The 57,193-nt window shown below is 59.0% G+C and carries 49 protein-coding genes and 1 pseudogene (1 of these 50 cut by a window edge); 21 read left to right on the top strand and 29 right to left on the bottom strand.

Annotated features, from left to right (window positions below):
* The 6 genes from MDG893_RS13320 to MDG893_RS13295 form a co-directional block, all read right to left on the bottom strand.
* Nucleotides 1-1,067: the 5' portion of a heme biosynthesis HemY N-terminal domain-containing protein gene (locus MDG893_RS13320; protein ID WP_007154316.1), read on the bottom strand. It extends 172 nt beyond the left edge of the window; 1,067 of the gene's 1,239 nt are visible here — the first part of the coding sequence; the start codon lies at nucleotides 1,065-1,067; its stop codon lies beyond the left edge, outside the window.
* On the bottom strand, nucleotides 1,064-2,182 hold the full coding sequence (locus tag MDG893_RS13315; RefSeq protein ID WP_007154315.1) for a uroporphyrinogen-III C-methyltransferase: 1,119 nt from the start codon (nucleotides 2,180-2,182) through the stop codon (nucleotides 1,064-1,066). Before MDG893_RS13315 ends, MDG893_RS13320 begins: the two co-directional genes overlap by 4 nt.
* A 2-nt stretch (nucleotides 2,183-2,184) precedes the next feature.
* Entirely contained in the window at nucleotides 2,185-2,997 is an 813-nt protein-coding gene (locus MDG893_RS13310; RefSeq protein ID WP_007154314.1) for a uroporphyrinogen-III synthase, read from the bottom strand.
* Entirely contained in the window at nucleotides 2,978-3,919 is a 942-nt protein-coding gene (gene hemC, locus MDG893_RS13305; RefSeq protein WP_007154313.1) for a hydroxymethylbilane synthase, read from the bottom strand. Before hemC ends, MDG893_RS13310 begins: the two co-directional genes overlap by 20 nt.
* Nucleotides 3,920-4,004: 85 nt before the next feature.
* Nucleotides 4,005-4,760, bottom strand: coding sequence for a LytR/AlgR family response regulator transcription factor (locus MDG893_RS13300; RefSeq protein WP_007154312.1), 756 nt, complete (start codon nucleotides 4,758-4,760; stop codon nucleotides 4,005-4,007).
* 6 nt (nucleotides 4,761-4,766) lie between these two features.
* Nucleotides 4,767-5,861, bottom strand: coding sequence for a sensor histidine kinase (locus MDG893_RS13295; protein WP_007154311.1), 1,095 nt, complete (start codon nucleotides 5,859-5,861; stop codon nucleotides 4,767-4,769).
* 132 nt (nucleotides 5,862-5,993) lie between these two features.
* On the opposite strand from MDG893_RS13295, the gene argH reads away from it, so the two are divergent.
* Entirely contained in the window at nucleotides 5,994-7,385 is a 1,392-nt protein-coding gene (argH, locus tag MDG893_RS13290; protein ID WP_007154310.1) for an argininosuccinate lyase, read from the top strand.
* On the opposite strand, the gene MDG893_RS13285 is transcribed toward argH, so the two are convergent.
* Nucleotides 7,382-9,826 (bottom strand): EAL domain-containing protein, encoded by a 2,445-nt coding sequence (locus tag MDG893_RS13285; RefSeq protein WP_007154309.1) that lies wholly within the window; start codon nucleotides 9,824-9,826, stop codon nucleotides 7,382-7,384. The two genes, argH and MDG893_RS13285, sit on opposite strands and share 4 nt — an antisense overlap.
* Before the next feature lie 134 nt (nucleotides 9,827-9,960).
* On the opposite strand from MDG893_RS13285, the gene MDG893_RS13280 reads away from it, so the two are divergent.
* From MDG893_RS13280 to MDG893_RS13255, 6 genes are all read left to right on the top strand, one after another.
* The gene (locus tag MDG893_RS13280; protein ID WP_007154308.1) at nucleotides 9,961-12,840 is read left to right on the top strand and encodes a class I adenylate cyclase; all 2,880 of its coding nucleotides are present in this window, start codon (nucleotides 9,961-9,963) and stop codon (nucleotides 12,838-12,840) included.
* 320 nt (nucleotides 12,841-13,160) lie between these two features.
* Entirely contained in the window at nucleotides 13,161-14,411 is a 1,251-nt protein-coding gene (lysA, locus tag MDG893_RS13275; protein WP_007154306.1) for a diaminopimelate decarboxylase, read from the top strand.
* 14 nt (nucleotides 14,412-14,425) lie between these two features.
* Entirely contained in the window at nucleotides 14,426-15,391 is a 966-nt protein-coding gene (gene dapF / locus MDG893_RS13270) for a diaminopimelate epimerase (RefSeq protein ID WP_050776505.1), read from the top strand.
* A gap of 16 nt (nucleotides 15,392-15,407) precedes the next feature.
* Nucleotides 15,408-16,154, top strand: coding sequence for a DUF484 family protein (locus MDG893_RS13265; protein WP_007154304.1), 747 nt, complete (start codon nucleotides 15,408-15,410; stop codon nucleotides 16,152-16,154).
* Nucleotides 16,155-16,156: 2 nt separating this feature from the next.
* Nucleotides 16,157-17,110 carry a tyrosine recombinase XerC gene (xerC, locus tag MDG893_RS13260; RefSeq protein ID WP_007154303.1) on the top strand — a complete coding sequence of 318 codons (954 nt, stop codon included), beginning with the start codon at nucleotides 16,157-16,159 and terminating at the stop codon, nucleotides 17,108-17,110.
* A gap of 47 nt (nucleotides 17,111-17,157) precedes the next feature.
* Nucleotides 17,158-18,834 carry a GGDEF domain-containing protein gene (locus tag MDG893_RS13255; RefSeq protein WP_007154302.1) on the top strand — a complete coding sequence of 559 codons (1,677 nt, stop codon included), beginning with the start codon at nucleotides 17,158-17,160 and terminating at the stop codon, nucleotides 18,832-18,834.
* A 1-nt stretch (nucleotide 18,835) separates the two neighbouring features.
* Here the strand turns inward: MDG893_RS13255 and MDG893_RS13250 are convergent, their stop codons facing one another.
* On the bottom strand, nucleotides 18,836-19,069 hold the full coding sequence (locus MDG893_RS13250) for a DUF2789 domain-containing protein (RefSeq protein WP_040474602.1): 234 nt from the start codon (nucleotides 19,067-19,069) through the stop codon (nucleotides 18,836-18,838).
* Nucleotides 19,070-19,231: 162 nt separating this feature from the next.
* Here MDG893_RS13250 and MDG893_RS13245 point away from each other — a divergent pair, with 162 nt between their 5' ends.
* Nucleotides 19,232-22,039 (top strand): transporter substrate-binding domain-containing protein, encoded by a 2,808-nt coding sequence (locus MDG893_RS13245; RefSeq protein WP_007154300.1) that lies wholly within the window; start codon nucleotides 19,232-19,234, stop codon nucleotides 22,037-22,039.
* A 10-nt stretch (nucleotides 22,040-22,049) separates the two neighbouring features.
* Here MDG893_RS13245 and MDG893_RS13240 read toward each other — a convergent pair whose 3' ends face one another.
* Complete coding sequence (locus MDG893_RS13240; RefSeq protein WP_007154299.1) at nucleotides 22,050-22,412, bottom strand: hypothetical protein; 363 nt, start codon at nucleotides 22,410-22,412, stop codon at nucleotides 22,050-22,052.
* A 219-nt stretch (nucleotides 22,413-22,631) separates the two neighbouring features.
* Here MDG893_RS13240 and MDG893_RS13235 point away from each other — a divergent pair, with 219 nt between their 5' ends.
* Both MDG893_RS13235 and MDG893_RS13230 read left to right on the top strand, forming a co-directional pair.
* On the top strand, nucleotides 22,632-23,240 hold the full coding sequence (locus MDG893_RS13235) for a hypothetical protein (protein WP_040474601.1): 609 nt from the start codon (nucleotides 22,632-22,634) through the stop codon (nucleotides 23,238-23,240).
* Nucleotides 23,241-23,252: 12 nt separating this feature from the next.
* Nucleotides 23,253-25,457 (top strand): patatin-like phospholipase family protein, encoded by a 2,205-nt coding sequence (locus MDG893_RS13230; RefSeq protein ID WP_007154297.1) that lies wholly within the window; start codon nucleotides 23,253-23,255, stop codon nucleotides 25,455-25,457.
* A gap of 12 nt (nucleotides 25,458-25,469) precedes the next feature.
* Here the strand turns inward: MDG893_RS13230 and MDG893_RS13225 are convergent, their stop codons facing one another.
* The 3 genes from MDG893_RS13225 to MDG893_RS13215 all read right to left on the bottom strand — a co-directional run bounded on the left by MDG893_RS13225 (nucleotide 25,470) and on the right by MDG893_RS13215 (nucleotide 28,750).
* Nucleotides 25,470-26,144, bottom strand: coding sequence for a GntR family transcriptional regulator (locus MDG893_RS13225; RefSeq protein ID WP_007154296.1), 675 nt, complete (start codon nucleotides 26,142-26,144; stop codon nucleotides 25,470-25,472).
* A gap of 108 nt (nucleotides 26,145-26,252) precedes the next feature.
* A complete protein-coding gene (cls, locus tag MDG893_RS13220) occupies nucleotides 26,253-27,689 on the bottom strand; it encodes a cardiolipin synthase (RefSeq protein WP_007154295.1) in 1,437 nt (478 codons plus the stop codon).
* Entirely contained in the window at nucleotides 27,686-28,750 is a 1,065-nt protein-coding gene (locus MDG893_RS13215) for an AraC family transcriptional regulator (RefSeq protein ID WP_007154294.1), read from the bottom strand. Before MDG893_RS13215 ends, cls begins: the two co-directional genes overlap by 4 nt.
* A gap of 433 nt (nucleotides 28,751-29,183) precedes the next feature.
* Between MDG893_RS13215 and MDG893_RS13210 the strand changes: the two genes are divergently transcribed.
* The 4 genes from MDG893_RS13210 (at nucleotide 29,184) to MDG893_RS13195 (ending at nucleotide 32,676) form a co-directional block, all read left to right on the top strand.
* Nucleotides 29,184-29,975 (top strand): alpha/beta fold hydrolase, encoded by a 792-nt coding sequence (locus tag MDG893_RS13210; protein WP_007154292.1) that lies wholly within the window; start codon nucleotides 29,184-29,186, stop codon nucleotides 29,973-29,975.
* 91 nt (nucleotides 29,976-30,066) lie between these two features.
* Nucleotides 30,067-31,158, top strand: a complete 1,092-nt coding sequence (locus MDG893_RS13205; protein WP_007154291.1) for an SMP-30/gluconolactonase/LRE family protein — start codon at nucleotides 30,067-30,069, stop codon at nucleotides 31,156-31,158.
* Entirely contained in the window at nucleotides 31,151-31,627 is a 477-nt protein-coding gene (locus tag MDG893_RS13200) for an acyl-CoA thioesterase (protein ID WP_007154290.1), read from the top strand. Before MDG893_RS13205 ends, MDG893_RS13200 begins: the two co-directional genes overlap by 8 nt.
* A 59-nt stretch (nucleotides 31,628-31,686) precedes the next feature.
* Nucleotides 31,687-32,676, top strand: a complete 990-nt coding sequence (locus MDG893_RS13195) for an NADP-dependent oxidoreductase (RefSeq protein WP_007154289.1) — start codon at nucleotides 31,687-31,689, stop codon at nucleotides 32,674-32,676.
* Nucleotides 32,677-32,683: 7 nt separating this feature from the next.
* On the opposite strand, the gene MDG893_RS13190 is transcribed toward MDG893_RS13195, so the two are convergent.
* Together MDG893_RS13190 and tcdA are read right to left on the bottom strand one after the other, a co-directional pair.
* Nucleotides 32,684-34,555, bottom strand: a complete 1,872-nt coding sequence (locus MDG893_RS13190) for a cation:proton antiporter (protein ID WP_007154288.1) — start codon at nucleotides 34,553-34,555, stop codon at nucleotides 32,684-32,686.
* A gap of 29 nt (nucleotides 34,556-34,584) precedes the next feature.
* Nucleotides 34,585-35,412 (bottom strand): tRNA cyclic N6-threonylcarbamoyladenosine(37) synthase TcdA, encoded by an 828-nt coding sequence (gene tcdA, locus MDG893_RS13185; protein WP_007154287.1) that lies wholly within the window; start codon nucleotides 35,410-35,412, stop codon nucleotides 34,585-34,587.
* Between the two features lie 350 nt (nucleotides 35,413-35,762).
* Here tcdA and MDG893_RS13180 point away from each other — a divergent pair, with 350 nt between their 5' ends.
* A complete protein-coding gene (locus tag MDG893_RS13180; RefSeq protein WP_007154286.1) occupies nucleotides 35,763-36,506 on the top strand; it encodes an SDR family NAD(P)-dependent oxidoreductase in 744 nt (247 codons plus the stop codon).
* A gap of 42 nt (nucleotides 36,507-36,548) precedes the next feature.
* On the opposite strand, the gene MDG893_RS13175 is transcribed toward MDG893_RS13180, so the two are convergent.
* Together MDG893_RS13175 and MDG893_RS13170 are read right to left on the bottom strand one after the other, a co-directional pair.
* Complete coding sequence (locus MDG893_RS13175) at nucleotides 36,549-37,193, bottom strand: ChrR family anti-sigma-E factor (RefSeq protein WP_007154285.1); 645 nt, start codon at nucleotides 37,191-37,193, stop codon at nucleotides 36,549-36,551.
* Nucleotides 37,190-37,789, bottom strand: a complete 600-nt coding sequence (locus MDG893_RS13170) for a sigma-70 family RNA polymerase sigma factor (RefSeq protein WP_007154284.1) — start codon at nucleotides 37,787-37,789, stop codon at nucleotides 37,190-37,192. The genes MDG893_RS13175 and MDG893_RS13170 overlap by 4 nt, the downstream gene beginning before the upstream one ends.
* Nucleotides 37,790-38,022: 233 nt before the next feature.
* Between MDG893_RS13170 and MDG893_RS13165 the strand changes: the two genes are divergently transcribed.
* The gene (locus tag MDG893_RS13165; RefSeq protein WP_040474598.1) at nucleotides 38,023-39,054 is read left to right on the top strand and encodes an AraC family transcriptional regulator; all 1,032 of its coding nucleotides are present in this window, start codon (nucleotides 38,023-38,025) and stop codon (nucleotides 39,052-39,054) included.
* Nucleotides 39,055-39,060: 6 nt separating this feature from the next.
* Here MDG893_RS13165 and speA read toward each other — a convergent pair whose 3' ends face one another.
* Nucleotides 39,061-40,971 carry a biosynthetic arginine decarboxylase gene (gene speA, locus MDG893_RS13160; RefSeq protein WP_007154282.1) on the bottom strand — a complete coding sequence of 637 codons (1,911 nt, stop codon included), beginning with the start codon at nucleotides 40,969-40,971 and terminating at the stop codon, nucleotides 39,061-39,063.
* 198 nt (nucleotides 40,972-41,169) lie between these two features.
* On the opposite strand from speA, the gene speE reads away from it, so the two are divergent.
* A complete protein-coding gene (gene speE / locus MDG893_RS13155) occupies nucleotides 41,170-42,051 on the top strand; it encodes a polyamine aminopropyltransferase (RefSeq protein ID WP_007154281.1) in 882 nt (293 codons plus the stop codon).
* A gap of 53 nt (nucleotides 42,052-42,104) precedes the next feature.
* On the opposite strand, the gene MDG893_RS13150 is transcribed toward speE, so the two are convergent.
* Nucleotides 42,105-43,385, bottom strand: a complete 1,281-nt coding sequence (locus MDG893_RS13150) for an ammonium transporter (RefSeq protein WP_007154280.1) — start codon at nucleotides 43,383-43,385, stop codon at nucleotides 42,105-42,107.
* A 72-nt stretch (nucleotides 43,386-43,457) separates the two neighbouring features.
* Complete coding sequence (gene glnK / locus MDG893_RS13145; RefSeq protein WP_004578958.1) at nucleotides 43,458-43,796, bottom strand: P-II family nitrogen regulator; 339 nt, start codon at nucleotides 43,794-43,796, stop codon at nucleotides 43,458-43,460.
* 417 nt (nucleotides 43,797-44,213) lie between these two features.
* Between glnK and MDG893_RS13140 the strand changes: the two genes are divergently transcribed.
* The 3 genes from MDG893_RS13140 (at nucleotide 44,214) to trmB (ending at nucleotide 46,844) form a co-directional block, all read left to right on the top strand.
* Nucleotides 44,214-44,468, top strand: a complete 255-nt coding sequence (locus MDG893_RS13140; protein ID WP_007154279.1) for an accessory factor UbiK family protein — start codon at nucleotides 44,214-44,216, stop codon at nucleotides 44,466-44,468.
* A gap of 59 nt (nucleotides 44,469-44,527) precedes the next feature.
* Nucleotides 44,528-46,051, top strand: a complete 1,524-nt coding sequence (locus tag MDG893_RS13135; RefSeq protein WP_007154278.1) for a YifB family Mg chelatase-like AAA ATPase — start codon at nucleotides 44,528-44,530, stop codon at nucleotides 46,049-46,051.
* A gap of 76 nt (nucleotides 46,052-46,127) precedes the next feature.
* A complete protein-coding gene (trmB, locus tag MDG893_RS13130; RefSeq protein WP_007154277.1) occupies nucleotides 46,128-46,844 on the top strand; it encodes a tRNA (guanosine(46)-N7)-methyltransferase TrmB in 717 nt (238 codons plus the stop codon).
* Between the two features lie 37 nt (nucleotides 46,845-46,881).
* Here trmB and MDG893_RS13125 read toward each other — a convergent pair whose 3' ends face one another.
* The 10 genes and pseudogenes from MDG893_RS13125 to MDG893_RS13080 all read right to left on the bottom strand — a co-directional run bounded on the left by MDG893_RS13125 (nucleotide 46,882) and on the right by MDG893_RS13080 (nucleotide 55,977).
* Entirely contained in the window at nucleotides 46,882-47,415 is a 534-nt protein-coding gene (locus MDG893_RS13125) for a hypothetical protein (protein ID WP_007154276.1), read from the bottom strand.
* Nucleotides 47,415-48,569: a radical SAM family heme chaperone HemW gene (gene hemW / locus MDG893_RS13120; RefSeq protein WP_050776504.1), complete on the bottom strand. Its 1,155-nt coding sequence runs from the start codon at nucleotides 48,567-48,569 to the stop codon at nucleotides 47,415-47,417. The genes MDG893_RS13125 and hemW overlap by 1 nt, the downstream gene beginning before the upstream one ends.
* 2 nt (nucleotides 48,570-48,571) lie before the next feature.
* Nucleotides 48,572-49,183, bottom strand: a complete 612-nt coding sequence (rdgB, locus tag MDG893_RS13115) for an RdgB/HAM1 family non-canonical purine NTP pyrophosphatase (protein WP_007154274.1) — start codon at nucleotides 49,181-49,183, stop codon at nucleotides 48,572-48,574.
* Nucleotides 49,183-49,641: a DUF4426 domain-containing protein gene (locus MDG893_RS13110; RefSeq protein WP_007154273.1), complete on the bottom strand. Its 459-nt coding sequence runs from the start codon at nucleotides 49,639-49,641 to the stop codon at nucleotides 49,183-49,185. Before MDG893_RS13110 ends, rdgB begins: the two co-directional genes overlap by 1 nt.
* Nucleotides 49,638-50,240 (bottom strand): methionine biosynthesis protein MetW, encoded by a 603-nt coding sequence (gene metW, locus MDG893_RS13105; protein ID WP_007154272.1) that lies wholly within the window; start codon nucleotides 50,238-50,240, stop codon nucleotides 49,638-49,640. Before metW ends, MDG893_RS13110 begins: the two co-directional genes overlap by 4 nt.
* Nucleotides 50,237-51,385 carry a homoserine O-succinyltransferase MetX gene (gene metX, locus MDG893_RS13100; protein WP_007154271.1) on the bottom strand — a complete coding sequence of 383 codons (1,149 nt, stop codon included), beginning with the start codon at nucleotides 51,383-51,385 and terminating at the stop codon, nucleotides 50,237-50,239. Before metX ends, metW begins: the two co-directional genes overlap by 4 nt.
* A gap of 1,324 nt (nucleotides 51,386-52,709) precedes the next feature.
* Nucleotides 52,710-53,519 (bottom strand): annotated as a pseudogene (locus tag MDG893_RS21425) (dynamin family protein); the annotation flags it as partial.
* A gap of 243 nt (nucleotides 53,520-53,762) precedes the next feature.
* Nucleotides 53,763-54,344 carry a YggT family protein gene (locus tag MDG893_RS13090; protein ID WP_007154269.1) on the bottom strand — a complete coding sequence of 194 codons (582 nt, stop codon included), beginning with the start codon at nucleotides 54,342-54,344 and terminating at the stop codon, nucleotides 53,763-53,765.
* A 23-nt stretch (nucleotides 54,345-54,367) separates the two neighbouring features.
* Nucleotides 54,368-55,201: a pyrroline-5-carboxylate reductase gene (gene proC, locus MDG893_RS13085; RefSeq protein WP_007154268.1), complete on the bottom strand. Its 834-nt coding sequence runs from the start codon at nucleotides 55,199-55,201 to the stop codon at nucleotides 54,368-54,370.
* An 83-nt stretch (nucleotides 55,202-55,284) separates the two neighbouring features.
* The gene (locus MDG893_RS13080) at nucleotides 55,285-55,977 is read right to left on the bottom strand and encodes a YggS family pyridoxal phosphate-dependent enzyme (RefSeq protein ID WP_007154267.1); all 693 of its coding nucleotides are present in this window, start codon (nucleotides 55,975-55,977) and stop codon (nucleotides 55,285-55,287) included.
* 145 nt (nucleotides 55,978-56,122) lie between these two features.
* Here MDG893_RS13080 and MDG893_RS13075 point away from each other — a divergent pair, with 145 nt between their 5' ends.
* The gene (locus MDG893_RS13075; RefSeq protein ID WP_007154266.1) at nucleotides 56,123-57,157 is read left to right on the top strand and encodes a type IV pilus twitching motility protein PilT; all 1,035 of its coding nucleotides are present in this window, start codon (nucleotides 56,123-56,125) and stop codon (nucleotides 57,155-57,157) included.
* Nucleotides 57,158-57,193: the final 36 nt, after the last annotated feature.

Below are 57,193 nucleotides of genomic sequence, written 5' to 3'. Positions count from 1 at the left end.
TTGCCCCAAAGCTCATTTCGCAAGCTCAGGCGGCCAAGCGCTAACAGCAGTTCCGCATTGTTGGGCCGGTCTTTCAGCCATTGCTCGGCTACCAGCAACTGCTCATCAGGTTTCAGGCCTTTTACGCGGCCGTACAGATTGACCAGTTCATCACCCCAGTGATTGCGCAGAACTTTTCTCAGCAGGGTTTCAGCCTGGGCTTCGTCGCCCAGATCGGCAAGCAGCCGGGCATACTCGCGAATGGTGTGCTCGTCGCGGCGGAGAAACCCTGGCAACTCATCCCAAAGTTTGGTGAGCGGCTCAAGGGAAGCGGAAGGCTCGCCCGAGTGGCGGCGGCACTCCTCAGCGGCACGCTGCAGAAGGTTTTGCCAAACCAGGCGTTCCAGATCGCCCTGCTCTTCACTCTCCATGAGATTGCGCTTGCGGATTTCCGGCAACAGGCGGGAAAGCTCGCGCCAGTCTTCCAGGCGCACATAAGTGTTTTTCAGCAACTTGAGTACAAACGGATGATGGGGTGCCTGCTTGCGCAGCCGCACCAGGGTTGCCAGGGCCTGTTCCAGCCGGTTGCCTGCCAGTTGCAGTTGGGCCTGGGTGATGCCCACGGCCATGTCGGAGCCCGGGGTGCTCTCAAAGGCCTTGCGCAGCAGTTCGTCAACCGCTTCGTGATCGCCGGATTCAAACGAGGCCTGGGCCGCTGCCAGGTAGTTGATCAGTGGCGTGTCCGCATGCTCTGCTGAGGACGTGAGCAGCTTGCGGGCACGTGGCCAGTTACCCTCCGCCAGGGCCAGCAGCCCCTGAGTGGTTCGGCGCCGGGCCCGACGTTCATTGCTGCGGGCCAGCCAGCCGGCCACCATGCCGGTGCCATGGCGCAGGCGACGGAACAGGTTGATGGTCAGCACGGAGACCACCACAAGCAGCACCAGCAACGCCAGGCCAATCCAGAAATTGGTTTCAATCAGGTAGTTGCCCAGGCTGATGCGGATGTAGCCAAGGTCGTACTGCAAACCCAGGGCGAGCCCGGTGCCCAGCAGCAAGGCGACCAGGATGATCAGCAAAATGCGGATCATGATGCGTCTCCCTGTTCACCGTTACTGCCATTCTTTCCAGCCTCTCCGTTGTCCAGTCGACCGGCCAGTCGCGCCTTGAGCAATTCCAGTGAGCGGCTGATGTCTGGCAGTTCCGGATCAACGTTCTTTTGGGAGAGTTCCTCGAGGGTTTGGGAGAGCGCGATGATGCGGGTGTTGCTGCTGTCGTACCAGTTGTTGATGGCGTTGCTGGCTTTGGTCAGGGAGCGTGAGTAGAGCTGTTGATGACCGCGAAGTACGGCCAGTTCGGCTTCTTCCAGCATCAACTGCAGGTTGAGCCGCGCATAGGCACTTTGCTCCGGAGACAGGAGGGGTTTGACCGGCTCGTCGAGCCTGCGGACCACAACCACCTGAGACAGGGTTTGCTTGACCTTGTGCCATCCCTCGGCAACGAGTCCCTGCCCGGACGCATCGGCTTCCAGGTTCTCGCCACCACTGACAAATCCCGGGGCGCGATCATGAATCAGTGCGCTGTCTGTGAGTTGGTGGATACTGTCGATGGCCGCTTCCAGCTTCAGGTAGAGGCCGGTACGGTCGACATCGACAATGCCCTTGAGCGCCAGGATTTCCTTGGCCAGTTGCTGGCGAACCGGGTAAACGCCGATGTCGTCCGACTCCGCCAGAACTTCATCACCGGATTCCAGTGCTGCCAAGGCTCCGCGAATGTCCTTTTCGATCATGAGCCTCTGGTTGGCCACCCTCAGCAGATATTCCGCCTCCGCCAGCAGCCAGTCGGTACGAGTGCGGTTTCCGGCCTCCAGCAGTTCACGTGCGTTGTGGTCGATCTGCCGTTGCTGGGTCGCGATCAGTTCACGCTGTTCAGACAGCTTGTCTTCCAGCGCTTGCAGGCGACGGCTCTGCTCACTGCCGGTCTGGCCGTACATCCGGTCCAGTTGCTCAGTGTCATTTTCCAGGCTGGTGATGGACTGTTGCAGTGCCTGATAGTTGTTCCATTGCTGCCAGCTCCAAAGGGCCAGGGCAACGGCCAGGGCAAGCGCCAGTAGTGTAATGATCCAGAGGGGCCACAGTTTTTGCCGTGTTTGCTGATGCTTTTTGATCGGGGCAGGCAGTTGTGCGTTTGATTCTGTCACGGGCATCCTTACTTGGTGTTTCCGGAGCCTCCGTCCAGGCTGGCAAGTTGTCCTGCAACTGCAGCCACAATCGAGCTATCGGCAAGGCTTCCTGGTATACACGTTCGCCGGAGGCCGGCCAGACGTGCTTGTTCGGCAATCCGCTCAACGGGGACAACCAGCAAAGTGTTTTCAAGATTATGGCCGGTATTGTCACTGAGTGCGATGAGATTGTTCAATGTTTCTCCCGACAGTGTGACGATGGCCTCGGGGGAAAAGTCGTTCAACATCGCGTTGAGCGTCGCTTTATCATAGTCGGGACAGAAGCGACGATAAAGGGGCAGAACGGTGACCCGCGCACCTCTGCGTTCCAGGGTCTGCGGGATCAGTTCCCGGCCTTCCTGTCCCCGCACCACCAGAACCTTCTCGTGGTTCAGTGTGGCCAGCTCCGGCAACTGTAGCAAATCTTCGCTGGTGTGGCCGGTTTCCGGTTGCCGCGTTTCCAGGCCGTAGTTGCTCAGCACCGTGGCGGTTCCGGCTCCGACGCCGTACCAGTGAATGCCGGTGGGTGTCTGGGGCCACCATTCGTCCAGCCAGTCCAGCAACAGGGCGGCGGCGTAGGGGCTGACGGCAATAACGTGGGCAAATTCGTCCAGATTGAGGATCAGCGTGCGGGTTGCGGGGTCTTCCGGGAGCGGCTCGCGGGCAATAAGTGGCATGACCCGCGCATCAGCGCCGGCATCGCAAAAGCGCGAGGCCAGCCGGTCGGCTTCCGGTTGTGGCCGGCAGACGAGTATCCGCCGGCCCTTGAGGGGTAGCGAGTCAGGTTGGGGTGTGGCCATAGATGTCAGCCAGTACCTTGTCTGCACCCAATGCGAGCAGATCTTCCGCCAGTTCGCGCCCAAGGCGTTCGCCTTCGCTGCGGGGCGCGCGGCCTTCAACGCGGAACACCTGAGTGCCGTCGACGGCCCCCACGAGCCCCCGAAGCCAAAGCATGTCATTGTCTTCCAGCAACGCATAGGCCGCTATGGGTACCTGGCAGCCGCCCTGCAGACGCCGGTTCAGCGCCCGTTCCGCCTTCACGCGGTCCGAGCTGTCGCGATGATCCAGGGGCTCCAGCATGGCGATCAGTTCGGCATCATCGAGGCGGCACTCGATGCCGAGCGCACCCTGGCCCACAGCAGGCAGCGATATGCTGTCTGGCAGGCAGTAGCGGATGCGGTCGTGGAAACCAAGACGTTTGAGCCCGGAGCTGGCCAGGACGATCGCCTGATAGTCGCCGGCGTCCAGCTTTGCCAGGCGGGTGTTGACGTTGCCACGCAAAGTGCGGATTTCCAGGTCGGGCCGGTAGGCGCGCAACTGGGCTTCCCGGCGCAGGCTGGCAGTGCCGACCACGGCGCCGTGGGGCAGGGCGTTCACGTTGTCGTAGTCATTGCTGACGAACGCATCGGTGGGATCTTCACGCTCACAGATGGCGACCAGCCCCAACCCTTCCGGAAATTCCATGGGCACATCTTTCATGGAATGCACCGCCAGGTCGGCGCTGCCCGCCAGCATGGCCTCTTCCAGTTCCTTGACGAACAGTCCCTTGCCGCCAATTTTGGCCAGCGGCACATCCAGGATCTTGTCGCCCTGGGTTTTGATCTTGACCAGTTCCACAGTCACGTTGTCGTGGAGCCGTTCCAGTTCAGACTTGATAAATTCCGCCTGCCACAACGCCAGTGCGCTGCTGCGGGTTGCGATGCGAAGGGTTCGTTTTGACATGGTGTTCGTTGCCGGATCTGAAAAATGGTACGCCAAGGGTACTCTTTGTGAGGTCAATTGTGGAGCCGAATGTTGTGCGCCCAGGCTACCCGGGACGATGCTCCTTTAGCCATTGCCTTACAGCGGCGGCGTGTCTCCGGCTCACGGGCAGTTGCCCATGCTGGTCTGTCAGATCAATCAGGTTCTGGCCATCCCGTTGCTTCAGCAGCGCTCGGATATAGCGTACGCCCACCAGGGTGTGCCGGTGAATTCGCAGCAGGTATTGCGAGTAGGTACTTTCCAGCTCTTTCAGGGTGTAATCGGTGACGGTTTCGCCGCGCAGATGATGGATGGTGACGTATTTCTGGTCGGCTTCGCAGTACAGAATGCCCCGGATGTCGATCAGTTCGGTCCCGCGGTGGGTGCGGATGGCCAGCTGTTCGTCCGTGTCCGATTGTTTTTCAGCCAGCGCCTGAAGTTGTACCCGGTTGACACGGCCAGCCCGATTCAGGGCGTCGGCCAGCGCTTCGCGGCGTACGGGTTTGAGCAGGTAGGCCACCGCGTGTACATCGAACGCCTGGATGGCGTAATGATCATAAGCGGTGCAGAAGATAATGGCCGGAGGAGCCTCCAGCGCAGCCATCCGTCGCGCGGCTTCCATACCATCGGTGCCCGGCATGCGGATATCGAGCAGCAGGATGTCCGGCGCCAGGCGCGCGGTCTTTTCCAATGCTTCGTCGCCGTCGCCAGCCTCGTCACAGACATTGTAGCCAGGCAACGCATCCACCAGTCGGCGTATTCGCTCCCTGGCCAGAGGTTCGTCGTCGGCAATCAATACGCTGCGGTGGTTAGTGTCGCCCATGCTTGCCTACTTGCTCCCTGTTGCCGGTTGTCCGTTGCCACTCGCTTTCTGCCAAGGCAGACGGAGAGTGACGGTATAGATATCATTCTGCTGGCTGTGTTTCAGCACGGCGGGCTCACCGAACAGAGCGTGCAGGCGGGACTGAATGTTGGCCAGCGCCATTCGGTTGCCGTCGTGGCTACCCTGGTCAGAAGCCGGACGCGGGTTCTGCACCATAAGGTAGACCGAGGGGCCCTTGCGGTATGCCTCAACCTTTACGGTGCCTCCGTCCGGGCGGGGCTGAATGCCGTGATAAATGGCGTTCTCGACCAGCGGCTGAAGCGTCAGCGGGGGGATGGCCTGTTGTTCCAGTCCGTCTTCGATGTGCCATTCCAATGTCAGCCGGTCTTCCAGGCGAAGCTTTTCAATGGCCAGGTAGCGCTTACACAGGTCCAGTTCTGCGCTCAGGGGAATCAGGCGGTCACCGGTGCGCAGGCTGGCGCGGAACAGTTCGGATAGATCCAGTACGGCGTCTTCGGCCCGTTCCGGGTTGACGACGATCAGGCTGGCAATGGTGTTCATGCTGTTGAACAGAAAGTGTGGATGAATTCGTGCCTGCAGGGCGGTCAGCCGGGCCTGCATTTCTGACTCACGTTGCTGTTGCCACTGGAACTGCAAGTAGAAGTACCGCAATACCATCAGTGTGATCAACAGTGCCAGCAGCAGTTTCTTGGCCACGCCCTGCCAGGCTTCCAGGCCGGGTTGCGGGTGCAGTACGCTGTCAGCGAAAAGGCTGAAGGCCAGCACATCCAGCATCACAATGGTAACAATCACTGTTGTGGCACGGGTAACCGTCAGCCGCGAGAGCCAGCGCCGAATGAGGCAGATCAGGGCGGCGCTGGTCAGCACCGTCCATTGCACGAACAGGGACAACAGGCCGAAATAGTTCCAGTCAATCCAGTGGCTTTCAGCCTGAACGATGGACAGCACCAGCACCAGCAGTTCACTGGTGACCACCAGCAGGAAAACGGCCCTTACCCGGCAAAGATCCGGCACATAGAAGTCGGCGTCGCTTTCTGCGGCTGCCGGGGCTGGGCGTTCCCTGTGATGTCTTGCGGCCATTGAACCGGTTCCTGATTCCTGTTCCTGATTAGGGGGAGGGCAACTGGGTGCCACGGAATGCTATAATCCCGCGATATTCCATTTACCCATTCCCGCAGAATGATGCCGGGCTGTCAGCAGGAAAGATAGACCATGACGGATCAGAACAAGAGCGCCGAGAAACCCTGGGGCGGTCGTTTCACCGAACCCACCGATGCCTTTGTGGAGCGTTTCACTGCCTCCGTGGGCTTTGATCAGCGCCTATACCATCACGATATTACCGGCTCCATTGCCCACGCCACCATGCTGGCGGAAGTGGGCGTGCTGACTGCGGAAGAGCGTGACACGATTATTGAAGGCCTGAAAGCTGTCAAGGCGGACATCGAGGCCGGCACCTTCGAGTGGTCGGTCAGTCTGGAAGACGTGCACATGAACATTGAGGCACGGCTGACGGATCGGATTGGTATTACGGGCAAGAAGCTGCACACTGGGCGCAGCCGTAACGATCAGGTGGCGACGGACATCCGCCTCTACCTGCGCGATGAAATCGACGTCATCGCCGAAGAGCTCCGGCGCCTGCAAGCTGGCCTGCTGGATCTGGCTGAGCGCGAGTCCGAGACCATCATGCCGGGATTCACGCACTTGCAGACCGCACAGCCGGTTACCTTTGGCCACCACCTGTTGGCCTGGTACGAAATGCTGGTGCGGGATGCCGAGCGCCTGCAGGACTGCCGCAAACGCGTGAACGTAATGCCCCTGGGCGCGGCGGCGCTGGCGGGCACAACCTATCCGATTGATCGCGGCATCACTGCAAAGCTGCTGGGCTTCGATCGGGCCAGCGAGAATTCCCTGGATTCCGTGAGTGACCGGGACTTTGCCATCGAATTCTGCAGTTTTGCCGCCCTGTTGATGACCCACCTGTCGCGATTCAGCGAGGAGCTGGTGCTGTGGACCTCTGCCCAGTTTGATTTCATTGATCTGCCGGACCGTTTCTGTACCGGCTCGTCCATCATGCCCCAGAAGAAGAACCCGGACGTGCCTGAACTGGTGCGCGGCAAGACCGGCCGGGTGAACGGCCACCTGATCAGTTTGCTGACCCTGATGAAGAGCCAGCCGCTGGCTTACAACAAGGACAATCAGGAGGACAAGGAACCGTTGTTCGATACCGTGGACACCGTGAAAGGCTGCCTCAAGGCCTATGCCGACATGATCCCGGCCATTGAGGCCCGGGCCGACAATATGCGCGTGGCGGCCAAGCGGGGTTTCTCTACCGCAACGGATCTGGCGGACTATCTGGTCAAGAAGGGCGTGGCTTTCCGCGATGCCCATGAAATTGTGGGTAAAGCGGTTGCGTTTGGCGTGGCAGAAGGGCGCGATCTCTCCGAAATGACCACGGAAGAACTCACCCGCTTCTCCGACGTCATCGGCGAAGACGTGTTCGATGTGCTGACACTGGAAGGCTCCGTGCAGGCGCGTGATCATCTTGGCGGCACCGCGCCGAAGCAGGTGCGCGCTGCAGTCGCACGCGCGCGCAAAACACTCTAGCCTCCAATTTTCCCCGTGGTCAGGGCAACCTCCACCGGCTTCAGCTCCTCCAGTGGGCGAGGCCGGTAAAGGCGGAAGCCCTGGCCGTAGTGAATGCCGAGAGTGCGTACCTTTCGAAGGGTGTCGTCGTTCTCAATGAAGGTGGCGACCGTTACCTTGCCCGCGGCTTCCGCTATTTTATGAAGTGCCTCCACCATCACTTGCTGCACCGGGTCGTCGTTCAGGTGCTGCATGATCTTGTGGTCCAGCTTGATGATGTCCACTGGCAGCTTTGCCGCCAGGCCGTAACTTTCCACCGACGCTCCCGCGCCATCCAGCGCCACCCGGCAGCCAATGCGGTGCAGGCTGTCGCACAGCACCGCTACATCGTCCGGGTACTGGGTGGCATGGGCCTCCCTTATCTCCAGACAGAAGCATTCCGGGGCAAAAGGTGACCCTTTCAGCGCGGCTTCCATGAAGTCCGCAAACGAGTCATCCAGTACGCTGGCAAGCGAAAGGTTGAACCCACAGTACTTGAGGCGCGGCTCCAGAAGACGGTGCTGTTCGAGCCAGGCCAGGGTCTGACGGATTACCTGGCGATCCAGGCGTTTGGCCAGATCAAACCGTTCGGCAACGGGCAGAAAGGCGTCAGGGGTCAGCGGAGGACTGTCCGGCGTCTCACCGGGAATCCGGGTCAGTATTTCGATGTGGTCACCCCAGGTAATGCTGGCCACGGGGCGTAGCGATTGGTATTCAAGTTTGAGGTAGCCGCTGTCGAGTGCCTGCTGGATTTGTGTCAGCACCTGATTGGTCGTGCCCTCGTCCAGCGACAGGGACATGGCCCGGGCGGCATGGATCCGGTTGCGGCCGGAGGTTTTCGCGGTGTGGCACAGGTCAGCCGCCTGGGTCAGCAGTTGTTCGGAATCGGTGGGTGCATCGTCGTCCAGAAACAGCAGGCCACCACTGGCCGTTGTCTGCAATTGCTTGTCCTGCCAATGGAAAACGAAACCGCCGATCAGCTCGAGGATGCTGTCGGCAATCTTGCGGGCGCGTGCTTCAGGGCAGTTTTCGATCAACAGAGCGAAGGTGTCGCCGGCCAGTCGCGCCAGCGCATCCCGCTGTCGGATCTTGACCCCAAGATTGCCGGCCAGCTCACGCAGGTAACGGTCGCAGGTGCCGCTGCCGGCGATGTCATTGAAATGGTCAAACCCATCCAGGTCGAGGTAGAGCAGGCTGTCGCTGCTTTCCCGCCGGGGCTTATGCTCCAGCGTTCGTTGCAGACGGCCCAGGAACGCTTTTCGGTTCATCAGGCCGGTGACTGGATCATGCTGGATGCGGTATTCGCTGCTGGAGGAATTCTGCAGGCGGTTGCTGATATCCCTGGCCACATGAACGGCGCCAATCACGTCGCCCTGGTCATTGGTCAGGCGTTGATAGTGGATTTCGTACAGGGGCAACTCCCGGTGCTGCTGCGCCATGGGCATTTCCACCACGAAGCTGTCGCGTTCGAAGGCGCGGTGCCAGAGTCGCTCGATAAGCCGTCGCTCGTTGGGGAAGCTCTGCAATAAGGTGCTCAGGTTGCTTCCGGATTCCGGCCTAAGGCCGAAGGTAATCTCGAACTGGCGACGGAAGGCACGGTTGAAGTGCAGCAGGTTGAGCTGGCGATCAACGGCGACCACAAGATCGTTGGTGGCGTTGATGGTGGCGCCCAGCATTTGCTCAGCTTGCTGGCGGGCGAGGGTGTGATTGCGCTCAGGCGTTTGGTCAACCAGGGTTCCCCCCAGCCGTTGTATCCGTTCGCCGGCTTTCAGGGCGCGGCCTGTCAACGTCACTCGGCGGACGTTCTGTCGCGCGGTTATCAGATCCAGTGTCAGGGAAAAGGGCTGCCCGGTGCGGATGCAGCGACGGAACAACGCGCGTATCCTGCCCTGGCTGGACTGGCAGTAGAAGAGTGCCTGTTCGGGCGTGATTTCGCTGCCGGGTCTTAATTCCAGCAGGTGATACATGCCGTCCGTCCAGATCAGCTCATTGCTGTGGAGATCCAGTTCCCAGATGCCAACGCCCGCAGAAGTTTCAGTCAGCCGAATCAGGCGGTGGTCGATGGGGGTATGGTCCCGCTGGGTTATAAACGCACTGGCGGCCTGGTCGGAATCGCGAATGTCCATGCGCAGGCTGAGACCCGCCGTGAAGAAAAAACCTTCCTTATGGCGGAAGGTGATCAGTATCGACTCGCCATTTTCAATGCGGTGGCGGTGGGCCGGCACAAAGGGATCGTCCTGGCGTGCGGCCAGGATGCACTGAACCTTGCGACCCTCCAGTTCACTAGCGTCGTAGCCCAGTACGGCCTCGGCGTGATGATCAGCAAACAGGATCACGCCGTCGTCATTGATGCGGATCAGGGTTCGACGTTCGACACCCTGGGGGGCGTCGGAACGGTCTCGACGGATAAAGAATTCTTTCACGACGGAAAAGCCTCAGCCAAGTTGTGGCGGGAGCGTGCTAAGGTTCTCCCGCTTTTATTTTTTTGCCGATTTTGCCACGATTCGGTCATCATACTGATAATGGTATCGGAAAGAACCTCTCCCGCGGAGTCGCCTTGACCATCCACACCGCTCCTATTGCCCTGGACTTTGATGAGGGTATCGACCGAAAAACGCTGCGTCGGCTGCGGGACCGGTTCATGGCTGTCAATCAGCAGCGCTGGGATCGTGCCCATTCGGCCCTGACCTATCGGCAACAGGCCGCTTTGGAAGTGTTGCCGCTGGTGTTTCATCTGAATCATCCGGCTCTGCCCGGTTATCTCGACAGTGACTGCCCCTACGGACTGAGCCACTATCGAGCCTCTGAATCCACGCTGAACGCTGCCCGACGCCTGGCAAGAACCTTCTCGCTCAAGGACGAGGGGCGGAGAAAGCCAGATCTGGAAGCTCTCTTCCTGATGGGCAGTCCCGGTACCCTGGGCCATTCGGTGGCCAGTGACCTGGATATCTGGCTGTGTCATCGTCCGGATCTTTCGGAGCGGGGCGTGCGTTGCCTGGAGCGTAAGGCTCAGAGTCTGTCCATTTGGGCCGAGAGCCTGGGGGTTGAGCTGCATGTGTTTGTGTTTTCCGCCGCCGACTGGCGTGCCGGAAGGCAGCGAGCGGAAGTGACCGGGGAAAACTGCGGCAGTTCACAGCATTATCTGCTGCTGGACGAATTCTACCGCACGAGTATTCACCTCGGCGGCCGTTATCCGTTGTGGTGGCTGGTTCCCGTGGAGGATGAACGGCGCTACGACGAGTGCGCCCGGCAACTGATTGACTGCCGGTTTATCCGGGGCGATGAATACATTGATTTCGGCCCGGTGCCCTCGATACCGCAGGAAGAATTTCTGGGAGCAGGAGTCTGGCAGTTATACAAAGGCATCGACATGCCCTGGAAATCGATCCTTAAGCTGCTGCTGATCGAATGTTATGCCCGCAGTAATGAAGGCAGTGAGAGTAGCGAAAGCAACGAGAAACCACTGTTGTCTCGGGTCTTCAAGGCAGCGGTGTATTCCGGTGAAACCAACCCTGACCGGCTCGACCCCTATATACTGCTGTACGAACGTCTGGAGCAGTGGCTGGTTGAAGAAGATGCTCCCCAACGCCTGGACCTGGTGCGTCAGAGCCTCTATCTCAAGGCGGGCCTGCCGCTGACCCGTTCGGCACAGAGCCTTTCAGGTTGGAGAGCCAGGCTGTTGCAGGCCCTGGTGGACGCCTGGGGGTGGTCGGCTACTGAGCTGAAAAACCTGGACAACCGGATCCGTTGGCGCGCCGAAGATGTGGTCACCCTTCGGCGGCTCGTGGTGGCCGAGTTAACTCACAGCTACCGGCTGCTGTCTCGGCTGGCGCGGGATCATGGCACACGTGCGGCCATCAGCAGTAACGACATGAACCTGCTGGGGCGTAAGCTGTATGCGGCCTTTCAACGTAAGGCCGGGAAGGTCGAGCAGATCAACCCCGGGCTCGCCCCCTCGCTGGCGGAGGAAAATCTGGCGTTCCATCACCAGTCGGAGCAAGGTGGTTCGGCCGGTCACGATGGCTGGTTGTTGTACCGGGATCTCGAAGATCCGTCAGATGCGCTCTGGCAGCCAGTCATCCGCCGTTCGGGCAACCTCACTGAACTGTTGGTGTGGAGCTATTACAACGGCTTGCTGACCCGGGCCACACGGTTGAACGTGCGAGCCGGCAGCAGCATTGCCTCGGTGGCAGAACTGCGGGAAATGCTGGATGCACTTGGTGCGTTCCTGCCATTCCCGGTGGATCCGGCCGGCCGGGAGGCGCTTTCCCGGGGCGTGCACCCGCTGCGCAACCTGCTGTTTGTCAATGTAGGGGTCGACCCGCAGGCCTATCTGACCGAGCGGGGATTGCACAAGCTCAGCGCCCGTCACGACTCACTGGGTTTCAGCGGTGGGCGGGAAAACCTGGTGAACACCATTGACCAGGTGACTTTCAATAGCTGGCACGAAGTGAGTTTGCAGCACTATGCTGCCGGAGACACGCTGGTGCAGTGCCTCAAAAACGTGCTGGCATCGGTGGCCAACGCTCCGGACCGGTTGCCGGACATTATGGTGCACAGCCACAGCACAGGCCATGGAGCCGCCATAGCCCGCCGGGTACGCGAGCTGTTCATGGACGTGATGCGTTATTTCTTTGCCGGTGGTGTCGGCCCCCATCCCCTGCGTTACGTCATCGAGATGGATCGGCGATTCTTCCTGCTTCAATTCAGCGGCACTGAGCCCGGATTCGTGGCCCTGGACAGCAACGAAGCGCTGATGACCTATCTGTCCAAACCGCAGGAATCCTACGTGCCAGTGGTGTTTGACCAATACGCCTTGCTGGATGACCTGCCACTACGCGTCGTGTGTCATGCCAGCGAACCGGACAATATTCAGGTGTTCTACCGGGTTACAGGAGAGACCGCGAAGGTGTGGGTTGTGGATGAACTGGGGTCGGTGTTCTGCTGGCAGCAGGATTACACCAATCGTCGCTTCCTGCTGGTGCCCTTGCTGCGATTCCTGGAGAACCTTGTGGAACGCCGACAGTTGCGACAACTGGACGCCTTGACCGATGTTGCAGGTGTCCAGTGCTATGAGATGGTGCTTCGCGACGGTCAGTGGCGTGCGGAAAGGCGACCGGACGCCGACAGCAACGTGCGCTTGCCCGGGCTGGATGTGCAGGCCATCGGTGTTCAGGAGGGCGACTCCCAGGTGCGCTTCGATATTTTCTGTGGCGACCAGGAATTTACCGTTCAGGAATATGGAGATCAGTTGATACCCGCAGTGGCCCACTATATTCGTTCGCTCCGCCAAAGTGACGAGCGCTACCCCGTCTACCTGACGGATGTTCACCTACCCCATGACCTGGATCCACAGGTATACCAGCAGCATATCCAGACCATCCAGTATCTCTACTACCGCACCGAGCTGGAAGATTTGCTGAACCGGCACCTGTAGTATCCGGAATCTAGTATCCGGAATCGTGTGCCGTGGCATCTCGCCGGGCACGGCCTCACTCAGGTATACTGCGAGCATACAGACAACGGGGGCAGCTACCCATGAAGCCAGGACAGACATTCATGTTCCTGCTGGTGATGGTCGCGTTCTGGGGTTGGGTGTGGCCAGAAGGGGCCGTTGTATCGTCCGGCACCGGCCAGTGACGATGTTACAACCGAGCAGGCCACACCCAGCCAGAAACCTGGCGAACACGACAGCGGCGAACCGGCTGAAGACCACTAGGTTCGGCAGACTGCCCCGATAACAGGCTCAGGAAATCCATGGATCACTTCAATTACCGCAGCGGTGAATTGTTCGCTGAGAACGTGGCGGTTGAGGACATTGCCCGGCGTTTTGGTACGCCTGCCTATGTCTATTCCCGCGCCACCCTCGAACGTCATTACCGCGCCTATGATGATGCCCTTGCCGGTCGGCCACACCTGGTGTGCTACGCCGTCAAGGCCAACAGCAATATCGCTGTACTGAACGTGTTGGCAAGGCTCGGCGCCGGCTTTGATATCGTGTCTGCCGGAGAACTGGAACGGGTGATTCGTGCCGGCGGGGACCCTGCGAAAACCGTCTTTTCCGGGGTGGGCAAGCAGCGCTGGGAAATGCGCCGCGCCCTCGAGGCCGGTGTTCGCTGTTTCAATGTGGAATCCGACACCGAACTGGATCGCCTGAATGAAGTGGCGGGTGAGCTCGGTGTCAGGGCGCCGGTTTCCCTGCGCGTGAACCCGGACGTGGACGCCGGTACCCATCCCTATATCTCCACCGGGCTGAAAGAGAACAAGTTCGGTATCGACATTGCGGAAGCGCCGGCCGTTTATGAGCGCGCCGCCGCCATGGCAAACCTGGACATACAGGGTGTGGATTGCCACATCGGCTCGCAGCTCACCTCGGTGTCACCTTTCCTCGATGCACTGGACCGTGTGTTGGAACTGATCGACACCCTGGCAAAGAAGAACATCAATATCCGGCATCTGGATATGGGTGGTGGACTGGGGGTCACCTACGATCAGGAGCAGCCGCCGCAACCGTCGGATTACGTGACCGCGCTGGCGGAGCGCCTGGGCGACCGGTCGCTGGAACTGATCATGGAACCGGGGCGGTCCATTGCCGCCAACGCCGGCATCCTGCTGACGCGCGTGGAATTCCTCAAGTGCACCGAGCATCGCAATTTCGCCATCACAGATGCGGCGATGAACGACCTGATTCGTCCCGCACTGTACAGCGCGTGGCAATCCATTATCCCGGTAACACCCCGCAACGACGGCGACGAGAAACATTGGGATCTGGTTGGGCCGGTGTGTGAGACGGGTGATTTCCTCGGCAAGGATCGCAAACTGAGACTCCAGGCCGGCGATTTGCTGGCGGTTCGCTCAGCTGGGGCCTATGGTTTTGTCATGAGTTCCAACTACAACACACGTAACCGCCCACCGGAGCTGATGGTGGATGGCGAGCAGGTGCATGTGGTGCGTCGGCGGGAAACCCTGGAAGAACAGCTTGGCCCAGAAAGCTGTTTGCCGGAATGAGTGGGGAAGCGGATATGAGTCAGTCCCGGCGCAGTCAGGGCCCCATGCTTAACTTCACCAAGATGCACGGTCTGGGGAACGACTTCATGGTGGTGGACGCCATCAGCCAGCCCTTTCGCCTGCGCCCGGAGATGATCCGCGAACTGGCCGACCGGAATTTCGGTATTGGCTTTGATCAGTTGCTGGTGGTTGAACCTCCGGGGCTGCCCGACGTGGACTTTCGCTACCGGATATTCAACAGCGATGGCTCAGAAGTCGAACAATGTGGCAACGGGGCCCGCTGTTTTGCCCGTTTTGTCCGCGACCAGCGCCTGACCAACAAGAAGGTGATCCGGGTTCAGACCGCCAAGGGCGTTATCGAACTGAGAGTCGGGCGTGCAGGCATGGTTACCGTCGATATGGGGGTGCCGGAGCTCAACCCTCCGGCCATTCCGTTCGCCGCTGACCGCCGCAAGGACGTGTACACAGTGGAACTCGGCGGTGATACCGTGGAACTCAGTGCCGTTTCCATGGGCAACCCCCATGGCGTGCTACTGGTGGATGACGTGGATACCGCCCCGGTAGGCGAGTATGGCCCCAGGCTTGAGAATCATCCGCGGTTCCCGGCGCGGGCCAACATCGGGTTCCTGCAGATTGTTGACCGGACTCACGTCCGCCTGAGGGTGTTCGAGCGTGGTTCCGGTGAAACCATGGCCTGCGGCAGTGGCGCCTGTGCGGCGGTGGTTGCCGGCTGCTTGCGAGGGTTGCTGGATAACCGGGTGGACGTCGAGCTGAAAGGTGGGCGCCTGGTCATCGAATGGCAGGGTGAGGGGGCCCCTGTTATGATGGAAGGCCCGACGGCCAGTGTTTTCGAGGGTCAGCTTCGCCTGCCGGCAGACCAGCCCCCGAGACGACGTAAGAGCACGCGGCACAGCGATGCAAAATCCGGTACCAACCGACAGAACAATCGCCATCGCCAGCCGGCCACATCAAGGCCCTGACCATCAGGAGAGCAGCATGACAGAACAAACGGCCCACAAGAAGGCCGAAGGGCTCACCCGGGAAGCCGTCGCAGATTATCTGCGGAATAACCCCGATTTCTTTATTGATCAGGACGAGCTCCTGCGCAGCCTGACCTTGCCCCACGACAGCGGCCGGGCGATCTCGTTGGTGGAGCGCCAGGTGCACCTGTTCCGCGAACAGCGCGACACCTTGCGCCGCGAACTGGTGGAGCTGGTGTCCATTGCCCGCCACAACGACCGCCTTTTCGAGAAGAGCAAACGCCTGCTGATGCAGGTTATCGAGGCCCGTAACCTGAATGATATGGCCGCCGCGATTGATGACAGTATCCGTGGTGATTTCGGTCTGGACGCGGCCTCGGTGATTCTCTTCACCGACAGCGAGTTGCCGGCAGCGGCGCAAGGCGCCCTGCACGTGGTGTCGCCGGACGCGGCGAAAGCGCGCTTGGGCGGCTTGCTGGAAGGGGATCGCGCGGTTTGTGGCCAGTTCCGTGAGAGCGAGCGCAGCTTTCTGTTCCCGGACCGGGAGGAGCCCATTGCCTCAGTGGCACTGGTCCCGCTGCGTAACAACGAGCTGGTCGGGGTGTTTGCCGTGGGCAGCTGCGAACCCGGATACTTTGACCAGAGTATGGGCTCACTGTTCCTGACCTACATCAGCGACACCCTGAGCCGCCTGTTGCCGCCCATCCTGCAGAGGCATGCCGCCACGGTGCCTGTCACCGATGTGGTCGCGGAGTCCCGCTGACCATGTCGCTGGTCAACGAGGAAGCGGGCCCATCTGCCACACTGGCAGAGCCTGTGGCCGCGTTCCTGCGTTATCTGGCGTCGGAGAAGCGACACTCACCGCGCACCTGCGACAGTTATCGCGATGACCTGAAGCGATTCGCTGTGTGGGTTGAGCATCAACCGTCGCCGGCCTGGCGGTCGGTCACCAGCCACGACTTGCGACGATACGTTGCCCAGCTCAGCCGTGAAGGCTTGGGCGGTAGAAGTATTGCCCGTCACCTGTCTGCCATCCGCCGGTTTTACGAATACCTGTTACGGGAACACCTGGCGGTGGACAACCCTGCGCTGGACATCCGGGCTCCCAAGTCCGGTAAGCGCCTGCCGAGGGTGGCGGATGTGGACCAGCTCAACCACCTGCTGGACGCAGCGCCCGATGATCCCCTGGAGATTCGCGACCTGAGCATGTTCGAGCTGATGTATTCCTCCGGGCTGCGATTGTCGGAACTGGCGGGGCTGGATCTTCAATCCGTGGACGTCCGAGGCGGGGAGGTGCGAGTGCTGGGTAAGGGGCGTAAGGAGCGCCTCCTGCCGGTCGGGCGAAGGGCCCTGGAGGCTCTGGCGCAGTGGCTTGAAGTGCGCGGAGCGATGGCGCCAGACGGAGAGAACGCCTTGTACGTGAGCCGACGAGGCGATCGGCTCAGTACCCGCAGTATCCAGTCCCGCCTCAGCCGGTGGGGAATGTCGAAAGGGGCGGATCAAAGGCTGCATCCCCACCTGCTTCGGCATTCCTTCGCCAGCCATATGCTGGAGTCCAGTGGCGACCTGCGAGCGGTGCAGGAGTTGCTTGGCCATGCGGACATAGCGACGACCCAGGTCTATACTCATCTGGACTTCCAGCATCTGGCAAAGGTCTACGATCAGAGCCATCCCAGGGCTCGCCGTCGTCGTAACGGGGAGGAAACGGAGCACCGTTGAGGCATCAGTCACGGAATAGGCGTCCAGTAAAGGGCCAGGAGCGCTAAATGTCATCGGATCCATCCTGGAAGGACAAGTACCTCCAGGCACTTGAATCATCAGATCAGCGTGAATCGCATTGGGAAGCTGAAAGGAATCTGCTCCAGCGTATGCTGGTGCGCACCAGTCTGGCCTCGGAAGGGCAGACTGCGGAGCTGGACCGTTTGCTGGAACGGGTTCGCGACGAGCTCCGAAAACCCCCTCTCAACGCAGACAGCTGGCGGGATTTGCAGGAGAGAATCGACCGCCAGGTGGCCGCGTTGGACGACCGCAAGGCCGAATCCACGGACCGGCTGAGAACGACATTCGAGCAGTTGCTATCGGAACTGCGTTCCCATCCTATGTTCAAATCCGGCAAGGACCGTATTCGCGACCTTGAGAAACGACTCCGGAAACCGGAAACCCTTCAGCTCGATGCGACCGGCTGGTTGGTCGATCTGGCTTTGGTGCTGGAAAATGGGCTGGGCAGTGGTGATGGACGAAATCGCAAGCGAAGTCGGTTTGGCCGGCTGTTTAGTGGCCGGGGAAATCCGGCGTCGTCTGAGCAGCCGACATTGGCGGAAGCCGCCGAGGACCCGCTGGTTTCTTCCGCCGTTGAGCTGGCAGTGCCTGGCGCGGAAGACAGCGAACGCCTGAAGATAGCGCGTCGAGTTGGTGAGCTGCTGGGCCATATGCTGGATCAGGTAACATTGGAGGCAGCATCGGAGGCGAGAGCCCGACGACTGCAGGAATCTCTGTTGAGCAGCGACAGCTGGGATGAACTGCGGGAGGGGCTGGCCAGCGTGGCGGAACTGGTGATCGCCGCGGTTACCCGGGGGCAAAGGGAATTCGAGGCCTTCCTGAGGCGCCTCGATGAACGTCTGGAAGCGCTGCGCCAATGCTTCTCAGAGCAGGCGACTGCTCAGGCTGGGCGACTGGACGCCTCGCAGGAATTGGATCGTGATATTCGCCAGGAGCTACGGTCGTTCGGCCAGCAAGTGGAAAAAAGTGTCGACTTCGACGAGCTGAAAGACTCGGTGAGCCAGCACATGGAGTCGATCAGTGGTGCCGTCGAGCGGTTTCGGGAGCAGGAGTCCGAGCGCGAGCGCAACCTGTCGCTGCAACTGGAGCTCATGCAGGAGAAACTGGTGACGATGGAGGCCCAGTCGGAACAGGTTCGGGAAAAACTCAGGGAGGAACGCGAGAAAGCCCTCACCGACGTCCTGACTCAATTGCCCAATCGGGAAGCCTGGCAAGAGCGACTGTCATTCGAGTACCAGCGCTGGCAGCGTTATCGTCATTCATTGTCGGTCTGCGTGCTTGATATCGATTTTTTTAAGCGTGTGAACGATTCCTATGGGCACAAGGCGGGTGATCGCGTGTTGCAACTGGTTGCGCGAGCCCTCCGTGAACGTCTCAGGGCAACTGACTTCATCGCCCGTTTCGGCGGGGAAGAGTTCGTGATTCTGTTGCCGGAAACCAATGTGGATAATGCCCGGTCGGTATTGGACAGCATGCGCGGGCATATTGCGGAGCTGCCATTCCATTTCCGGGGAGAACCGGTGTCGGTGACCTTTTCAGCAGGGCTGGCGGAATTCGATGGGGACGACGACGAGGATGATGTGTTCGACCGGGCCGACAAGGCTCTGTACCTCGCCAAGGACTCCGGCCGTGACCAGGTGCTTATCGCAGGGCGCGATGTCTGACTCAGTGCCTCATCAGGGCATCGAGTTCATCGATAACTTCTGCCCAGTCAGAGTCGTCTTCGAGGCCCTCTTCAAGAAAATGTGACTGGCTTTCCGACCAGAAAGGGGCGTCCTGCAGCGCGATTTCCGAGGGCAGTGGCGAGTGCCGGGCGATAAAATCCTCAATGCTGACGCTGTCGGACGGCATGCCGAGTTGTTCAAAAAGCGCGCTGAAATCGTGTTTGCTGGTATCCATGGTCATGGTTCTCCCCAAGGTTGCCGGTGCTTTAAAACGCTGTGGGCACGATCAGAGTAGATCGGGTAACCCGCTGAATGCAATCGGAAGAATTTACGGGTATGGTTCCCTGAACTGTAGCCGAACCGGTGAGGATATCCAGTGAGGTCCGTTTTTCATGTTGTGTTGTTGCTGACCATTCTGCTGGTGCCGGGCGTGCCCGCTGCAGAGCCGCCGCAACCCTCTCCGGCGCCAGTGTTGGGTAGCGAGGATCTGACCTGGCTGGCAGAGAGGGAATCCTTCCGCGTTGGGGTGCGAAGTGGTCAGGTGCCGCTGGTGTTCGATACGGGTGAGGGAGAGCTGGCAGGTATTTTCATTGACTACCTCAACCGGCTGTCAGAGAAGCTTGGCGTGCCTATTGAGGCGGTGTCGGCCCCGGACGAACAACTCGGCGCATGGTTGCAGGATGGGACCCTGGATGCCCGGTTGAGTACCCGTCTGGCCCACCGTTCTCCCCCTTCCAATGTGGTGCTTTCCTCGCCATTGATGAGTTTGACCTATGGCATATTCGTTGGTGCCGATGATGCGGGCATTCGCACGCTCTCGGACCTTGAGGACGCAAACATCGCCCTGATCACCAACGATCCTAACCAGTTTGCATTGCTTGATCCCGTCAATAGCTTTTCACCTGTACCGGTTTCCAGTATCAGCGAAGCCGTTGGAAGGGTGCTGTCGGGACAGGCGGACGCGTTTCTGGGCCCGGTTCCGGTGGTGTCGGACTACCTGCAGTCCGCCATGGTCAATGGCGTTGGGGTGGCCACATTGCTGAACCAGCAATCGGTCGACGTGGTGCTGGAAATGGCCGCGCAGAGTGATCAGGAGAATAACCAAAAGAGCGACCAGCTGTATCGTGTGCTGAACCAGGCGGTTCTGGCTATTGACCACGGTGAGCACCGGTCGATCCGCCAGTCGTGGTTGCAGACTGAGTTGCCGGAACTGGACCCCTCCGCCATTTCCCTGTCGGTTGACGAGAGGGCATTTCTCAATCGAAACCCCAATCTTCGCGTGGCCTTTCGGCCGGATTGGCCACCGTTCGAATATACCCAGAATGGTCAGTCTGCCGGGCTCGTGCCGGATTTGGTCAAACGCCTGGAAGAGCAACTGAATATTCGCTTCAGCCGTCAGGTGATGGACAACAGTGCCGACGAAGAAAACGCTCTGCGCTCGGGTGAGGTGGATATACTGCCCGCGATGTCCCGAACCCCCAGGGTCGAGGAATCTTTTCTGTTCAGCCGCGCTTACTTGACCGTTCCCATTGCCCTTGCCATTCGTGATGATGGTCGATTTATCGGCGAATTGAGGGAGTTGAGAGACGAAAAGGTGGGTGTGGTGAACCGCCAGGCGGGGCATGATTATCTATTGATCAACCACCCCAACCTCGATCTGTATCCGGTGACGTCCATCGAGGAGGGGCTGCTGGCCCTGTCCAACGGTGATCTCGACGTCATGGTGACGCATATTCCGGCCGTCAGCTATACCGTTGCCCGCCTGGGGCTATCCAACCTTCGGATAACAAGCATTACGCCTTACCAGTATGAGTTAAGGTTTGCCGTCAGTAAGGAACGGCCCGAACTGCAGCGGATCCTCAATAAAGCGCTGGGCAGTCTGGACGCGACCGAGACCGAGTCGATCTACAATCGCTGGATCCACCTGGATATCGAGCAGGAAACGGACTACACCGTGGTGCGTCGTATTGTGCTTATCGCCATCGTGGTGGTGCTGATTTTCCTGTACTGGAACCGTAAGCTGTCGCGGGAGGTGGATGAGCGAATCCGATCTGAAAACGCACTGCGACGCAGCGAAGACGAGCTTCGGGCGGCCAAACTGGAGGCGGAACGCCTGGCGCGGGAAGCCGAGGCGGCCAGCCTGACGAAAAGCGAATTCCTCGCCAATATGTCCCATGAGATTCGTACTCCGATGAACGCTGTGATTGGCTACAGCGATCTGCTGAGCAATACGGTCAAGGATCCCCAGCAACGTAATTACCTGGATGCCATTCGCGCGGGCAGCCGCAGCCTGTTGATGCTTATTAACGACATCCTGGATTTGTCGCGCATCGAAGCGGGAAAGATGCGGCTGGAGTATTCGGCGGTATCGGTACGGCGGCTGCTCAGTGATGTACGCCACATATTCGACCTGCGTGCCACAGAGCAGGGTATCTCGCTGGAAGTCAGCGTGGATTCCAAGATGCCGGCGGCGATGATGCTGGATGAAACGCGGCTGCGGCAGGTGCTTTTCAATCTCGTTGGTAATGCCATCAAGTTTACCCATGAGGGTGGTGTGACGGTCCGTGCCACGGCTACACCGCGGAAGTCATCGGAGAAGCAGCCAGTCGAGGAGACGGCCAGCGAGGTTGATCGTCGCTGCTTTTACCGCTTGGTTGTGACAGTGTCCGATACCGGCATCGGCATTCCTCCCGACCAGCAGGAGCAGATCTTCGACGCCTTTGAACAGCAGGAAGGACAGAACACGCGGCGTTATGGGGGCACGGGGCTGGGCCTGGCGATCAGCCGCAAGCTGGTACGAATGATGGGCGGTGAACTACAGGTTGAGAGTGAGCCTGGAGCAGGCTCCACCTTTACGGTCAAGCTTCCTCGGGTTGAGGCAACGGGTGCCCAGGCGGAAGAAGATGGTACGCCCGAGGAGTCGGAACGCCTGTTGGCACAGACACTCAGCATGCAGGAACGTGGATGGTTGCAAGAGCAACTTGCACGGGATTTTGGCGACGAGTGGGAGACTGTGAGAGAAAGCGGCGATCCGGAACAGATGAAGGATTTTGCCAACCGTGTGCTGGAATGGGGCAAGCGGTTCCGCTCGCCTTCGGTTACCCGCTATGGAGAGAAGCTGTTGGCGGATGTGGAGGCGTTTAATCTGGATTCCGTGAACAGCGCTCTCGAATCTTTTCCGCGTCTTCTGGGACGGGATCAGTGACTGGAAAGTGTCAGAGGCAGTCGAACTGCGACTTGCGGTCAAAGGCGACGGCGACCATGTCGTAGCCCGAGTCGGACAGCGAACGAATCAGCTCGCGATCTTTCAGCAGAGCCATGCAGACCCGGTGCACATTGGCCTGAAGTTGTTCCTGGGGGGGCTCGGATTCGAACCGGAAATCGACGATCAGGTATTTACGTTCGACGGCGGATGTGGCGGGAATGTCTTCACGCTCAATGCTTTCATAGCCAATGTAAGTGGCTTGTTTATCGGGGAAGATTCCACTTAGCAAGACGTCCAGGTTGCCAGCCATGACCGGTTGCGAAGCCAGTGCCAGTAACAGGGTGAGAGCGCCGGTGATGTGTTTGATGGCCATGAGAGCCACTCCTTTGGAATCGGTTCGTCGATCAATGTAAACATATGTAACGTTTAGTTACTGGTGATTATTGCAGAGTGCGAGTAGGTTTGCGTATTTTTTGCACGAATTTTTCAATTGTTTGCAATGTTCAGAGAATCCGTCGGCTGGGTATGGATTTCCGGAGCCTATCAGGATCAACTACTATGGATAACAACAGAAGCGCATAGAGGCAGGATGATGTTCCAACTCGTCTTCAAAGGTGAATGCACACCGGGGACCGACCCGGCAACCGCCCGCAGTAATGCCAGAACCTTGTTCAAGGCAACGGTGGACCAGATTGAGCGTATGTTCAGCGGTCAGCCAGTCGTTATCCGCAACAAACTGGAGGAGGTCCAGGCGGAAAAATACCGCTCGGTGTTACAAAAGCACGGCATGGTGGCTTATGTCGAGCCCATGGAGGGCGCGGTTGCCCCTGCCGCGCGTACGGCACCCGCCGCTAAAACACCGTCAGAGCCAAAACCAGCACCTGCAACGCCTCCGACAGAGCCGGCGCGCAACGATACCAGATCAGGGAGCGCCGTTGCCGTAGAGCCGGGCGACCGTTTGCCGGTGGCGGGCGATAAGGTCGACAGCATTCTTTCCGGGTCCGGGCTGACCCTTGACCCCGTTGGCGTCACGCTGGAGGAACATCGGGAGGCTCCTGCCCCCATGTTCCAGCATTTGGACGACTGGACACTGGCGCCTCCGGGCAGTGAACTGGGCGTGAAGCGTGAGGTTCCACCACCGGTTGTGCCTGATGTCTCCCACCTGTCCCTGGCGGACGAGGATCCCGCAGACGATGCCTGATAGGCGAACGGGATGATGTTACCCGGCAGATTGATCGGCCTCCTGCTTGCCGTGCTCGCAGTTATGCCCGCCATGGCCGATGGTGGGCGGCCGAAAGTGGGCCTGGTGCTAAGCGGCGGAGGGGCCAAGGGCATGGCCCATGTGGGCGTGCTGCGAGTGCTGGAAGAATTACAGGTGCCAGTGGACATTGTGGTGGGCACCAGTGCTGGCTCCGCTGTTGGGGCACTCTACGCCTCCGGTATGGAGGTTCAGGAGATCGAAGAGCGCTTTATCGAGATGGACTGGGTGTCGAGCTTTCGGGATGACCCGGGCCGTGCCTACAAGCCCGTCAGGCGCAAACGTCAGGATTGGCGCTACCCGGTCTCCCCGGGCATCGGCGTGCGCCTGGATGGCCTGCATTTGGGCGGCGGTATCATCGCGGGCCAAAACCTGGGGTTTATCCTCAATGAACTTACCCGGGATGCTGCCCTCGTTGAGGATTTTGACGAACTGGCCATTCCGTTCAGGGCCGTCGCCACGGACCTGGAAACGGGCGAGGAAGTGGTGATCGGCAGTGGCAATCTGTCGGAGGCGATCCGCGCAAGCATGAGCGTTCCCGGCGTTTATGCCCCCGTCACACTGAATGGACGTTTGCTGGTGGATGGAGGCGTGGCCAACAACCTGCCGGTCAGTGTGGCCCATGAGCTCGGAGCCGACATTGTCATTGCCGTGGATATCACCGATCCGCTTTTGGAGCGGGAGGATATACGCGAGGCGTTTTCTGTGGTCGGTCAATTGACCACCATGATGACGCGGCAGAATACCGAGCGGCAGCTCAAGTTGCTGGATGATCAGGACGTCCTGATGAGGCCGGACCTGAAGGGGCTGTCCTCAGCGGATTTCTATGAAGCCCCGGCGCTGTTTGAATTGGGCGCCAGCAGTGCTCGTGAGCACGCCGGTGAACTTCGTCACCTGAGCGTCAGTGATGATGAGTGGGGCCGATTTCGCAGTCGACTGGAGTCGCATTCGTCCAGCCCGGGCGTTATCACCGACATTCGCATTGATGACCGTTCACGCCTGGCGGGGGATTTCCTTCGTGAGCGCATACGTCAGCAGACCGGTGAGCCTCTGGACGTAGATACGCTGGAGGAGGATCTCAAGCGTATCTACGGTCTTGGCTACTATGAAACCGTTTCCTATTCGCTGGTGCCGACCGACGGCCCCGGTACGGATCTGGTTATCCGGGTCCGCGAGAAAAGCTGGGGGCCGAACTACCTGTCCTTTGGCCTGAACTACGAAGACAACTTCGAGAACGATACTCGGTTCAATGTCGCCACGTCGTTGCGGATGACAGGCCTGAATGCCCTGGGTGGTGAGTGGACGACGGGGCTCCAGCTGGGCACCCAACCCCGGGTTCGAACCGAATGGTTCCAGCCACTGGACTACGGTTTCGAAAGATTTCTTACGCTGGGCGGTGCCTATTCCCGTGAAAGCCTGAGCGCGTTTGATGGAGAAGGTGAGCGCATTACCGAAGTGGATATCACCAATCGGCAGGTCGATCTGGCGCTGGGTACCGAACTGGGAGTGAACGGCGAGGTGCGTCTTGAATATGTGCGGGGCTACGCCACCGTCGACGAGCAGATCGGCGAACCGATGGCGCCCTCTGGTTCCATCCAGAGTGGCAGTCTCCGGCTCCAGCTTGTTCACGACTCCCTCGACGATACCTTCCTGCCGGAATCCGGCGGGTTCGCTGGCATTCGCGGCCGATTCGAGCGCCCGGGCCTTGGGTCCGACCGTCATTTTGACTCGGTAACCGTCATGGCTCTGGGCACCGCAAGCTGGAGAAGGGCCAGTATTACCGGCCTGTTGTATGCAAACGCCGTCACCAAGGGTGTTGCCGGTATCGAGAACTCAGTGCTGCTGGGTGGCTTCCACCGGTTATCGGCATACAGCCAGGGCGAAGTTGCTGGAGAGGATGCGGCCCTGGCGGGGGTCTTCGTTCGGCAGGAATTTGGCGGGCCGTTTGTGCCCTGGTTTGCCGGAGCCGGGTTCGAGACCGGTAACGCCTGGTCCTCGCTGGGGGATGCACGGTGGAACAATCTGTTGCGTTCCGGAAGTCTGTTTGCGGGTGTTGAAACCTTTCTGGGTCCGGTACAGATCGCCACGGCCTACAACAACCGGGATGACTGGAGTGCCTATCTCAACGTCGGCTTTTCGTTTACCCGCCTGTTTGAGTGAACAGCCGGTTGCTCAAGCCGTAGCCGATGCGCTGTCGATAGCGTCAAGTACCTGCTGACATTGCTGCTCTGCGTATCCGGCGAGAATGGCGGCAAGGCGTTCCTCATCCCGGGCCTTGATCGCACTGATCGATTCCCGCACATGGGCGAGGTTGTCTTCCAGCACTCGGTTGCCACCGCGCTGGAACGCCACAAAGGCGCAACGTTTCGCCGATGGCCACAGATCCTCAATGGCGGAAATGATGAAGTAGTTGTCGGCATAGGCCAGCGATGCCTGGGTGTACTCTATGCCCAATTCCAGAAAAGCCAGAAGATCGTTATTGTCGTGGCAGCCTTTCATGCGCTGGTACAGGGATTCGAGCTTGTCCATGTCGGCTGCCTGCCACTGCCGCACCAGCTTGCGACCGGTATGAGTCAGGTACAGTTGCAGCACTTCGTATAGGCTACGTACAAAATACTCGTCCAGCGGGGTAACAAATGCGCCCTTGCGTGGCACGTTCTGTACCAGGTGGCGTTTTTCCAGCAGCAGCAAGCCTTCGCGAATCGACCCGTGGCTCACGTCCATTTGCTTGGCCATAGCGCTTTCATAGATTCGTTCGCCGGAGCGAAGCTGGCCGAAAGCAATGAGGTTTTCGATATGACGGGCGACCTGTTCGGTCAGGGTTTCGCGGGGCTTGAATGTGGTCATGGTCCTGCTTCGTTACAGCATGCTGGCTCAATGGTTCTGGAATACTCTCACATTCTTTGCGTATGGAAAATGGGCACACCAAAACTGACCATGCCCTGGCGGGCGGTTTCAGAGCAGCGGGCCGAGCAGCCGTATGGTGCGGCATGTCAACCGGAAGGCCACTGAGCGATCCCGATAGTCCCGTTCGGTCATCAGTCGACTGGTGGTGAGATCCTGTTCCAGCAGACTCTCAATGCCGTTCACAAACTCAACGGCGGTACTGATGGCGGTAATCTCGAAGTTCAGTCGCATCGAACGGTTGTCGAGGTTGGCGGTGCCGATGGCCGCGTAACGGTCATCCACCAATACGACTTTCTGATGCATAAAACCCGGCTGGTAGCGATAGATGCCAATGCCGGCACGGCATGCCTGTACCAGGTATGAGTAAGCAGCCAGCCGGATCAGGCGGCTGTCGGATTTCTCGGGGATAATGATTCGCACGTCCACACCCCGCAGGGATGCCAGTTGCAAGGCGTTCATGATCTGGACGTCGGGCACGAAATAGGGCGAGGCAATCCAGATTCGCGTGCGGGCATTGTTGATACAGTTGAGGAAAAACAGCGTGCAGGTTTCGTAGGTATCCGCCGGTCCGGTTGGCAGAATCAGGACTTCCTGATCACCAGGCGTCGGTTGGGAAGGCGTCCAGTTGAGCGTCGGGAAGTCCTCACTGGCCCAGTTCCAGTCTTCGAGCCAGGCCAGTTGCAGCCCGGTCACCGCTGGGCCGGTGATACGGCAGTGGCTGTCACGCCAGGGCTCCTCGCCCATGGCGGTGCCCAGGTACTCGTCACCGAGGTTGATGCCTCCGACAAATCCCACGTCACCATCACAGACCAGCAGTTTTCGATGATTGCGGAAGTTGACCTGTAGGCGCATGCGACGAAAATTGCCGTCCCCGAAGGAGGCAACCTTTGCTCCGGCGGCGGCCAGTTCCCTGAGATACTTCCGCGGTAGCCAGACACTGCCAATGTCGTCATAGAGGAACCAGACCTGAACGCCCTGGGCCAGCTTGCGCTTGAGGATCGACTTGATGCGTTGGCCGACCTTGTCGGAACGGACAATATAGAACTCCAGGAGAATGTAGTGTCGGGCGTTTTCCATGGCATCGAACAGCGCCTCAAAGGTGGCTTCACCATTTTTGAGGAGGTCGCATCTGTTCCCGGTGGTAAACGGCTGCCGGCCCAGTTTGCAGAGTACCTGAAGTTCGTCCGGAAAATGTTCATCGGCGCGTCTGCTGATCGCTGTCGTCTGCTGTTCGAAATGGTTGAGCAGTTCCGTCAGCGCGGCGTCGCCAGTGCGCTTGGCTCTGAGGTAGCCGCCGAACCGGTTGCGTCCGAACAACAGGAACATGGGAACGGCGATGTAGGGCAGGCCGATCAGCGCCAGAATCCAGGCGATCGCCCCTTGTGCCACGCGGTAGGTCATCAGTATCCGATAGATACAGGCAGCCGCAGCCAGGTAAATCAGGGCCAGTGCGAGGGGCAGCCACGGCACATCTGCGATGCTCATTCCGATGCGTCTCCATTGTCGATATCCAGGTGCCGGGCGCGGTACTGGACCGGTGCCATCCCGGTCCAGCGTTTGAACGCGCGGCTGAAGGCGCTGAGTTCGGAAAAGCCCAGCAGGAACGCGATTTCGCCCAGTGCGTAATGGTCCGACGCCACGTAGCGCATGGCTTTGTCCTTGCGGACTTCCTCCACCAGCTCGTGAAATCCAAGCCCTTCCTTTTTCAGCCGTCGATACAGGGTTTGCCGGCTCATGTGGCACTGTTTCGCCAGGGTGTCGGCGTCAATGCGGTCGGTGGACATCTGGCGTGAAATCAGTCGCCGGATCTTGCGGCCGAAGGTGCGCCTACTTTGCAGGCGGGCCAGCACTGCGTTGACCTGTTTCAGCACGGCGGAATAAACGTAGGGGTTGCGATGGGGGATCGGATGGCTCAGATGGCGGCTACTGAAGGCCAGGCGAGTTGCGCCACAGCCAAAAAACGCCGGGCCACCCAGTAATCGCTGGTATTCGCCGGCATAGTCTGGCTTCGGGTGGGCGATCTCAGCCCACTCGGCAACGATGGAGGGATGGATGAAATGCCGGGTGCGGCATAAAGCCGCCGCGAGCGTACGGTCCATATCCTGGCGACAGTAATGCCCCGGTGTATCCGCTTGCCAGGTCAGGATGGCCTGCTCGCCGGTTTGTTCAAAACTCAGGATCACCGATTCGTTGATCAACCGGTGCAGGCGAACATACTGGGTAACGGCTTCGCCGAGAGTGTCGCAGTTGAAGAACACATGGCCGACCAGGCCCATCCGGTCGGGATCGACGATCTGACCGGCATGGAGGCCAACAGCAGGGTCTCCGGTGACCTTTTCAGCATGCTCCCACAGGCGGTAATGGCGCTCGGCCGGAATGCGCAGGTCCGGGTCTGACAGTTCGCTCCTGTTGAACCCGGCTATGCGCTCAACAGCGGGGAGGTTCAGCACGCCCTGAGCATCCAGATAGTGGACCAGGGCCAGCGTGCTTGAGGCTGCAACCAGCGGCGATGTGGTGGCTTGTGCCTGGGGTGGGTTCACGGTCACCTATGTTTGATGGTTAACAGGAATTCATTGGTGCTGATACAAAATGTCAAACCTGTGGGACAGCCTGTCAACGGTTTGTTGTCCTGATAACGATAGCATTAAGTTATTGAGGATTCTCATCCGCACATCAAGTTTGGAGGTGTTTTCATGGAACTGGAAATCTTTGTGCCCCATAACGAGCTGGAGCGTTCCAACATTGCTGCTCTGGCTGAGTACCTGAACAGCATGTACTACTGCTGATCTGTTTCTGCGAACGTTTATGACCTGAGCCGGGGGAAACCCCGGCTTTTTTTTGTCTGAACTATCTGGCCGGTTGTCAGGCAAGCCTGCGGCTTGCCCTTGTGCCAATAACATTCGATGGTAATGTAGTCGGCTTAACGATAGCAGCCTGTTTTCACACGAATCTATCCGGCGACTCCAGGAGGTCCTGACCATGAGTGTTGAGCTCAATCACCGCATTACCGGCGACGGTCCGCCATTGATCCTTCTCCATGGCCTGTTTGGCTCGCTGGAAAACCTTGGGGGCATAACCCGTCGCCTGCAGGACCAGTGGCAGATTCATGCCCTGGATCAGCGCAATCACGGCGCTTCGCCCCATACCGATACTATGGATTACCCGGCGATGGCCAACGATGTGTTGGCTTACATGGACGCCCAGGGACTGGAAAAGGCGTCTATCCTGGGCCACTCCATGGGTGGCAAGACCGCGATGCAGGTGGCGCTGAAGGCTCCGGGGCGGGTTGAGCGGATTATCGTGGCGGATATCGCACCGGTGACCTATAAACCCCGTCATGATGCGGTGCTGGAGGGGTTGACCTCAGTGGATTTGGGCTCGATCCGCACGCGACAGGATGCCGACAGGGTGCTGGCGGACTATGTAGAGGAGCTCGGTGTCAGGCAGTTCCTGCTGAAGAACCTGGTGCGGGTGGGGGAGGACGAACAAAGCCAGCATCCTGGAGCATACCGCTGGCGGCTGAACCTGCCGGTGATCGAGCAATGTTACCCCCGCCTTGCGCAGGCACCGGAGGGGGACGGGCCGTTTGAAGGTCCGGTATTGTTTATCAAGGGGGCCGATTCGGCCTATATCCAGGAGAAACATCGCGACGACATCCGTCAGCGCTTTCCGGCAGCGGACTTACGAATCATCAACGGTACCGGGCACTGGCTGCACGCAGAGAAGCCCGATAGCTTTGCGGCATTGTGTCGTCGTTTCCTGACGGATTAGCACCGGATGGCGGCGGGTATCTGCCAGTTTAGCCGCTGGCGGGTGTCTGATAAGGTTACGGAATCGTATCTGACAGGAACAGGCATCTTCTATGAAGTGGCTTCTGGGCGCATTGCTGATTGGTTTTCTGGTGTTGGGTGGCTTCCTGTTGTCGCCATCTCCCATCAATAGTCAGTCCTGGAACGCCCCTTCGCCGCAGCCGTTGACCGGTAATCTGGCGCCCAACGAACGCCTGAGACTGGCAGATCTGCTGGCCCGGGGAGAGGTGTACGGCCCGGAAGACACCACGGTGGATGACGACGGTATTCTCTACACCGGCACGCAGGATGGCTGGATTGTCCGGGTCAGCCCGGATGGCCAGATGGAGAAGTGGCTGGAAACCGGAGGCCGGCCCCTGGGCATGGTGTTTGATCGTCACGGCAATCTCATCGTGGCGGATGCCTGGAAAGGGCTTCTCTCGATTGCGCCGGACAAGACCGTCACCGTGCTGACCCGCGAGGCGGAAGGCTTGCCTTTCCGTTTCACCGACGATGTGGATATTGCTCCAGACGGCCGCATTTACTTCACGGACGCCAGTTCACAATTCCGTCAACCAGAGTATCGGTTGGATCTGCTTGAGATGCGCCCCCACGGTCGCCTGCTGCGTTACGATCCTGCCACAGGTAAAACCGAGGTGTTGCTCAACAACCTGCATTTCGCCAACGGTGTGGCGGTGTCGCCCGACGGCGAGTACTTGTTGGTGAATGAAACCTGGAAGTATCGAATTCTCAAATACTGGATCGGTGGTCGCTATCCCGGGCAAGCGGAAGTGTTCGCCGATAACCTGCCTGGGTTCCCAGACAACCTGGCGGTCGACCACGAGGGCCGCTATTGGGTTGCGTTTCCCACGCTCCGGAATGCCCAGGTGGATGCCCTCCATCGGCAGCCATGGCTGAAAGACCTGCTGGCCAAGTTGCCGGACTACTTCAAGCCGAAGCCCCAGGAATATGGGCTTGTCGTGGCCATGGATGAGAATGGCGGCGTGATTACCAGCCTCCACGACACCAAGGGGACCCATCTGCAGGAGATTACGTCGGTCAATCCCCATGACGGTCACCTCTACTTTGGTTCACTTCACAACGATCGCATCGGCCGGCTAGCCTTGTCGGCTATTCCGGGGCTGGGAGACAGTAACAATGAGTGAGTTTGATCCGGTGAACTGGGATCTTCCCGAACCATTCACGATGACCATCGATGTCCGGGACGCGGACACCGACAGGCTCGGGCACGCCAACAATGTGGTGTACGTGCGCTGGCTTGAGGATATCAGCTGGCAGCACATTGATAGTCTGGGCATGACCTGGGAGCTGCATGAACAAACCGGAAAAGCCATGGCCATTACCCGTACCGAAATCGATTACCTGGCGTCCGCCAATGCCGGCGACCGGCTGGTGTTGGGCACATGGCTAACCGGGTTTGATGGACGCTTTCGCTCGGCGAGGCAATTCCAACTGGTGCGCGAATCCGATGGCAAGACCCTGGTGCGGGCGGTATCCACCCACGCCTGTGTCAGCATGAAGAGCCAGAGACCCTCACGGATGCCCGCCGAATACGCCGACATCCTCGGTGGCGCGATGGTGCCCGGTGGCCGTGGCTTTGATACCACCGGGTGAATTTCTGCTAGTCTGAACAGATGCCCCTGTCCTGTCCCTGAAGTTGTCTGGAGAGCCCCATGGAAAACACCGTTGATCCGAACTCTGGTAATGCCATGCGTCACGTGGTCTATGACCACTTCGGCGATACTGATGTACTGCGGATCGAAAGCTCCATCATTCCCGAACCGGGCGCCGAGGACGTGTTGCTTAAGGTGGCGGGCGCGGGGTTGAACCCCATCGACTGGAAGACGCGGAAAGGCCTCGGATTTGCTGCCCGGCAGATTGAAGACCACCTGCCGTGGACACCCGGCTACGATGTTTCCGGCGAAGTGATTGCGGTGGGTGCTGACGTGACGACGTTGGCGACAGGCGATCGGGTGATGGGCATGGTGGGCTTTCCGGCTGGCGGAGGAGGTTATGCCCAATACGCCGTGGCTCGCGCCGACGAGTTGGCCATTGTGCCGGAGGAACTGGACCTGATGACTGCCGGCGCTTTGCCGCTGGCCGCGCTGACGGCCTGGCAGGCACTGTTCGAAGTGGCAGAACTCGAGGCTGGCCAGAAAGTGCTGATTCACGCAGGTGCTGGCGGGGTCGGGCATTTTGCCGTGCAGTTTGCACTCGAACGGGGTGCCCATGTAATCGCCACCGCTTCAGCCAGTAATCGCGATTTCCTGGCGGCCTTCGGGGTCCATGAGGTGATCGATTACCACACCACTGACGTTGTAGACGAGTGCTATGGTCTGGACGTGGTGTTGGATCTGGTCGGCGGCGAAGCAGGCAAGCGTTCTCTGCACACTCTGAGCGAGCACGGTGTACTGGTCACAATTCCCACCGTGACGGCGGATGACATCATAACCGCGGCGGAGTCCCTTGGGCTGAGAGCCCATGGCATGACCGTCCGCCCCGATGTGTTTCATCTTGATGAGATCGCCGAACTGATTGAAGACGGTGACGTGCGTGTTCATATCGACAAGGCCTTCCCGCTGGATCAGGTCGCCGATGCCCACCGCTTGCTGGAGGGTGGGCACGTTCGGGGTAAACTGGTTCTGGACTGCGGGGCCCGCTGACGGGCTCTCAGGTTGGAGCGGGTTCCGGTGACTGTTCTGATGGCTGTTCCGGTGACTCCCCGGTATCCCGCTCCTTGCGTTCCTTCCTCGCCTGGGGTGGCACCAGGCTTACCAATGTCCAGTCTTTCTCGGGCTTGATGGCCGCCATGCTCTTGACCGGCGTGATGTGGTCACGGCTGTTCAGCACAAACAGCACCATCGCCTGACGATCGTATTTCTCCAGGAAATCCTCGAACGTAAATTCGTCGCTGAGCTGAGTGGTTTTCACCGAATAGTTCTGGCTGGCCAGACTGGCGAGCTTGGCATAGCTCACGCCGCCAAAGAGCCCTCTCGTAAGCTGTATTTTCTCGGCGGTCTGGTGTCGGGCTTTCTGGTCCTGATCACCTTCGGCCAAGGTCAGCACAGAGTCTTTTCCGAACCAGTCCAGGAAGTGGTAGGTCGCCAGGGAATTCATGTGCTTGTAGGGGGAAATAACCAGTAAATTACCAATGCCAGTGAGATCCAGGTGAGTCGACGCATGCTCTGACACCGGGTTGCCGAAATACACCTGCAGGTTTTCCATGCGCGCCTGTTTGACGTTCTCCCAGTTGGTATCCGCCAGGGTAACGGGGACCTCAAGCTTCTTCAGCGCCACGCCGATTTTTCGGGCCACCGGGTTGGCACCGAGAATCAGGAAGCCGTATTCCGCCGGCTCGGCGACCTTCAGCAGCCTCGCCAGTGGCCTTGCGGTAAGGCTCTGCAGGGTGACCGTGGCGATGATCAGCATGAATATGAGTGGCACCAGCGCCCCGGCGCTTTCGTAGCCCAGTTTCTGCAATTGAAACGCAAACAGGGCGGATACGGCAGCGGCCACAATGCCACGGGGAGCGATCCAGCTCAGGAACAGCTTGTCGCGCCAGTTGAGACTGGTGCCAATGGCCGACAGGAAGATGCTTGCCGGGCGTGCGACCAGCATCAGCAGCGCCAATACGGCCACCAGCCCCCAGCCCAGTTGAGCGATGGCTTCGAACTCCACCCGTGCCGCCAGGATGATGAAGAGAGCGGAGATCAGCAGCACGCTCAGGGATTCCTTGAATTCCAGGATGCTGTCGATGGGGACCTGCTTCATATTGGCCATCCAGATGCCCATCACGGTGACCGTCAGCAGGCCGGACTCGTGGGCCATCTCATTCGACAGGGCATAGACCCCGAGCATGAACGTCAGGGTGCCGGCGTTGTGAAGGTATTGCGGCAGCAGGTGCTTGCGCAGCGCAATACCGTTCAGCCAGCCTGCGACAGCGCCAATCAGGAAGCCCACCGCCAGGGTCTTGCCAAAAATATACAGCGAATGACTGAACACGTTGCCCTGGCCCCAGGACACAATGCCCTCGAATACCAGCACCGCCAGCAGGGCGCCCACTGGGTCGATGATGATGCCCTCCCAGCGCAGAATGTTGGCCAGTTTTGCATCCGGTCTCACGGATCGGAGCAGAGGGGCGATGACGGTAGGGCCGGTGACGATGGAAATGGCGCCAAACAGGAGCGCCACCTCCCATGACACTTCAAGAATCCAGCGGGCGGCGAGAGTGCCGATGATACAGGTGACAATGGAGCCGACGGGAATCAGGTTGCGGACCATCTTGCCATGGCCGCGGATTTCGTCGTAGCGGAGGGTCAGGCTGCCTTCAAACAGGATGATGGCAACGGCCAGGGAGATGACCGGGAACAGCAGGTCTCCAAACACGATTTCGGGGTCCAGAAATCCTAGCAGCGGCCCTGCGGCAATGCCTCCGGCCAGCAGGAACAGGATGGCAGGCATGCGAACCCGCCAGGCAAGCCATTGGCAAAACAGCGAGAGCACACCGATACAGGCAAGGAGAAAGACAGTGCTGACAGTCATAAAGGGGTCAGTTCCGTTGAAGTATGGGTTTAATTCTGTAGTCCCGCAGGGAAGTCTGCTGTCTTATCTGAATTGGCCTTGCGCGACAGGCGAGCCAGCAACCGCGCCGCCGCAAAGAAGCCAAAACTGGCTGTGACGGGGCTGGCAGCGCCAAACCCGGAGGCGCAATCCAAACGGACCGGGCCCTCGGTGGCAGGCTTCTGCAGGCAAACCTCTCCGTCCCCTGCAGGATACGTGAGCTGTTCCAGGGAGTACACGGCTTCAATTCCGAAACGCCGTTTGGGGTTGCGTGAGAAACCGTACTCCCGACGGAGTGTATTACGAACCTTGGCCAACAACGGATCCTGTGTGGTTTTGCTCAGGTCACTGACGCGGATCTGGGTAGGGTCCATCTGACCGCCAGCGCCGCCGGCACACACCAACGGAATCTTGCGCCGCTGGCAGTGTGCGATCAGCCCGGCCTTGGCTTTGACACTGTCGATGGCATCGACCACCCCTGACATCTCCGGGGTAATCAGTTCATCGACGTTTTTCGTGTTCAGGAATCCGAAATGAACCCGAATGTCACCCTCCGGGTTGATCGACCGCAGACGGTCTGCCATGGCGTCCGTCTTGGTGCGCCCGTACTGCCCGGTAAGCGCGTGGAGCTGGCGATTGGTGTTGGACACGCAGATATCGTCCATATCGATCAGCGTCAAGGTGCCGATTCCGGAGCGGGCAAGGGCTTCTGCCGCCCAGGACCCCACGCCACCGAGTCCGACGATGGCAATATGAGCGTGACGGAAGTGCTCCAGGGCCCGGCGGCCATAGAGTCGTTCGATACCACCGAAGCGGAAATGAAAATCGTCGCCCGTCATGCTGCATCTCCGGAGAAAAGTCACGATTGTAACCCAGCCCGGCTGGCTGTCTCTAATCAGTAACCGGATATCGTATCCACGGATTGAGATGAGCAGGCATAAAAAAGGCCACGCAAGAGCGTGGCCTGTAAGCAAGTGCCCAACCCGACGGGGGATGGGCCGGACTAGTTCAGAGACACTAATCAACGTAATCAGTATCGTTTATCAACGTGTCGTCCGGAAGGTCACAAGCTGACAAAGGCCGGTCATTTTCGGCCAAGTCTTCGGTAGGTCGGTCCGCTGACGAAAGCGCTCGTACTTGTAGGACAAGCGAAATATTTTTGGACGACAGTGAGACACGGAGGAAGTGTATGAAGTGGGTGTTGATCGCTGGCATCTCGGGCGCTATTGGACACGCCCTTGCCGAGAGGCTGCTGGAGCAGGATGCCGAGTTGTCGATCGTGGGATTGTGCCGTAACCCATCGGCAGTCGATGTCGGCGCTGGAATAGGGGATCGGGTCCAACTGATTCCCTGGGACGCGTCCAGATCAGACGATGCGGAGACTCTGGCCGAGCGGCTTTCGGTTGCGGTGCCGGCAGAGACCGGGATCGACACGGTGATATACGCTGCGGGGATTCTCCATGGTCCGGACATGAGCCCGGAAAAGCGACTGGAAGATCTGGATGCACGAGCCTTTGCCCACGCCTTTGCCGTGAATGCCACGGGCTTTGCGATGCTGATGCGGGCAATTTCGCCCTGGCTGCGCCATCGGCGATTCAAACGCGTCCTGGCCATATCTGCCAAAGTGGGTTCGATTTCTGACAATGGATTCGGAGGCTGGTACGCCTATCGAAGTTCCAAGGCGGCGTTGAATATGCTGGTGCGCAACCTGGCTATTGAGTTACCGCGGAAATATCATCCTCTGGCCTGCGTCGCGGTACACCCGGGAACGACAATCTCACCCCTGAGTGAGCCATTCACCCGGTCACTGGCACAACTGAGGGTCCATCAGCCAAAGCAGACAGCGGACAATATCCTTCGTGTTGCAGGGAATCTGACTGAAGATGACAACGGAGCCTTCCTGAGTTGGGATGGTTCCGTCATTCCATGGTAAGCAGGGTTGGTGTTACGGGAGTGACTGAGGCGGGGCCCCGCCTCAGCGTATAAAGGGGTTTAATAAGCGAGTGAACGTACCGGTCAATTTAACCGGCGCGCTGAGCACGGATAGGGTGATGCAGTCTTCGCAGCCAACGGCCACCGGTTTGTGCTCGTCCTCCTGATTGAGCACCACGAAGTCCCACTGGTTGAACACACCCTTCTGGTCCGAGAACGCACCCTGGAGAACAATTGTGGTTTCGCTCCCTCTGTGGGTATGCGCGGGGGCCTTCCCGCCGGCTGCCAGCTTCTGGAGGACCACCTGCTCGTTCTGGCCGGGAAACCGTTCGCTGATGTCCAGCACACTGACATCGCCGAGCTGACGTTTCCAGGGCAGTGCGTTGAGATCGTCGCCCAACAACTTTTGAAGTGGGCTCATGCGCTTGGCTTGTGTGCTGATGTAGGTCTCCGTCATGTCAGGCTCGCTGTCTATGCGTGACAGGATAGCGTCAAACATGTCCGATGAAACGCCAACTTGGGGCTGACTTTCCATCATTACGGCACCAAGGCTGTCGAGCGTATCCACGCGGCTGCGACAATGGGGGCACTGGTCCAGATGGAGACGAATGCACAGCGCGTGGGGCTCACTGAGGTTGCCCGCGCTGAATTCCATCAGGGTAAGCGTGTCTGGATGGTGCCGTGTCATACGTTCTGGTCCTGCAAAATCACTTTCAATTTATTCAGTGCCAGGCGTACCCGACTTTTTACCGTGCCTAGCGGAATGTTGAGTTCGTCCGCCACCATCTGGTGTGACTTGCTTTCCATGTAGACTTTGGCGATTACCGTAATCTGTTCTTCCGGAAGGTGACTAAGGGACTCACGCACGCGACGTTCTGACATCAGGCGGTGCAGCGACGTGACCGGTTCGTCTTCGTTGTCGCCGGGAATCTGCCACAGATCTTCCGTTTCAACGGGCATCTCCGCACTTGTGCGCTTCATCTTGCGCAGCATGTCAATGCGTTGATTACGAGCGATGGTGAAGATCCAGGTCGACGCGGCTGCTTTTCGCCAGTCGTAGAGACATGAGCGGCGCCAAATTGACACAAAGACTTCTTGCACCAGCTCTTCAGCGTGACTCGCCATGCCGTTGGCCATTGCGTAGTACTTGATCTGGGGACCAAAGTGCTCGAACAGAGCATGATAGGCCTGCCGGTCCTGATTCTTTCCCACTTTCTCCAGTAGCTGGCTCCAAGGGTCCTTGCGGCCCTCAGCCCGTGCTGGTTTCTGATCCAGTGTGGACACCGGACGCTCCTTGACAGTCGCATGATTTGGCATTGTTGTGTTCATCATTCTATGCACTCGCCCCGGGTTTGTCAGTCATCTTATATACGGGGGGGCTGGACAGCTGGATCTGCGTTCACCTGCGATTTTCATTCTGGCTTCGCCGCCGCCGGGTGTCGTCGGCAGGGAGATTGCCGACCGCTACCATCACGGCTACTCTTTTGCAGGTATTTATTCAGGAACGCTTGAACAACATGAATGCTCCCGGAAAGACTGGCAATCTGCCTGTTATTCGCGCTCACTACGCCGATATCCTTTGTCAGTTGGCGGAAGAAAAGGGTGCTGCGCGTCCCGAACTGCTGCGCTCGGCTGATATCCGCCCGGCCATGTTGGGGCACCCGGACAACTTCATCACCGTGGCACAGTTCAGTAGTCTTTGTCGCTCGGCATTGGCGCTGAGTCGCGATCCGGCCCTGGGGCTGGAGTATGGCAAGCGCCTGAAGTTCACTACCCACGGTTCGCTGTCACAGGCCGCCATCAGCTGTGACAACATTGGCCAGGCGCTTGCGGTGCTGATCAAGTATTTCCGTATCCGGTTCGTGTATATGAATCTGAGCTTCTTCACCGAGGGCAGCGACGCTGTGCTGCAACTCGATATCATGCACGCTCTGGATGACCTGCATCGGTTCAATGCAGAAGTGGTGCTGGCCTCGTTGATGGATGTGAACCTGCTCTTGTTCGGGCGCCGCCTGCTTGAGGGTGGAAGTTGTCGACTGAATTATCCGCCACCGGAATATGCCCCAGCCTATGAGTCGCTGTTCGGTAACCGTATCCGATTCGACGCCGGCGCCAATCAGCTCCGTTTTCGCAAGGAATTTCTGGAACTGCCAATTTCCCTGTCCAATCCTGTAGCGCGTCGGGTAGCAGAAGCGCAATGCCAGGAGGAAATGCGATCGCTGGAAGCGACCACATCGATTCCCGAGCGTGTGGGGCGGTTGCTGGAATCGGTACGGGATGGCCGGCTACCGGGTATTGATTCCGTGGCGGCGCAACTGGGTGTGTCACCCAGGACGCTGCGCCGTCAGCTCAGCGCCGAAGGCCTGAAGTTTCAGGGTATCCTTGATGACATCCGCCACCGACGTTCCCTGGAGCTGCTTCGGCGCACCGACCTCGGGATCGATGACATTGCCTATCGCCTGGGGTATAGCGACCCGTCCAATTTTGGCCGGGCCTTCCGCAAGTGGGAGGGGTTGTCGCCATCAGCCTGGCGCGCAAGCAAGGCCTGATCGGGGTTATTCTTCCAGATAGGTATAGCCGCCAAGGCCGTTTTCCAGTTCTTTCAGCAGATTGTTCTGTACGTCGTCCGGCAGTTCGCTGGCAGCAAATTTCCGCTGATAGGCGCGGAGCAGGGCAGTGGGTTCAAAGTTCACATACTGCAGTACCTTGGCCACGGTGTCGCCATGGATTGGCTCACTCACGGTATGACCACCGCCGGGATTGCGTCGCACATCCACCGAATGGGTGTCGCCGAACAGGTTGTGCATATCACCGAGGATTTCCTGATAGGCACCGGTCATGAAAAAGCCCATCAGCATGGGTTCTTCCGGGGCTTCTTCAGGCAGTGGGAAGGTGGTTTCGATACCCTGGCCGTCCACGTATCGATCAATTCGCCCATCGGAGTCACAGGTAATATCCTGGATGACCGCACGACGGGTAAGGGGACGATTCAGTCCATTCACCGGCATGATCGGGAAAATCTGATCAATACCCCACACGTCTGGCAGCGACTGGAACAGCGAAAAGTTCACGAAGAGCTTCTCCGCCAGTTTTTCATTGAGCTCGTCAATGATCTCCCGGTGCGCGCGATTCGCGGAGTTCAGCTGTTTTCTCAGCGCCCGACAGCAGGTGGTGTAGAGCGTTTCCGCCCGGGCGCGGTCCGCCAGTGACAAAAGGCCGTGCGCGAATTGGGTGTGGACATCCGCCATGGCGTGGAGCACGTCGTGGTAGATCTCAGCCAGGGAACGGCGCGACGCCTTATCCCGCAGGCTTTCCAGGTCGCGCCACAGATCCTGCAGCGGTGCCGGCGCATCACTGACCGGTTGCTCGGGTGGGCGCTTGTCGGGCACCTCCCGGTCAATCACATTGGTCACAAGCACCGAGTGATGAGCCGTCAGCGCACGGCCGGATTCGCTGATCAGGTTGGGGTGGGGAATGCCCGCCCGATCGCACTCCGATTGCAGGATATGAATCACGTTGTACGCGTATTCGTGCACGCTGTAGTTCATCGAACAACTGCTGCGTGAGCGGGTGCCCTCGTAGTCCACGCCGAGCCCACCGCCAATATCGACCGTGCCTACGGGTGCACCCATGTGGCGCAATTCACTGTAGAAACGGGCGCACTCGCGCAGCCCGGTCTGGATGTCACGGATATTGGCAATCTGCGATCCCAGGTGAAAATGCAGCAACTGAAGGGATTCCAGGGCCCCGGCACGGTGCAGGGTCTCGACCACATCCAGTACCTGGCTGGCGGACAGGCCGAATTTCGACTTTTCACCTCCGGTGTTCTGCCAGTTGCCCTTGCCGATGGTCGCCAGCCGGGCGCGCACGCCAATCAAGGGTGTCACTCCAAGGCGGCGAGCCTCTTCGAGAATGAGCGGCAGCTCTGATTGTTTTTCCACCACAATGAATACCCGGTGCCCCAGCTTCTGCCCGATCAGGGCCAGCCGGATATATTCGCGGTCCTTGTAACCATTGCAGACAATCACCGACTCCTGCTGGCGCGACAGTGCCAGAACCGCCATTAGCTCCGGTTTGCTGCCGGCTTCGAGGCCAATCTGGTTGTCGCTGGCGGCCGGTTCGGCGCAGAGCAGTTCCTCAACCACCCGGCGCTGCTGGTTGACCTTGATCGGGTAGACGGCGGTGTAGCCTCCCTGGTAGCCGTGTTCACGAGCGACCTTGTTGAACGCGCCACACAGCTTGTTGACCCGATCATGGAGGATATCGGTAAAGCGGATTAACACCGGAAGCTGAACCCCCTCACTGACCAGGGAGCGGGTAAGGTCGGGCAGGTTTATGTCCTCGCCGCTGTGTCCCCGGTCGGGTCTTATCAGTACCTCGCCACGGGCATTCACATCGATATAGCCATCGCTCCAGTGGGCGATGTTGTACACCTTGTGGGCGGCGCTGAGGGTTGGTTCACTCATGGGGCTTTCCTGTGCTGAGTCCTTAGCCGGCAACGGGCCAGCCTATGGCGCTCATTGTATGGATTCCGCCGCCTCGCTAAAAGAACAACACCCGAAAAACAAGGCCCGGAAGTAATGATAGTCCTTTAGGTGTGGTGGTTACGCACCTACAATACCGTCAATACGAACAGGCTCGACGCGCACACCCGGAGACACGACATGACTGCACTGAACGATGGCTGGTTTACCGAAGTATTCCAGGACCAGGGAACCGCCTTTTCCCTGCAGGTGAAGAAAAAACTGCACGAAGAACAAACCGAGTTCCAGAAACTGGAAATATGGGAAACCGAAACCTTCGGCAACCTGATGGTGCTCGATGGCTGTGTGATGCTGACCACCAGAGACAACTTCCTCTATCACGAGATGATGACTCATCCGGCCCTGTTCACCCATAAAGACCCGAAGAAAGTGGTTATCGTTGGCGGTGGTGATTGTGGAACCCTGAAAGAAGTCCTCAAACACCCCGGTGTGGAAGAGGCCTGGCAGGTAGAAATCGACGAACGCGTGACCCGTCTGTCGGAACAGTATTTTCCCGAACTCTGCGAATCCAACGCCGATCCCCGCGCGAACTTTTTCTTCGGCGATGGCATCCAGTGGATACGTGATGCGGTGCCCGGAAGCCTCGATGTCATCATCATCGACAGCACCGACCCGGTCGGCCCCGCCGAAGGCCTGTTCGCCCTGGACTTCTATCGCGACTGCATGATCGCTCTGCGCGACGGAGGCGTTATTGTCCAGCAAAGCGAATCGCCCCTGTTGCACACCAACACCATCATCAAAACCATTCACGACGACATGAAAAAGGCAGGCTTCGACCACGTCCGCACTCTGCCGTTCCCGCAACCGGTGTACCCCACTGGCTGGTGGAGCTGCACCATGGCGGGTAAGGAAAAACCGGTGGTGTACTTCCGTGAGGAGGACGCCGATCAGCGGCCGTTCGTGACCCGCTATTACAACGCGGATATTCACCGTGGGGCATTGGCCATGCCGCAGTTCATGGTGGATGCATTGGAAGATGAGGTGATGTCGAGCGAGCGTTAAAAGAAAGAGGGGCGCCCGCAGGCGCCCCTCTTTCGATCCAGTGTCAGCCAATATTACTTGCTGCTGACAAACTCCGGATAGGCTTCCATACCACACTCGGACAGATCCACACCTTCGTACTCTTCCTCCTCGGTCACCCGAATACCCATGATCGCCTTGAGGGCGCCCCAGACAATCAGGCTGGTCACGAAGACCCAGACGAAAATGGTCAGCATGCCGACCAACTGACCCATGAAGGTCGCGTCCGCGTCGGACAGCAGTACCGCGAAGATGCCCCAGATACCAACCACACCGTGTACGGAGATGGCACCGACCGGATCATCAATGCGCATCTTGTCGAGCGTCACGATTGAGAACACCACGATGATGCCGCCGATGGCGCCGATGATGGTTGCCAGCAGGGGCGAAGGATCGGCCGGTTCGGCGGTGATAGCAACCAGGCCAGCCAGGGCACCGTTCAGAGCCATGGTCAGGTCGGCTTTGCCGAACATGATGCGGGCTACGATCAGAGCGCCGATCAGGCCGCCGGCAGCGGCCGCGTTGGTGTTCAGGAACACGTTGGCTACTTCGTTGGCAACACCGATGCCGCCCAACTTAAGGGTAGAGCCGCCGTTGAAGCCGAACCAGCCCATCCACAGGATGAAGGTTCCGAGGGTAGCCAAAGGCAGGTTCGCGCCTGGGAATGCCTTGATCTGACCTTCTGCGCCGTACTTACCTTTGCGTGGGCCCAGCAGTAGCACGCCAGCCAAGGCTGCCGCCGCGCCAGCCATGTGCACGATGCCGGAGCCAGCATAGTCACTGTAGTTCAGTTCGAACATGCCGAAGACAGCGTCGCCATTCCAGGTCCAGGAACCCTGCATCGGATAGATGAAGCCACACATAACCACGGCAAATGCCAGGAAGGCCCAGAGCTTCATACGCTCGGCCACAGCACCTGAGACGATGGACATGGCGGTTGCAACGAATACCACCTGGAAGAAGAAGTCAGATGCCCCGGCGTATTCGCCCATCTCACCAAAACCGGCTTCGTTGGAAGCCGCAAGGACTCCGGCAATTGCAGCGTCGTCCATTTGAGCGACCGTGGTAACGCCGCTGAGGAAGAGGCCCCCTCCGTACATGATGTCATAGCCGCAGATGAGGTACATCGTGCACGCAATGGCAAACAGGGAAACGTTCTTGGTCAGGATCTCAGTGGTGTTTTTGGCGCGCACCAGCCCGGCTTCGAGCATTGAGAAGCCTGCGGCCATCCACATGACCAAGGCACCGCAAATAAGGAAGTAGAAGGTATCCAGTGCATACTGGAGTTCAAAAATATGATTAAGATTGCTTTCCATGTGAAGCCCTCCGCACGAGGCTTTTCAAGTTATAAATTTTTTGCGTTGGCTGTCTGGTTGATCAGTCTGTGATCAGACCGCTTCTTCGCCGGTTTCCCCGGTTCGGATTCGGATCGCCTGTTCCAGTTCGGTCACGAAAATTTTGCCGTCACCGATCTTTCCGGTGTTGGCTGCCTTGGTGATGGATTCGATGACCTGGTCCAGCAGGTTGTCGCCGATCGCAACTTCAACCTTGACCTTGGGCAGGAAGTCCACCACGTATTCTGCGCCACGATAGAGTTCGGTATGACCCTTCTGGCGACCGAAGCCTTTGACTTCAGTGACCGTTACGCCTTGTACGCCAATCTCGGATAGTGCCTCACGGACATCATCCAACTTGAAAGGCTTGATGATCGCTGTCACAAGTTTCATTGCTTTCTCCTTGGTAAAGACGTCTCAACATCTGGAACTCTTCGGCCCGTTGTTGAGGTCGGGATGCTGCCACCTCGCACACCAATTGTGCGGATTGCGTACAAGGCTTTTAGCATCGGGTGTGCCAACGCAAAAAATAGTATAACTATCAGACATTTGGATGTCTGATGATCCAGAATGGATCGTCAGGGCGCACCATTTCGGGGCTTGTCTGTCTTGGGCGAACCATAATGATGCACGAACTCGGTGCAAGCATCAGGGCTGCCTGAGCCACATTATACTGTCGACGGCCACAGTATGGCAGGGGAGGCATTAGTGTTACACTCCGAACCGTCGTTCAGGCGCGACGAAAAGCCCGCCGAAGACGAGTTATAGTCCAGCGCGGCTAATTTGACCGGTGATTTTGAGAGGTGATTCGTGAAAGGTCCACAGGATTTCTTTTCCCAGCTTCAGGGACAGTTCGGCCAGTTCGTTCCCGATATGGCCCGTGCTGCCCGAGAGGACTTTGAGGCCCAGGCTCGTGCCACGGTGATGACGGTTATGTCGCGCCTTGAGCTGGTTACCCGTGAAGAGTTCGATGCCCAGCAAGCCGTGCTGATGAAAACCCGGGAAAAGGTCGAGGCGCTGGAAAAGCGCGTGGCCGATCTGGAAAAGCAGTTTCCGAATAACTGACAGGCAGGACGCCTGTCAGGTAGCCTCGCCGCTATCACCTATAACCATGGAAGGTTGTCATGTTTGCCGTTGTTCATACCCGCGCCAGTATTGGCGTTTCTGCACCCTCCGTTACCGTTGAAGTCCATCTGTCAGGCGGCTTGCCGGCGCTGTCCATTGTCGGGCTCCCCGAAACGGGGGTTCGTGAAAGCCGGGAGCGTGTTCGCAGCGCCTTGATGAACGCCGGCTTTGAGTTTCCCGCCCGCCGAATCACCATCAATCTGGCTCCTGCGGACCTACCCAAGGAAGGCGGCCGCTTTGACCTCCCCATTGCCTTGGGCATTCTTGCCGCTTCCGGACAAATCCCAGCGGAAAGCCTCGCACAGTATGAGTGTGTGGGAGAGCTTTCTCTGGATGGTGCGCTGAGACCGTTGAAAGGTGTTCTCCCGGCGATATTGGCAGCCCGCAAAGAGGGGCGTCGGTTGCTGATCCCCCAGGCCAATGCTGCCGAAGCTGCGCTGGCCAGCCAGGATGACGTATTGCCAGCCGGCCATTTACTGACGGTCTGTGAACACCTGTGTGAGCGCGCGCGGATTTCCCCGGTACCGCCAGCGGTGCCGGAAACGGGAGTGAACGCTGGTCCTGACCTTGCGGATGTGCATGGCCAGAGCGTGCCGCGGCGGGCGTTGGAAATTGCCGCCGCCGGCGGGCACAACCTGTTGATGTTTGGTCCACCGGGCACCGGCAAGAGCATGCTCGCCAGCCGTCTGCCGGGCATCTTGCCACCGTTGACCACCGAATTCGCGCTCGAGGTAGCGAGTATTCACTCCGTGGCCGGTCTTCCTGTGCGTGATGGAGAGTGGTGCCAGCCGCCGTACCGCGCACCCCATCATACCGCCTCGTCGGTAGCCATGGTGGGAGGCGGTAGCAGTCCACGCCCCGGAGAAATCTCCCTGGCGCACCGCGGTGTGTTGTTTCTCGACGAATTGCCTGAGTTCGAGCGCCGGGTGCTGGAAGTGCTGCGGGAACCCATGGAGTCCGGCGAGATTGCCATCAGCCGTGCGGCAAGGCAGGTGACCTTTCCAGCCTGCTTCCAGGTTGTAGCGGCCATGAATCCTTGCCCGTGTGGTTATCTGGGGCATCCAACGATTGAGTGCCAGTGCACACCTCCGCAGGTGCTCCGTTATCGGGCGAAAATATCGGGGCCGTTGCTGGACCGGTTCGACTTGCATGTGGAAGTGCCGGTACAGAACGGGGAGGTGCTAATGAAGCGTGACGGCGGGGGTGAATCCAGTGCGGTTGTGCGGGACCGGGTGTATCGGGCCCGTGAGCGGCAGATTCAGCGAGGGTTCGGGAACGCCGCCTTGAGTGGCCGTGAGCTCCAGGCACACTGCCGCGTGGATGCGGCAGGCGAGGCCATGTTGTCTGCCGCCATGGAGCGGCTGGGGCTCTCTGCCAGAGCATTGCATCGTATCCTGCGGGTAGCACGGACCCTGGCGGATCTGGACGGCTATGACCACATTGGCAATGGCCATCTGGTCGAGGCACTGGGTTATCGCAAACTGGACCGGCAGCAGACGCGGAATGCACAGGTTTCGGTATAGTCCGCCGGGTGGCCTCTGGTAAACTGTGTTCATAACCCATTGAAGGAAAACCGCACAGGGCGGTTGAGGACGTCAGATGACCGATCACAACGATGTTTCCGGCGATTCACCCGTGACGACCCGTCGTGGCGTACGCAGTTTCGTGCTACGCCAGGGGCGGATGACCGAAGGCCAGAAAAAAGCCTACGACCGCAGTTGGCCCAAATACGGCTTGACCCGCGAACAGGGCATGATTGACCCACGCCAGATCTTTGGGCGGGACAACATGCTTAACCTGGAGATCGGGTTTGGTATGGGCAAGTCCCTGGCGGATATGGCGGAAGCGGCACCGGAGCAGGACTTCATCGGTGTGGAAGTACACCTGCCCGGGGTAGGTGCGCTGTTGAAGGAGATTGAAGACCGGGGGTTGGAAAATGTTCGTGTCTACGCCATCGACGCCAACGACGTGATTGATCGATGCCTGCCCGACGCGGCGCTGGACCGGGTGATGGTGTTTTTCCCGGACCCATGGCACAAGAAGCGTCACCACAAACGCCGGTTGATCCAGCACGAATTCGTCCAGCGTCTACGCCATAAACTTCGCGTGGGTGGAATCCTGCACCTGGCGACCGACTGGGAAAACTACGCGGAACACATGATGGAGATCATGGGAGAGTCCGAGGGCTTTGCGAATTCACAGGACATCGGCGAATATTCACCGCGTCCGGAGGACCGCCCGATCACCAAGTTTGAAAAACGAGGCGAGACGTTGGGACATGGCGTCTGGGATCTGGTGTTTTACCGTACCAACTAAGTCTTTGATAGGCTGTTGGCTTCGCTGACACGAGGCGCTATTCGTGAGCCAGCGGATGGCGTCGGGCGGCTCGAATGATCACCAACCCGGCGCAGCCCAGCATCAGGCCGGTGAATTTCACCAGTGCACAGAGTGTGGCGGACAGGCTGACCATATCCGTGGGTGGGTCCATGTTATTGAGCAACAGGATGTTTTCCGTAATGTCGCCGGCTCCCGCGGTCACAAACAGAGCCTTCACCCAGCGTGCCACATTACGTTCCCGGACGCCCGGTCGGTCTCGCATCAGGTGATTGGTCAGAAAAATCAGCGTAGCCAGGTAAGCTGGTACAAACAGAAAGTCCAGCCACAGGGATATCTGCGCCCATAGCATGCCTTCCTGTCGCCAGCTGCGCAGTATGGCCATGGACTGGTCCGCCGTGGCGGCCATCTGCAGGCTGACGATGCCCTGGGGAGCCGAGCCAGTCTGCAAGGGCTGGTTGACCACAACCAGAATCAACAACAGGGCGGCCGTGGAGACCAGGCTGAGGTTGAGTCGTTTGGGCAAAAGGGTCATAAGGCGCGGCAGTGACATCAGAGGAAGCGCTCCAGCAGACTGTTCAGGTAACGCTGTCCGAGTTCCGTGGTCTGTATCCGTCCCGGTTCCAGCATGTTTTCCTTTCTCAATTCCTCAAGTTTTACCGCAACTCTGCTCAACGGTAAACCTGTACGCTCTGTGAACAGGTTTTCCGGCACACCGGACGTTAGCCTCAAGGCGTTCATCAGAAACTCCAGTGGCCGTTCTTCCAGCTCGACCATTTGGCTGCCGGCGGTGCGGCTGCCGATGCGGTTCATATAGGCATCGGGTTGCCGGGTTTTCCAGAAACGCCGGATGTCGCCGTTGCGGAAGGTGATCTTGCCGTGGGCACCAGCGCCGAGCGCCAGGTAATCTCCAAACATCCAGTAATTCAGGTTGTGGCGGGACGCCATTCCGGGCCGGCTCCAGGCTGATACTTCGTAGTCCGTAAACCCCTGCTGATGCAGGTAGTCGGCACCCTGGCTATAGATCTCCCAGAGGTGGTCGTCGTCGGGCAGTTGGGGTGGCCGGCTGTAAAACTCAGTGTTGGGCTCCAGGGTCAGCTGGTACCAGGACAAGTGCGGGGGCTGCCACGACATGGCCGCCTGCAGGTCATCCAGGGCGTCTGCCGGTGTCTGGTCCGGCAAGCCATGCATCAGGTCCAGATTGAAGTTGTCAAAGCCGGCATTGCGGGCAGCCTCGATGGCCCGGTGGGCCGACTTGTCATCGTGGATGCGTCCCAGTGCTTTCAATCGCAGCGGGTTGAAACTCTGGATGCCCAGTGAAAGCCGGTTTATACCGGCGCCACGGAAGCCGTTAAAGCGGGCCTGTTCCACGGTGCCCGGGTTGGCCTCCAGCGTGATCTCGGCGTCGTCAGTGAACGACAGGTGAGTGCGCAACCGGTCGAACAGTGTGTTGTAGAAGTCTGGCGACATTAACGAAGGTGTGCCGCCGCCGATGAAGACGGTTTGGATGGGGCGCCCCTGGATGAACGCGAGGTCGCCGGAAAGGTCCTCCATAATGGCATCAAGATAGCCGTTCTCGGGAATGTCGCCGGTCAGTGCGTGGGAATTGAAGTCGCAGTAAGGGCATTTCTTCACGCACCAGGGTACGTGAACATACAGGCTTAGCGGGGGCAGGGCGCTCACCGCTGTGTCGTCCGGCGGAAGCATGGTCACCCCGGCGATTCCCTCAGCTGGTCCAGAAGCAGCGCCAGTGCCCGCCCACGGTGGCTGATGCGGCCTTTTTCAGCGCGGGGCAGTTCGGCGGCGCTGGTGCCGGTTTCCGGTACCAGGAACACCGGATCGTACCCGAAACCACCCTCACCCCGGGGCTCTGAAAGGATGCTTCCTGGCCAGCGGCCATGACAGATCACGGGCGTGGGGTCATCTGCATGGCGCAGGTAGACCAGTACGCAGTGGAACTGGGCCGTGCGCCGGGCCTGGGGAACGTCTTTCAGCGCGTCGAGCAGTGCCTGGACGTTGTCTGCGTCGCTGGCCGTGTCGCCGGCGTAACGGGCCGAACGGACGCCGGGTGCCCCGCCAAGGGCATCAACCGCCAGGCCGGAGTCATCTGCAAGGGACGGCAATCCGGTTATGCGCGCGGCATGGCGCGCCTTGAGGATGGCGTTCTCCACGAAGGTGACCGCTGGCTCCTCCGCCTCGCCAACGCCTAATTCACCCTGTGCTACAGGGGTCAGCCCGAGGGGCGCGAGCAAGTCTGCAAGCTCGGCGATCTTGCCCTGGTTGTTGCTGGCGATAACCAATCTGTCGGTGGCGTGAGTCATTAGTCGTTAAACAGTGTGTGGGTGAAACGGATGGGCAGATCCTGTCTGGCACCCGCGGGACGGGTGGTGATCTGGAAGGTCATCAACTCGGCGTTGCTGTACTGGTATTCGGCAATGAAATAGACCGCGTTGCCTTCCTGGATGCGCCGAAACGCCAGGAACCGGGCCTGCTGGATATCGTTCATGACCTTGCCTTCCACCTGGCCTGATACCGGCTCCAGGCCGCCATCTTCGGTTTCCCTCATGATGGATATGTTGACGATACCGATGCCGCGGCTGCGATTGAGGTTGTTCTCGCGGGCAATGTCAGGGGCCAGGAAGGTGCTTGGGAAAACGCTCCAGTGTACCTCGAATTCACCAAAATCCTTCGAATCAGCCTGGCTCTGGCTGGTGAACAGCAGGACCAGGCACGCGAGTGACAACAACGCCTGCCAGTGATTGTGACGATGTGTGGTCATGATTCCTCCCGGGTTATCCGGTAAATGGCGATCTGCCCCAACATATTAGGCCAAAGACGGCTGAGCCAACGATCCTGGTGCTCACCATCCACCACCGTGCGGTTCAGTATCCGGAAGTCCTTGCGGTAGCAGAGGGCTTCAAAATCATTGAAGGTGCACAGGTGGATGTTGGGGGTGTTGTACCATTTATACGGTAGCGTTTCCGATTCAGGCATACGACCCCGACGCATCAGATACCAGCGCAATCGCCAGTAAGCGAAATTGGGGAAGGTGACGATGCCCTCGCGGCCCACCCGAAGCATCTCGTCGAGGACCATATCCGGGCGCCGAACCGCCTGCAGGGCCTGCGTCATCAGCACGGTATCGAAGGAGTGATCTTCGAAGTTTCCCAGGCCCTGGGTGTCCAGGTTCTGCTCTATGACGGACACCCCGCGACCCATGCAGGTGGTGATATGGTCCGGATTGATCTCCAGGCCAAAGCCCGTGGCCTGTTTTTCCCGCTGCAGATAGTCCAGCAGGGTGCCGTCGCCGCAGCCCAGATCCAGTACATGGCTGCCAGCGCTGATCCATTGTTCGATGATTTTCAGGTCCGCTCTCATGCGCCTACCTCCCGTGCGACCCGGTCCATGTAGGAATGGAAGATGGCGGTGTAGCGTGGTGTTGGAATCAGGAAGGCGTCGTGCCCCCAGGGCGCGTCGATCTCGGCATAGCTGACTTTGCGGCGGGCCGCGATCATGGCATTCACCAATTCCTCGGACCGAGCGGGGGTAAATCGCCAGTCGGTGCTGAACGACACAACAAGGAATTCGCAGCGCGCACGGAGCAGGGCTTTTGCCAGATCATTGTCGTGCTCGTAGGCCGGGTCAAAGTAATCCAGGGCCTTGGTCATCAGCAGGTAGGTATTGGCGTCGAATGACTCCGAGAAGCGTTCACCCTGATAGCGCAGGTAGCTCTCCACCTGAAACTCTGCGTCGTAGCCGAACTTGTAGGCCTGGTCACGCAGTTCGCGGCCGAATTTCTCGCCCATGGAGGCGTCGGACAGATAGGTAATATGGCCCACCATGCGTGCCAGCATCAGGCCCCGGCGCGGCAACGTGTCGTGCTCATAGTAGCGGCCGTCATGGAACTCACGGTCAGACGTAATCGCCTGCCGCGCCACCTCATTGAAGGCAATGTTCTGGGCACTCAGGCGTGGGGTGGAGGCAATGGTTACGGCGTGCCGCAAACGGTCCGGGTAGTCGAGGCTCCATTGCAGCGCCTGCATTCCACCGAGTGAGCCTCCCACCACAGCGGCCCAACATTCGATGCCGAGCCGGTCGGCCAGCAACGCCTGACTGTGGACCCAGTCGCGTACCGTAATTACCGGGAAATCGGGACCGTAGGGTTGGCCGGTCTTCGGGTTGATGCTGCCGGGCCCGGTGCTGCCATGGCAGCCGCCCAGATTGTTCAGGCTGACGACAAAAAACCGGTTGGTATCGATGGGCTTGCCGGGCCCAATGCAGCTGTCCCACCAGCCCGGTTTACGATCTTCCTTGCTGTGATAGCCGGCGGCATGGTGGTGGCCGCTGAGGGCGTGACAGATCAATACCGCGTTGGTGGCATCCGCATTCAGCTTGCCGTAAGTCTCAATCACCAGGTCGTAACTCTCCAGCGTCTGACTGCAGGCGAGCGTGATCGGTGTATCGAAGTGCAGTGTCTGTGGGGTGACTATCCCGACAGAATCCGTTGGCAAGGGATCGGGCATTGGCGCGACAGGTTCCTGATTCAGTCCGTATTATCTGGAAGACGTTTCAGGCAATGGCCGGGCGGAAACCTGCGTGTGAGTGCAGGCCTATCTGATATGGCCAGGCGATTGCCAGCCAAGCAGTTTAAAGGCCGGCCTGCATGGCTGCAACCGCCATTTCCGGCGCTGGTCAGACCGCGCCGGAAATGTTGACCACCTTTTGCTGGATCAGGGTGGGTGCCGGTTTACGGATTTGCCGCTGCATGGCGTCAGCCAGTTCAAGCTGGCGCGTCAGATCGCTGATGGTGTTCTGCAGTCGTTCGCGTTCGGCCCGGCTGTCGCGGTCGCTGCGGACCATGTCCCGTAGGCGCCGGATCTGGTGCTCCAGCAACTGCTTCTGTTCCATCGAGTATTGCATGATTGGCAACAGTGCTTCCGACGGCCAGCGCTCGACATCGGCCCGCACGCGCAGATGCAGTGTCCGGGCTTCGCCCACCATGACGTTGAAGAAACGCCTGACCAGCAGCGACTGCTCCGTCAACAGATTTTTGGGGCTGATGCGGAAGCGTTTTGCCTTCTTGCGCAGTTCGCGGATGGCAATAACGTGACGACCTGCCCGCAATGGAATCGGCTCCAGGTGACGGGCCCGGGTGTCTTCGTTGTAGCGGCGGTAGATGGCGCCCACCATTTTTTCGGCCAGCCGCCCTTCGCTGAGAAGGTTGGTCAGGTCGTTTTCCAGCAGTTCGAAGAAATGATCCATGCTGTGGTTCATGCCGGCTGTAGTCCAGCTCTTCGACATCTTCTGGCGTATTTGCTCGGCATGGGATTCAAAGCGGTCCTCGCTGACCAGTCCCTTGAGCATCTCGCCCTGGGAGTCCATCAGCCGGCGGCTGGACCGGAGCGTGATCAGCTTCTTGTAGTAGAAGTCGTAGTCCCGCTGGGCGCGGTCCGCCAGGCGCCGCAGTGCATCCTTGTCCATGGTCACGCCGGAACAGGCTTGCAGCTCTTCTTCCAGCGCGTCCAGTCGGTTTTGCATGGCAGCCTGGCTGTTCTGCAGCATGCCCAGCAGGTCGTTGATCAGGCTCTGTGTGATCAGCTGTTCCTTGTGCATCAGGATGCGTTGGATGATCAACTGTTCCAGTTGAGCGAGGTTTGAACGTTCAAGCAGTTCTTCGTTGCCCTTGACCCGGGCCAGCAGGCCTTGCTTGGCGGACAGTGGAATCACGTCGTTCTGGCGCATGCCAAGATGGTCGGCGGTGTAGCCACGCACCCGGTCAATGGCTTCCTGGGTGTGCTTCTCGCCCTGGAGATCGTCCCAGAGCACGTCAATCTTGTTGAGCACAGCGAATCGCCCGGCGCGGTGGTCGGCGTGCTCGGTATCAATGTGATCCTTCCAGATTGTCATGTCACTGGCGGTGACGCCGGTATCGGCACTCAACAGGAAGATGATGGCGTGGGCGCGGGGCAACATGCTGATGGTCAGTTCCGGCTCCGAGCCGAGAGCGTTGAGGCCCGGGGTGTCCAGTATGCGCAGGCCGCGTTCAAACAGCGGGTGGCGGATGCTGATCTGGGCGTTGCGCCAGGCTGGCACCACGACATTGCCCGGCTTGTTGCGGTCATGCTCCAGCATGTCCTCGTCGAAACCCAGCTTGCGGGCTTCCTGCGGAGTGACGCTTTTTACGCGAGCCACTTCCGCCAATACTTCCCGCATGATTTCCGGGTCACGCTCATCCAGATCGTGTTTGACCCAGCGCTCGGGCTGTTTGCGCAGTTGCTGCAGGGAAAGCTCGCCGGTCCTGGTTTCGATCGGGAGCAGCAGAAGGTAGTTGCTGTTTGATGTGCGATCGAAGAACAGCTCGGTCGGGCACATGGTGGTGCGGCCCGCCTGGGATGGCAGCATGCGCTGGCCGTATTCTGAGAAGAAGAGGGCGTTGATCAGTTCCGTCTTGCCACGGGAATACTCACCCACGAAGGCAATGGTGAGTTCGTCTTCGATCAGCAGTTCAAGGCCATGACGAATACGGTTGCTGACATCGTCTGAAAACAGATTGTTGTCCTGCAGCCACAGACGGTAGCGACCGATCTGCCTGATCAGTTCTTTTTTCCAGCCGTGGTAGGCCTCTACCTGCTGCGACAGGGTTCCTTGCTTGTTCATCGGACCATCCTTCTGCGCGACTTCCGGGCGACTGCGTTGGATCTGGGTTGGGCAAAATTGTGCCGAAAATATAGCTAATGTTACCGCATTGGCGCGGCAAATCTGCGGCGGCGATTACGGGTCTGTATAGCAGGGCGACGTGTGTGAAGCAAAAAATGCAGCTGATTCAGGCAGATGAACCAGCTGCAGGAGAGCGTTGTTTATTGTCGGGATATGTAACGGAATGTGTTTTTGAGAGGTGGTCTACATTCCGACGATGGATCCCATGCCGGCGGCCACTTTCATGTGGTCGATCACCACTGAAATCACATTGAGGATCAGGAACACGATAATCGGGGACAGATCCAGTCCGCCCATAGACGGCATCACATTGCGTACGGGGCGCATCACGGGCTCGGTAATCTGCGCAACCAGCTGAATAGCAGGGTGGCCGCTTTGTGGTGCAATCCAGCTGACGACCACGACGGCAATGACGGACCAGAAGTAGATCTTAACGATAAGATCAAGAACGTTAAGGATAGCCCAGCTGAGCAGGGTGAGAGGGTTGATCGCCGGTATGCTGCTGTTCAGGGCAACAAGAATGAGGAAGAAGGTGATCGCCTGGATGATGACCGCCAGCACCAGAGCTGCGCCGTCGATGCCGCCCCAGCCGGGAATAAAGCGGCGAAGCGGGCGCAGCAGCGGATTGGTGGCTTTCACCACAAATTGCGAGATCGGGTTGTAGAAGTCCGCCCTGGCCAGTTGCAGCAGGAAGCGCAGCAGCACGATCGTCAGGTAGAACGTCGAGGCAATGAGCAGAATGGTGATCAGAATGTCAGCCAGCATGAAGCCGTGTCTCCCGTTATCGGTTACTGTTTATTGGCAAGTTCTTTGGCCATTTCCCCGGAGCGCTTGTAAGCGGCAGAGTAGGCCTTTTTGACCAGATCCCTCATGCCGCCTTCTTCAAAGGCCTGGATGGCCTGTTCCGTGGTGCCACCGGGAGACATGACATTGCGTTTGAGTTGGCCAGGGTCGTGTTCACTGCGTCCTGCCATTTCAGCAGCGCCAGCCATGGTCTGGATTGCCAGCGCCCGTGCGGTTTCACCGGCAATGCCCGCATCGGTGGCCGCCTCTTCCAGTGCTTCCAGCATCAGGAAGAAATAGGCCGGACCACTGCCAGAAAGCGCAGTCACCGCGTGCAGGAGGGATTCGTCGTCCACCCAGAGGGCGGAGCCAATGCTGTTGAACACCGACTCCACCATGGCCTTCTGTTTTTCCTTGACCTGATCGTTGGCGTAGAGGCCCGCAGCCCCTTTGCCGACCAACGACGGCGTGTTAGGCATCACGCGTACCAGGGGCAAGCCGCCGCCAAGCCACTCGTCCAGGGTGGAGGCTTCCAGCCCGGCGGCGATGGACACCATCAGCGGGCGGGTATTCTGTACCACCGGAGCGATATCGGAACAGACGCTTGCCATCACCTGTGGTTTTACCGCCAGAACCACCATGTCCGCCTGCTCGGCGCAGTAACGGTTATCGGTAGTGACACTGACACCAAATTGCTTGCGGATGGATTGAAGATGGTTGTCATCAGGGGCGCTGACCCAGATGTTGGCGGCCTTGAAGCCGCTGTCCAGCATGCCACCGATGATGGCGCTGGCCATGTTGCCGGCACCGATAAACGAAATCGTTGGTGATGTGCTCAAGGTTCACTCCACGTTTGGATCAGTAGTGGTCAATTGTCAGTATGCCGCTGATGATAACAGGATCTGAGGCTGTCAGCCTCCGGTTACCGAGGCCCGAACAGGGCGGTACCGACTCTTACCCAGGTTGCTCCCTCCTCAATGGCCATCTCAAGGTCGCCGGACATGCCCATGGAGAGGGTGTCCAGCGGGCCACAGCCAGAAGCCTCCTGGCGCATGTGTTTAAGCGCATTGGCCAACTTGCGAAAGCTTGAGCGCAACTCTGCCTCGGGCTGGTCCGGGTCCGGAATTGCCATCAGTCCCCTGAGTGAGAGGTTTGGCATCTCTTCGATGGCATCCGCCATGTCGATGAGCTCCTCCAGGGCACAACCGGACTTGCTCTCCTCATTGTTGATATTCACCTGTAGACAGATGTTCAGCGGCGGGAGAGTGGGTGGGCGCTGATCGTTCAGGCGCTGTGCGATCTTGAGCCGGTCAACGCTGTGTGCCCAGGCGAACGCCTCGGCGATCTGGCGGGTCTTATTGGACTGGATCGGGCCGATAAAGTGCCATTCAATGGCGTCCAGTTCCTTTAGCTCCTCCATCTTGTCCAGAGCTTCCTGAACGTAGTTTTCACCAAACGCCCGTTGGCCGGCGCTGTAAGCCGTGCGAAGCTCGTCGGCCGGCCGCGTCTTGCTGACCGCCAGCAGATACACGGAACCCGCGCTGCGGCCGGCCTTCAATGTTGCTTTTTGTATGCGTCGGGTTACGCTCCCGATGTTGTCTGCTATGCTGCTCATAGTGCGAATCCGCCGAATCCGGTCAGTCTCTGATACGCTGACACGTTACCCGCAGGTTACTGAAAAGCCAAGTGAAGCCGTTCAGTGCCAATGACCGGAGCCGGCGCATACCGGGATAAAAGAAAAAAGCCTTCCGAGGACCCCTATGGATATTACTGAACTGCTTGCCTTTTCGGCCAAACAGGGCGCATCAGACTTGCACCTGTCTGCCGGCCTTCCCCCGATGATCCGCGTTGATGGCGATGTTCGCCGCATCAACCTTCCGCCGATGGAACACAAAGAAGTCCATGGGCTGATCTACGACATCATGAACGACAAGCAGCGCAAGGACTATGAAGAGTTCCTGGAGACCGACTTCTCCTTCGAAGTGCCTGGTGTCGCCCGTTTCCGTGTCAACGCGTTCAACCAGAATCGCGGCGCCGGCGCCGTCTTCCGTACCATCCCGTCAAAGGTGCTGACGATGGAAGACCTGGGCATGGGGCAGGTGTTCAAGGACATCGCCTCTGTGCCACGTGGCCTGGTTCTGGTGACTGGCCCAACGGGCTCCGGTAAGTCCACCACTCTGGCGGCGATGATCGACTACATCAACGACAGCCGTTATGAGCACATCCTCACCATCGAGGACCCCATCGAATTCGTGCACGAATCCAAGAAGTGCCTGCTGAACCAGCGCGAAGTGCACCGTGACACCCTGGGCTTCAACGAAGCCCTGCGCTCCGCACTGCGGGAAGACCCGGACATTATCCTGGTCGGCGAGCTGCGGGACCTGGAAACCATACGACTGGCCCTGACGGCGGCTGAAACCGGCCACCTGGTGTTCGGCACCCTGCACACCACCTCGGCTGCAAAAACCATCGACCGTGTGGTGGACGTGTTCCCGGCGGAAGAGAAATCCATGGTTCGTTCGATGTTGTCAGAGTCGTTACAGGCGGTTATCTCCCAGACCCTGATGAAGAAGATGGGCGGTGGCCGGATTGCGGCCCACGAAATCATGATTGGCACCTCGGCGATCCGTAACCTGATTCGCGAGGACAAGATTGCGCAGATGTATTCGGCAATCCAGACCGGTGGCTCCCTGGGTATGACAACCCTGGACCAGTGCCTGGAAAAACTCTTGAAGAAAGGCCTGATTTCCCGCGAAGCCGCGAGAATGAAGGCAAAAATGCCGGATAATTTCTAAACTTTGTAGAAGGCTCGGCAAACGTTCGGAGGGTGT

This window comes from Marinobacter algicola DG893 (assembly GCF_000170835.1).
Lineage (GTDB): Bacteria > Pseudomonadota > Gammaproteobacteria > Pseudomonadales > Oleiphilaceae > Marinobacter > Marinobacter algicola.
The sequence above is the reverse complement of the archived record's forward strand: the minus strand, read 5'-3'. Positions and strand labels throughout refer to the sequence as shown.

What these genes read in the sequence shown, in the direction of transcription:
- MDG893_RS13265 (WP_007154304.1), top strand. Translation starts at nt 15,408, where the DNA reads ATGACAGAACAAACGGCCCACAAGAAGGCCGAAGGGCTCACCCGGGAA.
- hemW (WP_050776504.1), bottom strand. Translation starts at nt 48,569, where the DNA reads ATGCTTCCGCCGGACGACACAGCGGTGAGCGCCCTGCCCCCGCTAAGC.
- MDG893_RS13175 (WP_007154285.1), bottom strand. Translation starts at nt 37,193, where the DNA reads ATGACACGGCACCATCCAGACACGCTTACCCTGATGGAATTCAGCGCG.
- MDG893_RS13110 (WP_007154273.1), bottom strand. Translation starts at nt 49,641, where the DNA reads ATGACCACACATCGTCACAATCACTGGCAGGCGTTGTTGTCACTCGCG.
- speA (WP_007154282.1), bottom strand. Translation starts at nt 40,971, where the DNA reads ATGAGTGAACCAACCCTCAGCGCCGCCCACAAGGTGTACAACATCGCC.
- metX (WP_007154271.1), bottom strand. Translation starts at nt 51,385, where the DNA reads ATGCCCGATCCCTTGCCAACGGATTCTGTCGGGATAGTCACCCCACAG.
- MDG893_RS13180 (WP_007154286.1), top strand. Translation starts at nt 35,763, where the DNA reads ATGAAGTGGGTGTTGATCGCTGGCATCTCGGGCGCTATTGGACACGCC.
- MDG893_RS13195 (WP_007154289.1), top strand. Translation starts at nt 31,687, where the DNA reads ATGGAAAACACCGTTGATCCGAACTCTGGTAATGCCATGCGTCACGTG.
- MDG893_RS13205 (WP_007154291.1), top strand. Translation starts at nt 30,067, where the DNA reads ATGAAGTGGCTTCTGGGCGCATTGCTGATTGGTTTTCTGGTGTTGGGT.
- xerC (WP_007154303.1), top strand. Translation starts at nt 16,157, where the DNA reads ATGTCGCTGGTCAACGAGGAAGCGGGCCCATCTGCCACACTGGCAGAG.
- MDG893_RS13075 (WP_007154266.1), top strand. Translation starts at nt 56,123, where the DNA reads ATGGATATTACTGAACTGCTTGCCTTTTCGGCCAAACAGGGCGCATCA.
- MDG893_RS13255 (WP_007154302.1), top strand. Translation starts at nt 17,158, where the DNA reads ATGTCATCGGATCCATCCTGGAAGGACAAGTACCTCCAGGCACTTGAA.
- MDG893_RS13090 (WP_007154269.1), bottom strand. Translation starts at nt 54,344, where the DNA reads ATGCTGGCTGACATTCTGATCACCATTCTGCTCATTGCCTCGACGTTC.
- MDG893_RS13315 (WP_007154315.1), bottom strand. Translation starts at nt 2,182, where the DNA reads ATGCCCGTGACAGAATCAAACGCACAACTGCCTGCCCCGATCAAAAAG.
- MDG893_RS13150 (WP_007154280.1), bottom strand. Translation starts at nt 43,385, where the DNA reads ATGGAAAGCAATCTTAATCATATTTTTGAACTCCAGTATGCACTGGAT.
- argH (WP_007154310.1), top strand. Translation starts at nt 5,994, where the DNA reads ATGACGGATCAGAACAAGAGCGCCGAGAAACCCTGGGGCGGTCGTTTC.
- MDG893_RS13310 (WP_007154314.1), bottom strand. Translation starts at nt 2,997, where the DNA reads ATGGCCACACCCCAACCTGACTCGCTACCCCTCAAGGGCCGGCGGATA.
- MDG893_RS13250 (WP_040474602.1), bottom strand. Translation starts at nt 19,069, where the DNA reads ATGGATACCAGCAAACACGATTTCAGCGCGCTTTTTGAACAACTCGGC.
- MDG893_RS13165 (WP_040474598.1), top strand. Translation starts at nt 38,023, where the DNA reads ATGAATGCTCCCGGAAAGACTGGCAATCTGCCTGTTATTCGCGCTCAC.
- MDG893_RS13235 (WP_040474601.1), top strand. Translation starts at nt 22,632, where the DNA reads ATGTTCCAACTCGTCTTCAAAGGTGAATGCACACCGGGGACCGACCCG.
- hemC (WP_007154313.1), bottom strand. Translation starts at nt 3,919, where the DNA reads ATGTCAAAACGAACCCTTCGCATCGCAACCCGCAGCAGCGCACTGGCG.
- cls (WP_007154295.1), bottom strand. Translation starts at nt 27,689, where the DNA reads ATGAGCATCGCAGATGTGCCGTGGCTGCCCCTCGCACTGGCCCTGATT.
- lysA (WP_007154306.1), top strand. Translation starts at nt 13,161, where the DNA reads ATGGATCACTTCAATTACCGCAGCGGTGAATTGTTCGCTGAGAACGTG.
- trmB (WP_007154277.1), top strand. Translation starts at nt 46,128, where the DNA reads ATGACCGATCACAACGATGTTTCCGGCGATTCACCCGTGACGACCCGT.
- metW (WP_007154272.1), bottom strand. Translation starts at nt 50,240, where the DNA reads ATGAGAGCGGACCTGAAAATCATCGAACAATGGATCAGCGCTGGCAGC.
- MDG893_RS13225 (WP_007154296.1), bottom strand. Translation starts at nt 26,144, where the DNA reads ATGACCACATTCAAGCCCCGCGAAACCCTGACCGAACAGGTCGCCCGT.
- dapF (WP_050776505.1), top strand. Translation starts at nt 14,426, where the DNA reads ATGAGTCAGTCCCGGCGCAGTCAGGGCCCCATGCTTAACTTCACCAAG.
- MDG893_RS13190 (WP_007154288.1), bottom strand. Translation starts at nt 34,555, where the DNA reads ATGACTGTCAGCACTGTCTTTCTCCTTGCCTGTATCGGTGTGCTCTCG.
- MDG893_RS13200 (WP_007154290.1), top strand. Translation starts at nt 31,151, where the DNA reads ATGAGTGAGTTTGATCCGGTGAACTGGGATCTTCCCGAACCATTCACG.
- MDG893_RS13080 (WP_007154267.1), bottom strand. Translation starts at nt 55,977, where the DNA reads ATGAGCAGCATAGCAGACAACATCGGGAGCGTAACCCGACGCATACAA.
- MDG893_RS13295 (WP_007154311.1), bottom strand. Translation starts at nt 5,861, where the DNA reads ATGGCCGCAAGACATCACAGGGAACGCCCAGCCCCGGCAGCCGCAGAA.
- MDG893_RS13135 (WP_007154278.1), top strand. Translation starts at nt 44,528, where the DNA reads ATGTTTGCCGTTGTTCATACCCGCGCCAGTATTGGCGTTTCTGCACCC.
- tcdA (WP_007154287.1), bottom strand. Translation starts at nt 35,412, where the DNA reads ATGACGGGCGACGATTTTCATTTCCGCTTCGGTGGTATCGAACGACTC.
- MDG893_RS13230 (WP_007154297.1), top strand. Translation starts at nt 23,253, where the DNA reads ATGATGTTACCCGGCAGATTGATCGGCCTCCTGCTTGCCGTGCTCGCA.
- speE (WP_007154281.1), top strand. Translation starts at nt 41,170, where the DNA reads ATGACTGCACTGAACGATGGCTGGTTTACCGAAGTATTCCAGGACCAG.
- MDG893_RS13210 (WP_007154292.1), top strand. Translation starts at nt 29,184, where the DNA reads ATGAGTGTTGAGCTCAATCACCGCATTACCGGCGACGGTCCGCCATTG.
- MDG893_RS13240 (WP_007154299.1), bottom strand. Translation starts at nt 22,412, where the DNA reads ATGGCCATCAAACACATCACCGGCGCTCTCACCCTGTTACTGGCACTG.
- glnK (WP_004578958.1), bottom strand. Translation starts at nt 43,796, where the DNA reads ATGAAACTTGTGACAGCGATCATCAAGCCTTTCAAGTTGGATGATGTC.
- rdgB (WP_007154274.1), bottom strand. Translation starts at nt 49,183, where the DNA reads ATGACTCACGCCACCGACAGATTGGTTATCGCCAGCAACAACCAGGGC.
- MDG893_RS13300 (WP_007154312.1), bottom strand. Translation starts at nt 4,760, where the DNA reads ATGGGCGACACTAACCACCGCAGCGTATTGATTGCCGACGACGAACCT.
- MDG893_RS13125 (WP_007154276.1), bottom strand. Translation starts at nt 47,415, where the DNA reads ATGTCACTGCCGCGCCTTATGACCCTTTTGCCCAAACGACTCAACCTC.